We start from the raw sequence: 57671 nt of genomic DNA on the forward strand, positions 1-57671 counted from the left end.
ACAAAAATTATGAACACAAAAAATGCGGTGCTGAAAAATGCACAAAAATTGGGAAGAGACCAACAAAGAGCAATTAAAGGAGGGGCCAAAAACCGACGTTATTGTATTACATGTATCGGGGAAAATGACATAACTACTAAAGAATGTTTTAATGATACAGATCCTAGCGATGATCAAGATGATAATTGCAAAGTTACTTATGAATAATTTTTTATAAAATAATCTTCGGCTCGGGCAGCGAAGCTGCCCCGAGCCGAATTGTATATTTTCAATGATAAATCAAGTCTAAATACTAACCAATCACCCCAAGCTCTTTTCCTATTTTTTCAAAAGCAGCAATGGCTTTATCAAGGTGTTCTCTTGTATGAGCGGCTGATAATTGCACTCTGATTCTCGCTTTTCCTTTTGGTACTACAGGATAGAAGAATCCGATTACGTAGATTCCTTCATCCATTAGCTTTTCAGCCATTTTTTGGGAAAGTGGTGCGTCGTAAAGCATTACCGGAACAATAGCAGCATCACCATCCGGAATATCAAAGCCTTTTGCTTTCATTTCTGTTCTGAAATAGTCTGCATTTTCCATTACTTTATCACGAAGTGTAGTATCATCGGAGATCATATCCAACACTTTCAAAGCTGCTCCTACAATTCCGGGAGCTAATGAGTTAGAGAATAAATAAGGACGAGAACGTTGTCTCAACATATCGATAATCTCTTTCTTTCCGGAAGTAAACCCTCCTAAAGCACCCCCTAAGGCTTTTCCTAACGTAGAAGTGATAATATCCACTCTGCCCATTACCTCATTCGCTTCATGAGTTCCACGACCTGTTTTCCCGATGAAACCTGTTGCGTGAGAGTCGTCTACCATTACCAGAGCATCATATTTATCAGCAAGATCACAAACCCCTTTTAAATCTGCCACAATACCGTCCATTGAGAAAACGCCATCAGTTACGATGATTTTGAAACGGTGATTTTTTTCAGAAGCTGCAATTAATTGTGCTTCCAGATCAGCCATATCATTGTTTTTATAACGATATCTTGCAGCTTTACAAAGACGTACACCATCAATGATAGAAGCATGATTTAATTCATCTGAAATAATGGCATCTTCTTCCGTAAATAAAGGTTCAAAGACTCCACCATTAGCATCAAAAGCAGCTGCATAAAGGATGGTATCCTCAAGACCTAAGAAATCTGCAATTTTTTTCTCCAATTCTTTATGAATATCCTGTGTTCCGCAGATAAAACGTACAGAAGACATTCCATATCCATGAGATTCAATCATATCCTGAGAAGCTTTCATCACTTCCGGATTGTTGGATAATCCCAGATAATTGTTAGCACAGAAGTTTAAAAGCTTTTTTCCGTTAGCTTCTATTTCAGCACTCTGCTGAGAAGTGATGATTCTTTCTCTTTTGTAAAGGCCATCATTTTCAATATTTTGAAGTTCATTCTGTAAATGTTGAAGGTATTTTTCAGAGATCATTTTTAGTAATTTTTTAGATGTGCTAATTTAATAAAAAGGCAGTAAAATATAGCCTTTTATAAGCTTAATTCTAAAAAATTGATTTCAAATTCAGTTTTAACACTATTAGTCTACAAATTTAGTAGGATAATATTTATATTTGTTTAAAATTTACTAAATATGAGATTGACACCGGTACAGAAAGCAAGAAATTTAAGTTCAAGAATTTTTAAAAATAACCATATGAAACCCGGGTACCCCATTATTCTTGAAGATTTTATAGACCCGGATAGCCCTGCGTTTAAAAAATGGAATTATGATTATTTCAAAGAAATTGCCGGTGATCATCTTGTCAATATATATGGAAGCGAACTTGATTCATTGGATAGAGTGGCCAGTAATCCTATCTCACAAACTACTTTTTCGGCATATTTGGATTTGATCAGCAGCACCCCTACCGAACACCGCCTTTTTTTGTTTAATCTGTTAAATATCAAGCCGGAACTTAAAAACGATATTTTCTATAATGATGTAACCAATGGTAAAATATTGAAATGGCTCCCTTTTATGTTTTTTGGAGGAGAAAGCTCCGTCACCAGGAACCATATCGATATTGACATGTCTCATGTATTCATTACTCAATTTCAAGGCATTAAAAAAATATGGCTTTTCCCTTGGGAACAATCTGATCTTATGTATAAACTTCCTTATAATTTTCACAGTCTCGCCAATATAAAAAATCCAAATTACCAGGAATTCCCCGCGCTACTCTATTTAGACGGCTATGAAGCCATCTTACATCCGGGTGAAACATTGTATATCCCTTCTGGTTGGTGGCATTATATCCAATATGAAACAGAAGGCTATTCTATCTCCGTCAGAGCGCTTCCCTCAAGCTCGTTAGAAAAGTGGCGTGGATTTAAAAATCTGGTATTTACTAGAAATTTTGACAATATGATGCGAAATTTATTTAAAGAAAAATGGTTCCAATATAAAGTAAAAAAAGCTCAGAAAAGAGCTATTATTGCCGCCAAAAAGCAAAGAAGCTTTCAAATCTGAAAGCTTCTTCAATATTGTCTGACAATTAAAGATATACACCATGGAAATACCCTATGCAATAACTTCTGCCGAGTATCCTTAATTAACCTCAACAACTTAATTCATCTTAATGGTTGAAATAAATTTTTATAAAATTTAAACAGGCCCTTAATATTTAATGAATTTAATGTTTTTCTCTTTCACCGTAAAAATATAAGTTCCCGGAACCAATTCTGTAATACCAATTGCTTTTCCAGGCTGATAAATATCTTTTCTTATCAATTTTCCGTCTATAGCATGAATAGAAAATTCGGTAGCCTTATCTACTCCTTTTAAATAAAGTTCATTTTTTGCAGGATTAGGATATAAGCCAAAACCATCTTTGTCCACAGAGGAAACACTTAAAGTATTATCCTGAGTTACGGTAGAGTTCTTTTCAATGATCTGATATTCGTAATTAAACTGAACACTGGCTACAGGAAACGATACATTTTCAGCAAAATACTGATTATTGGAAGTATTATTTAACACCAGATAAGCCGTTTGCCCCCCAGTCCCGTTTACTTTTATAGGTAATGGCATTTCAAAAAAGCTTACAGTAGGGCTACTTTGGGCCTGAGAAACGGTAAACACAATTTGGTTACTAGCCTGTTTCCATTTTATGGTATATGTCGGATAACCTTCACCATAAATCCAGTCATTAAAAAATTCTGTAAAATCCTTTCCGGTAGACTGAAGCAATGAAGCATTAAGGTCTGAAGTTTTTACATAATTATAAGCCAGAGCCGGCCTTGCGTGATAATCTTTAAGCGCCTGATAAAAAGCTGTATCTCCCAGAACCCATTTTAACATTCTTAGAACATATCCTCCTTTAGCATAAGATAAACGCCCGTCAAATATTCTGTTGACATTAGACAATCCTGTATCAGGAACATATGTACTTCCACCAACACTTCCCGTAATATAACTCAATTGTCCCTGTAAATAGTTCATAAATTGAGAATTGGTCATCAACAGTTTTTCATTAGCCAAATGCTCCCCAAAAGTAGCGAAACCTTCATTTAACCAGATATCATTCCAGGTATTGCATGTCACCTTATCTCCAAACCATTGATGGGCAAGTTCATGAGCAATAAGATCTTTCCCCCAGCTTCCTACCGACGACATAGTCTGATGCTCCATTCCACCACCGTTGATATATTCCATATGACCATATTTCTCATCACGGAAAGGATATGCCCCAAAATACGTTTCAAAAGTATTCATGATTTGTTTGGTCCATTCAATATTCGCTAAACTGGTAGTATTGGCATTGGTAGAGGGATAAATATAATTTACGAATGGAAACGGAGGATTTCCAATGACATCAACTTTCTTTACATAGTTGGTAATCCCCAATGCTATCAGATATGCAGGAGTCGGATACATTGTTCTCCAAAAGGTAAGTTTCTGACCATTACTGAGATTTGTTTCGGACATTAATTTTCCATTGGCTGCCACATTATATTGTGAAGGCGTGGTAATTTTAAAATCAAATTTTTCAATTTTATCATTGAGACTTTGTTTTGTGGGAAACCAATCTTGTGCACCATAAGGTTCATTTAATGTTGAAAGAATAGGTGTTCCGCTTTGATTACCAACCATAACCGTATTATAAACAGGATCCGGAGCCCCTGAATAGTAAATCGTCAGCGAATCTAATGTATTAGCAGGAATTGAAGCCGGAAAATCAATTTTTACTTCTTTGGTGGGCAACTGTTGAAAAGCTACATTCGTTCCATGATACTGCACCTGGGAAACTGCCAGAGTGTTCGAAAGATCAAAATAAATACTTCCCATACTCTGTGTAGGTTTAAAATGAGAAGTCGCAGACCCCGATATATTATTAACAGCGGGATCCAGTGATACATCCATCCTTTGATATCTTAAATCATAATTAAGCGTATTGGGGTTCACATTACCGGCAGCCATTTTATTTGCAAAGGACTTCATTTCCTTTTTCACAAATCCTTTCTTTTCGATATTTTCGTTATCTTTTTGCCCATAAAAAGACGGAGATATCAACAAACCCAATAACAAAATATAGATTTTATTCATAATTACAAATTTATAAGATTCAAATATAAAAAAAACCTTTTAATCAATGATTAAAAGGTCATTATAATATATAAAATTGAGCAACTTTATAGTTCTAGAACAAATTTTGGAATCTTTTACATTCTTTTCTTCATCATATTTACCAAACCTAGTACTTTATTGGATTAATTTTTTAATTATTATCTTAATATTCTATTTAGATAACGATTTAGTTTGAGCTTCCTCTAATTTTTTAATTCTTTCCTGTTGCTCTTCAATACGCTTATTTTGTTCAATAGTGTACAAGGTAAGCTCTTCTATTTTTTGCAAAAGCTTGATTTGAAATTCCCCAACATTCACACCTTCTTTTTCCATTACTTTTGCAGAGGCAATTTCAGGAAGATGCTTTTTTTCTTTAATATGCTTTTCAACACTTTTCAGATCTGGAAGTTTGTAATCTGTTTCAAAAACAAAGTCTGCTGTGGGAGTATTGGTAACTTTAATTTCTTTAGCTTCAAGTTTATTAGCAACTGAGACATTACCGTTTTCTTTCCAACTCAAAATATTAAATTCATCACCATTAGTTCTCTTAACTCCTAAAGCTCCACCTAGCCAGCCATAAAGTAAGGGACCATCCAACAAAGAATTATCACTATTATATCTTTTATATTTCAATCCATGAGATGGGTCCTTCCCACTAAGCTGAATAGGAAATTCGGAAGCCACATTGATTCCTCCTACAACATCTAATTTCGCTTGAGGATCGTTAGTTCCAATACCTACACTACCGGTTTCTTTCCAACTCAAAATATTGATTTCAAGACCATTTTCTTTCTTAATTCCTAAAGCTCCTGATGACCAACCATAAAGATAGGGACCATCCAACAACGTATTATCGCTATTATATCTTTTATATTTCAATCCATGACTAGCATCACTTCCACTGAGCTGAATAGGAAACCCGGAAGCCATATTGATTCCTCCCGCTACGTCTAATTTTGATTGAGGATTGCTGATTCCAATACCTACATTCTCCGTTTCCGGATTAGTCGTTGCCTGAATTTGTCCTTGAGGAGTTTTTAACTGAGCAAAATAGAACCCAGGAACACTTAATAAGAGAATACTAATTTTCTTTATCATAGTTTTTTATTATTCCGCAAAAATACTTTTTTAAATATCACCTTCAAAAGGATATAATATGAACCTTGTCACCATAAAAAAGTACAATATCATAAAAATAAAAGACCTTCTAATCATTGATTAAAAGGTCATTATAATATATAAAATTGAGCAACTTTATAGTTCTAAAGCAGGTTCCAGAATTTTTTCCATTCTCTTTTTCACCATATCTACTGATCCTGCATAATTATTTACCATTAAAGAGAAAACTAACGTCTTTCCTGAGTTTGTTTTCAGATAACCAGCTAATGTTTTTACTTTATTTAAAGTACCTGTTTTAGCAAAAATTTGTCCATTTCCTTCTCCAAGGAACATTCTTTTCAGTGTTCCGGATTGTCCTCCTACCGGTAAAGACGTCAAATAAGACTTATAATATTTCTCATCCATTAAAGAAGTTAAGAACTTCACCTGAGAAATTGGAGTTACATTATTACTTCTTGAAAGTCCGCTTCCATCCATATAGTTTAGACCATTCATATCAAAACCGGCATCTCTCAAATGTCCTGTTACAACCACTCTTCCGGATTCCGAAGTCTGATCTCCCATTTTCTGGAATCCTACAGTTCTCAATAAAGCTTCTGCTAATGAATTATCACTGTGTTGGTTGGTATAATAAATAATATCACCTAAAGTCGGAGATTTATAAGCTGAAATCATTTTTCTACTTTCCGGAGCCGCATCTGTCATTTTAGGAGTTACCTTTCCGGTTACAGAAATTCCGCTTTTCACCAATGTTGTTCTGAAAGAGTTAGCCAGATATGCCGGAGCATCAGGAATTTTTGTTGTCAAGATACCATCTCCATCATATTTTTCGGCATACACCATTTGGTGAGCATAAGGAGAAACATAGAAAAACTTCTTTTCTGAAGTAAGACCACTTTTCTTTACAATCAGTTTTTCGTTTGCCGGATTAATTCCGCGGGTTGTTCCTACAGGCAAATAATAATTGTTATTCTCTAGCCATACAACATTTTCCGGAAGCATTGAGATATTGCCTTTGAAAAGCGCTGTCTGAATAATAATATCACCGTTTACCTTTCTGATACCTTCTCGCGAAAGTCCGCTTACAAAATCTGAAATAATGTCTCTGTAAGACGATGCTCCTGCTTTATTAGTTCCTAAAGACGGGTCACCACTTCCTATGACATAAAGATTTCCATTCAAAGTTCCGTTTTCATCAACAGTACCTGAATATTCCAATTGAGTCATCCAACGATAGTTCTCTCCTAATAAATTCATTGCTGTTTCAGTGGTCAGCAATTTGGTAGTAGAAGCCGGAACCAGTGGAGTACTTTCATTGTACGAAGAGATAACCTTCTTCGTTTTCGGATCATACACTACGAATCCCCATGTTGCATTTTTAAGCACAGGATCCGCCATCATTGTGTTTACATTAATATCTACAAGTTCTTTGGCAGACAAAACAGTTCTTTCCACCGATGCCCCAACAGGTGAAGGTAGATTTAAACTATTTTTTTGATTGTCGTAAGCCTGAGAATAAAGAACAGTAGAAACGGTAGATTGAGCCAGGAAAAAGCCAGAAGCCAACACCGCTACACTTGAAATATATTTTCTGAAATTTACCATCTATCCTTTTTTTGTTCTATAGTTTGACCCTATAAAAAATGATAAGTTAAATCATTCAATAAAAACGCCAAACACTTAATCAACGTCCAAAAGTAGAAATTATTGTTAGAAAACGGGGTATAGCCCTCTTATAAAAGAGTGTAAATTTTGTTAAAAATTGTTAAAAATCCACGAAAACATCTTTTTTAATACTTTGATACGCAGTAATTTCGTCAAATTCTTTCATACTTATCAAAACCATATCTTTGAACTTCTCGTAGTTTTTACCACGTGGTAATTTGAGTAAAATTTGGAATTGATATAAATTATTTAGCCTTGCAATTTGGGCTCTTTCAGGACCTAAAACACAGTCTTCGGGGAGATATTTTCTTAAAATAGAACCCAGGAATTGGGACGCACGGTCTGCCTTATCCTCTCTTCTGTGTTTCAATTCGATCATAATCAGCTTTGTAAACGGCGGATAATGGAACTTCTGACGTTCTGTAAGGATATATTTATAGATCTTTGCCGGATTATTCATCTTGATCAGTTGAAATACAGAATGATCAGGATTATATGTCTGAATCAGGATTCTTCCTTTGCCGGAAACCCTTCCTGCTCTTCCGGATACCTGGGTAATCAGTTGATATGCTCTTTCTTCTGCCCTGAAATCCTGTACATATAATAAAGAATCCGCTTTGGGAATTGCAACCAATTCAATGTGATCAAAATCAAGACCTTTGGAAATCATCTGCGTTCCTACTACAATATCCGTTTCGCCTTCTTCAATTTTCTCATATAGCTTTTCATAGGCAAATTTCTTACGCATAGAATCTACATCCATTCTATCCACTTCATTTTCAGGAAACAATTTGGAAACTTCCTCATGAATCTGCTCTACACCTACTCCTCTTTCATTAAGATTTTCAGAATTGCATTTTGGACATGTTTTGGGTTTCGATGCTCTTTGTCCGCAATAATGGCATTTCATCTCATTGGCAGCCTTATGATACGTCATCACAACATCACAGTTGGAACAGTAATTTACATAACCACAGGTTTCACATTCAACAACATTAGCATAACCACGACGATTATGAAGAACAATAGCTTGATTTTTCTCGTCCACTGTCTTTTTTATCTCATCAATGAGTCTCAACGAAAAGTTCCCGGAAACTTTTTTAGATTCCTGAGCTTCTTTGAAATTGATCAGCTCATATTCCGGAAGGTTTACATTCCCAAATCTCTCATCCAGGAAAATATATTTCATTTTATCTTTTCTTGCCCTATAGTAACTTTCTACCGAAGGGGTTGCAGAACCCAGAATCACTCCGGCTCCATACGTACTTCCAAGCACCAATGCGGCATCTTTAGCATTGAAATAAGGAGTTACTTCTCTTGGTTTATACGCAGAATCATGTTCTTCATCCACCACAATTAATCCTAAGTTTTGGTAAGGCAGAAATAGAGCATTGCGGGTACCAATCAGAATACGGATATCATTTTGTTTAATTCTTCGCCAAACCTCTACCCTTTCAAAATCTGTTAGTTTTTGGTGATAAAATCCAAGTTGCTTCCCGTATTTTTTTTCTAATCTCTGAGTAATTTGTTTGGTAAGGGAAATTTCAGGAAGTAAAAACAAAACATTTTTTCCTTCTTGAATACACTCTTCAATTTTTTCTAAATAAATATGTGTTTTCCCGGAAGATGTTACGCCATGAAGCAGAACATTTTTTCCTTCTTCAAAAGCTTCATCAATTTCGGATTTCGTTATTTTTTGCTGCTCGGAAAGTTCTTCAAGCTCTTCAATTTCTCCTTCATAGCTCTCAATTCTGTCTTTCTGCATGTAGTATTCTTCTGCAAGACCTTTGTCTGCCAATGCTTTGAAATGGGAACTTCCAAAATAGCCATCTTCAAATAATTCTGCTTTTTTGATAGGAAGTCCAGGGTTTTCTGTCTGCTTCTCCAAAATAAGAAGGAACAGATCTTTTTGCTTAGGAGCTTTATTTAATTTCAAAAGAATTTCCGTAAGATTCTGATTACCCAGAACAGCTTCATGAATTCTTACATAGGCAACTTCTTTTGCTTTGTATTTTTCAGCAATTTTTTCATCAATCTCGATATATTGCAGATCAATCAGTGAGTTGATGGTTTTGATAATTTCCTTTTTAGGAATAAATGCTTCAATATCTGTCAGGTTGATCAACTGTCGTACTTCCAAAGCCTGAATCAGATACATCTCATTCACATCCAGATTTTCAAAATCGACAACAATCCCGGGTTTTAACTTCAAATAGGTTTCACTTTCCAGTTTTAAAGAAGATGGAAAAGCAAAACGATAAATTTCCCCAAGTCCACATAAATAATAATTGGAAAGCCAATTCCAAAAGCTAATCTGCTCTTCAGGAAGAATCGGTTGATCATCCAAAATACTAATCACGTCTTTTGCTACAAAATTTTCAGGAGCATTGTCATGAAGCTCAAAAACAAGTCCTGTATAAATTTTTTTACCTCCAAACGGGACTAAAACCCGCATTCCGGGTTGAATTTCGGATAGGAGTTCTTCCGGAACTTTATACGTAAAAGATCCTTTTAGATTAAGAGGTAAAACAATTTGAGCGTACTGCAAGGGAAATATTTAAAGTGTAAAATTAAATTTTTCTTTAGAGAACTGCAACTTTTAAAAATGCTCTGGGATATTATTTGATCACCTTCTGACCTGTAATTTTAATTAAGAAATCTTCCTACTCAAACTGTTATACGTTTATTATGAATGATATTTTTGAAGATTTCCACTTTGTTTATTAAAAAAGAAACTGTGTAATTTCATACCAAAATACAGATGTAAAGAACCCTACTATAATACTGAATCCAATGATCAGATTGGTCAACTTCGTATTCAATCTGAACTGCTCTGCAATAATGCTCGAAGTTACCAAAGTTGGCATCGCCGCTTCAAATATGGTAATTTTTGCAATATCTCCTTTTACTCCCAGCAATAGAGCCAATCCTAAAACAATTGCCGGAGCCAGAATCAGTTTATAAAGCATGGAAGCCGACATTTGAGGGACCAGTTTTTTCCAGCCATTAAATTTTAACTGTAGTCCCACCGAAAATAAAGCTAAAGGACTTACGGTAGCTGCAAGCTTATCAAAAAACGGTTCTGCCAATGTAAAATCTATAAATTGTGATAATACTAAAGCAGATACACAACCAATCAACGGTGGAAATGTAATCAAACGTTTCAAAATAAATACTGCACTTACCTTTCCTGATTTGCTCCCTCCTTTCACCGCAGCAATAATTCCTAATGTTGAGAGGGCAAAGAACATGGTTTGGTCACAAATGATAGCGATACTTAGAAGCTTTTCACCATAAAAAGCACTGATCAAAGGAAATCCAATGAAAGACGTATTGCTGTAGCCACTTGCCAACTCTAAAGTACTTCTTGACCTCCTAGAATAGCCTTTGCTTTTGCTATAAAACATCATGTAAAAGAAACAAAAAACAGAAATCAAAAAAGTAGCAACAATAGGAAACAGCATTTCTGTTGTCCATTGTACTTTCGGCAGATATTTAAATGAAACTGCCGGTAGAGCAAGATAAAGAATCCAGGTATTGATACCTTTATGGGCATCGGGGTGGATAGATTTTGTTGCTTTGAATACCATTCCTGCAATAATGCACACCGCAATCAGAACAAAATTCACCATAATTGTAAAAAATATAATGCAAATTTACGGCTGATTTTTGAGTTGGAGAGGGAAAATTTATATTTTTTCAGGTATAATTTCTTTCAACCTATCTCTCCTTCAGCTTTCCGGGAATTCTCTGACATTCCTCCTTATGGAATTCAGTTCTTGTTAATGTACAAAAGCTTTTTCATTTTAAATCTCAAAGATTTAATTTCTATTTTTAACTATTATAAAAATTATAGTTAATTATAATTTATACTATTTTTATAATAATTAAATCCATCGGATATTTGTATCATTAATTTAATCAAGCAACAAATGAGATAATCACTCATTAAAATAAAACATTTGTAAAGTTATAAATAACAACCAATATCATAATATTTTTAATACTTAAAATTTCAAACTATGAATATTAATATTTTTAAAGAAACAAGATTAGGTACATTATCTCTAAAGAATAGAATTGCAATGGCTCCTATGACCAGAGCAAGAAATGAAGATGGAATTCCTAAAGATTTCAACGCAGAATATTACGCACAACGTTCCGGAACGGGACTTATCATTACAGAAGGAACAGCAATTTCACCGACCTCAAAAGGAGTTCTTCATATCCCCGGGTTATATACTGATGAACAAGTGGAAGGCTGGAAACTTGTAACGGATGCTGTTCATCAAAAAGGAAGTAAAATTTTCACTCAATTATGGCATGTAGGACGCGTCTCTCATGTCACCAATCAACCGAATGGACAGGCTCCCGTCTCTTCATCCGATATCCAGGCCGGCGAAACGCATGCATGGGGGTATGATGAAAATGGTAAAGAAGGTTTTGTTATCAATTCAAAACCTCGTGCATTAGCAACTGACGAAGTTAAACAGATTGTTCAGGATTTTGCATTGGCTGCAGAAAACGCTATCAAAGCCAGATTCGATGGAATTGAACTCCATGGAGCCAATGGCTACCTCATCGAACAATTCCTGAATCCTTTTGTCAATAATCGTAAGGATCAATATGGAGGAAGTATAGAAAACCGTTCCCGGTTTTTACTTGAAATTGTAGATGCCACCATTGCTACCATCGGAGCCGATAAAGTTGCGATCCGACTGACACCTTATGGAGGATTATATGAAATGCCTTATTATGACGAAATAGAAGCTACTTATGAATATCTGGCGAAGGAACTTTCTAAAAGAAATATTATCTACGTCCACATTATGGATCAGAAATCAAGAGGAAGTTTTGCATTGCCTGAAGGCTTTATGGAACGTTTTCGTACATGGTATAACGGTATTATTATCCTTGCCGGAGGAATGGATAGAGAAAAATCCGAAAAACTCATCAATGAAGGGACAATTGATATTGCTGCATTCGGAGAAGCCTTCATATCAAATCCTGACCTGGTAAAACGATTAGAAAATAACTGGCCTTTAACTCCTCCTAAAAGAGAACTTCATTATGGACTTACCATGGAAGGATATCTGGACTGGGAAACTTACAATAAATAAACAACAATCAAATTAACATTTAAATAATTTAAAAATGGAAACAAATGTAAATATGCAACAAACAGTAGCTGATCATTTAGAAATATTAAGCCAATTATCTTCAAAAACTGCTGTCGGAAGCTTTCCGCTTGCTCAGTTTTTGAATGCACCAGGCAATGAAAAAGTAAGAGATTTCTTTTTTACTCCTGTGACAGAAAAAACGCTTGAAGGAAAAAGAATTGCCGTAATTTCATCAGACGGTTTTGAAGAAATCGAGCTAACAGGACCAGCATGGTATCTTCGCCAATTGGGAGCTCAAGTAGATATTATTGCCCCTAAATACAAACCGGCTCCGGCTAATTTTGGATTAAGCATGCCAGAAGAAATGTCTCAGACCCATATTATGGCTATACAATACTTACAACCTGTAGGATGGATTAAGGTAGACCGTACTGTTGATCAGATTAAAGTAGAAGATTATGATGCCATTTTCATTCCGGGGGGAGCATGGAATCCGGATAACTTACGTCATGACCAAGAAGTAGTAGAATTTGTTAAAAAATTCAGTGCTTCAGGTAAATTGGTATCTGCCATTTGTCATGCAACCGTTGTACTGATTAATGCTGAAATTATTAAAGGTAAAAAACTTACCGGATACTGGAACATCCAGATTGATTTGAAAAATGCAGGCGGTATTGTATCTGATGTACCGGTAGTGGTAGATGGAAATCTTATCACGAGCAGACACCCTATTGATCTTGCTGATTTTTCAAAAGCAGTAGAAAACTGGTTGATTGAGAATTAAGATATTACAACAGGCGATTGTTTAAATTTCACTTAGTATTGACGAAAGCTACCATGATGGTAGCCTTCGTCTTTTTATTATATTTTTTAAATAATTTTCTCGCGGATTAAGCTGATTGTGCAGATTCATACTCTGTAAAGTTTGGATGATAATATGAGAACCACCGAAATTTTATTTATCAATTCTTTAATGTATTCCAAAGACTCATTACTTCAATCTTCTCCAAAGGTTTTGTAAGATTAATCTTTCTTGATGTATTAGGCAGGAGATCAAAAAAGTTATCACTGAAATGGGTATCTCCAATTAAGTAAACGTCTTTTGCTAAAACATCTGTAGATATTTCAATTTCCGTCGGAGATAATTTCTTTATTGTAATAGTAGGTTGAGGGAGTTTTAAATCTTTTGGTTTTTTAAAGAAGAATAACTTCTCTGACTTTAATGAGTTACTTCCAACAACAATTTTTAAAACAGTTTTTGACAAATCAAATTTTGAAAAGTTTTCTTTTTTTATCTCCAGATGTTTCTCAGCTGAGTTCGCCAGCAATTTAGATGTCGCCCCCGCACCCCAGAGAACCTTACCATCAAAATCTACCAATTCCATCTTTGAATCGATCTGTAGATCTTCAAGCAAATCATTGATACAGTAAATATCATACGACTCCGTTGTTTCTGAAACAGATATTAACAGCGGTTCAAAGCTTCTTTTTGCCTGATAATGGAATGCTTTCCAGTTTCCAAGATAGTCTATAGACGACCATGAGACTACAGGCCAGCAATCGTTAAGCTGCCAATATAAAGTCCCCATATTATAAGGCCTTGAACGACGATGAGCCTCAATGGCAATCTGCATTCCTCTAGCCTGCAACAATTGGGAAACATAATTATATTTAATAAAGTCTGTTGGAGTCTGGTAATCGCGTTTCATGTACTCATTAATGATTTCCCAGCCTCTCCCATGCTTTTCATGGGCTTTAATGGTTGTGTTTTGTAAGTTCAGATCCGGAGTTCCTGAAAACATTGATTTTGCAGTCTCTAAAGTTGGCATTCCCTGAAAGCCATATTCGGACATGAAACGCCCTACTTTTTCGTTATAAATTTCAAAAGGCTGTTCTCCCCACCAAACGCCCCAGTAATGGGAGTCTCCCTCTGTCAAACTTTCCTTATGCCCCCATCCGATGGAAGGAGAGCTTGGCCAATATATATTTTTATCTGTTGTAAGATTTTCTTTTAATGTATTAGGAATCACATCATGAAACAGTTTTTTATAATCCTTCCACACCTGTATGGAGTCATTTTTTGAATATTTAAACTGTTTTTGATATCCCCAATTGACAATCGCTTCATCAATCTCATTATTTCCGCACCATAAAGCAATTGACGGATGGTTTTGAAGTCTGTTAACCTGATCTTTTACTTCTTCTTTTACATTATTTAAAAAAGTTTCATCCGCAGGATAAAAGCTTCCAGCAAACATAAAATCCTGCCATACCAGAATTCCGTTTTCATCACAAGCCTTGTAGAATTCATCATCTTCATAAATTCCGCCTCCCCAGATACGGATCATATTCATATTGGCATCTTTGGAATCCTTGATCAATTTTTGATATTTTTCTTTGGTAATTCTTGGCGAAAAGCTGTCTGCCGGAATCCAGTTCGTACCTTTAATATACAATGGATTTCCATTAACTTTAAAATAAAATGACTTCCCTTTTTCATCCTTCTGCTGAACCAACTCCACTGTTCTTAAGCCTAATTTCAAAGACTTATAAGACAGAGCTTTCGAATCTTTTTGCAATGAGAGTTTCATATCATACAGATAGGCTTCTCCCCAACCATTGGGCTGCCAAAGTTTAGGATTTTGAATGGTAAAAGGAATGTCGATCTGATTTTGTCCTTTTTTTAACTGAACCTGATTGGGCTTATCGTTAATGACAATCGTATATTTCCCTTCCCTATCTGCTAATATTGAAGTATGGATATTTAAATCTGCTCTTTTAGTGGATAAATTTTTCTGCTCGACCTTTATGTTATCAAATTTTGCATTATTCCAAAATTCAAGTTTTATATTTTTCCAAATTCCGGCAGTTACCAATCTTGGGCCCCAATCCCACCCAAACTGATATTGGGCTTTTCTTACAAAACTTCTTGGTGATTCCGGCATCGTAAAGGGAACTTTTTTAGCAAATTCTTTTCCTGTATTGACTGCTGATTTAAATTTAATTTGTAATAGGTTATCTCCTACTTTAAGATTTTGTTTTACAGGAATTTCCCATATCCTGAACATATTGTCTGTTTTCTTCAACAGTTTTCCGTTAAGATAAATTTCTGAAAATGTATCTAATCCGTTAAAAATCAAATTGACATTTTCATTCTTTACTTCTTTTGAGGATATAGTAAAACTGGTTTGATAATCCCAATCTTCATTTTCTATCCATTGTACTTTTTTTTCATTTTCATCTTTGAAAGGATCCTGAATGATTTTATTATTCATCAAATCCTGATGAACAGTCCCCGGAACCCTAGCAGGAAGCCATTTATTATCTTTTGAATTTTTGAATTGCCAGTTTTCAGAGGATAAATCTCTTTCTGAAGATTGTGCAAAAATTACATTTTGAATGAAAAGGAAAGCAAAAAAGATAGTTTTATTCATTAATAAGTTTATTTACGATTCTATGGATTCCATATTTAATAAGTTCAGTATTAAAATTAATAAGTAATCCCAATCTTATATCAGTTTGTTTTAAGTAGGTTAGTAACTGTGAGTGAAAAATCGGATGCAACTCCAATACAGATTTCACCTCTATAATTACTTTATTTTCTACAATCAGATCAATTTTATAAGCATTTTCTACTATTATTTCTTTATATTTTAACGGTAAAGATACCTGTTGTTTTACATTGAAACCTTGCAGTTTCAACTCGTAAGTCAAAGCAGTTTCATATGCGTTTTCTAGCAGACCAACTCCTAAGTTTTTATGTACTTCTATAGCGGCGCCTATTATTTTATAGGATAGTTCGTTTTCGGTCATTCATTTGTGTGTTTTTATAATTATTATTTATTTTTTAAACGCAAAGGTTCTTTTTTTATGATGTTATATTTTAAGGGAGCTAAGATTGATCAATTTACAATTGATTTCATGAAGCGAACGGTTTTATCCTAAAGCTTCGTCAACGGCTTTGCCACATATATTACAATCTATTTTAAAACTTTGCGTTTAATGGAATAACAATTCATCTTTTAAATTATTTTCATAAACGAAACAATCTCAATAATTCTAGATAAATGAAATGGTCAATTGACTATCTATTATTTGGTCTTTAAAGCCACAACTTCATCAGCATTAGCAAAAGCTCCACCATCTGTAATTGCAGAAGAATGGAAATAACCGGCTTTTGTCAATGATCTTATTTCTTCAATATTTGATGAGCGAAGCCCACCACCAACAAGAATTTCAATTCTTCCATTGGAAAGTTCAACCAGTTTTTTAAGATTCTCTTTTCCTTCAGATACATTAGGTTTCTGGCCAGAAGTTAGAATTGTTTTAAATCCACAATCAATTACTTTTTCTAAGGAATCCTTCAGATCATTAGCCCTATCAAAAGCACGGTGAAAAGTACAAGGAAATGGCGCTGCCATTTCTACCAAAATTCTGTTCTGTTCCCTATTGACCTCATCATTGGCATCCAAAATACCAAATACAAAACCATCAACCTTTAAAGATTTTAAGTGAGTCAAATCATTTTTCATTTGTTCAAACTCTTCATCTGAGTAGGTAAAATCTCCACCTCTCGGGCGAATCATTACAAAAATCGGAATGTTTATTTGCGCTCTAAGCTCTTTAGTAATCTCAAAGCCAGGGGTTGTCCCTCCTTCGCTTAATCCATCGCATAATTCGATTCTGTCTGCTCCGTTTTCAAAAGCAATGATTGCTGATTCCGGATTAAAACATGCTATTTCTATTTTTGACATTTTTTTATAGAATTAATTAAACTTCGCCTCTTTCTGCCATACATCTGCAATTAAAAAAGAATCATTTTCTTTAATCACTTTTACTTTAATCGGATATTCGGCTTTAAGTTCTTTATCGGAAAGAAGGGCATCAAACATGAAATGGTTTTCCTTTTCAGAAATCAGTTGACATTTTGTTACTTTTATTTCATTCCAATCTTGTCCTGCAATTAAAAACCCAATACCTATTCCGGCCTCTTTTGTATCAAACTTTGCTTTCCATTTTTCCTGAAATTCTTTTTCAGTAAGACTTCCGTCTATGTCCAAATCAACATTGGTAGCATCTGTTTTATAATCGAAATAATCTTTAGTTGTTATTTTCTGCATCATCTTTTCCTGTGCAATGAGATCAGCTTTAAAATAATCTTCGATGCTTTTTTCCAACCATCTCTTAGCTTCTTCTGCTTCTTTAATCTGAGGTTCGGTTTTCTGAATTACTTCTTCTTTAGTCTGAGGTTTGATTTGAGTTACTTTCTCCTTCTTTTCTTCCTTGCATGCGATAATTAAAAACAAGGAAGCAACAATCGTTCTTTTCATATTTTGTTTTGGATCTATAAATTTTGGCTAAAGCCGATAGAGTATGAGCCTGTGATAAGTTTAAGAATTTTATTTCCTAAATCAATTTGTCGTTTTTTATTACGAATAAGTTTCACCATTAAGGTTCTTAAGATTTTTAGAATATTAAGTTTGAGCTCCGCTTTAAGGCATGTTGCTTATAAAAAATCTTTGATTTTTTCTTAATTACCCTCAACAACTTAATTCATCTTAATGGTTCAAATAAATTTTTAATAAAATGTAAACAGACTCTATGATATTTACAAAAACAGACTTTAACCTGTTTTATATTGATATTTTACTATTTTAAGGCAAATTCCGGTTTTTCCAGACGGTTACCTTTTTGATCGTATACGGCAAAATTAAACCCGTCCTGGATACAGTACGAACCGTATTCCCCTTTTTTATTAATGGCAATAAAGCCTACCTGGATATCTTTCAGGTTTTTATTTCTTCTCTGATTAATTTTTACAATTCTATCCACCGCTTCTTTACAAGCTTCTTGTGGATTTCTGCCTTGTCTCATCAACTCTACAACAAGATGAGTTCCTACAGTTCTGATCACCTCTTCACCATGTCCCGTTGCTGTAGCTGCCCCTACTTCATTATCTACAAATAAACCGGCACCAATAATTGGTGAATCACCTACTCTTCCGTGCATTTTGAAGGCCATTCCGCTGGTAGTACAAGCACCTGAAAGATTTCCCTGAGCGTCTAAAGCAATCATTCCTATGGTATCATGATTCTCAATATTGGCAATAGGTTTATATTGGCTTGTTTTCAACCATTCTTTCCATTCTTTTTCTGATTCCGGGGTAAGAAGATTTTCTTTTTTAAAACCCTGCGAAATAGCGAATTGTAATGCACCATCTCCTACCAACATTACGTGAGGTGTTTTTTCCATCACAGCTCTGGCCACAGAAATTGGATTTTTTATATACTCAAGACATGCCACAGAACCAATGTTATAATTATCATCCATGATACAGGCATCCAAAGTCACTCTTCCATCTCTGTCCGGACGACCTCCGTAGCCAACACTTCTCTCCTTGGGATCCAATTCTACAATACGAACCCCTTTTTCAACAGCATCCAAAGCTTTCCCTCCCTTTCCAAGGATAGTCCAGGCTTCTTCATTGGCTTTTAAACCAAAATTCCAGGTAGAAAGAACGATGGGGTTGTTGACCGCTTTGGCGTCAAGATGTTTCGGTGATTCAGCAGCCATCAGATCCAATGGACTTATGGCGAGTGCCGCCGTTGCCACTCCCAGTTTTTTTATAAAACTTCTTCGGTTATTGTTCATGGTATCTTAATTATTAATGCCCAACAAATCTAAAAAAAACTTCCATGAAATCCTCAAACAAACAAGGAATATCCGTGTATTATTTTTATTTATCTTTACTGCTGTAATGGACTTATTTAAAACTTTCAGGAATATTGCGTTCTTTCAGGAATTATCTGATGAAGAAATTAATATCCTGGCTAGTATCAGTACCCCCAGACTTCTTCACAAAAAAGAGAAGCTGGCAGAACCAGGCCAGTCCTTTAACCATTTATTCATCATGTCTCATGGACTATTGAGATTTTTCTTCGACGATGAAAACGGTATTGAAAGCAATCTTTTTTTACCCTCAGAAAAAGAAGCATCCATCATGGCAGCTCCGGAATCATACTCTGGAGAAACCGAAAGAAAGTACACTATAGAAGCTGTTATCAAAAGTCAGGTCTTTCTCTTCAATAAAAATGAATTCGAAGATATTGCATTTCAGCACAAAGGCATTTATAATGTATACCTTAAATCTTTGAAGATGATCATTACCATATCAAAGACCCGTATAGAGCAATTTTGTTCTACTTCTCCACATTCCCGTTATGAAGAGTTTCTGGAAACAAGACCCTTTACATCTCAAAATGCTAATAGAAAGTATATTGCTAATTTTCTGGGCATTACTCCCAATTCACTTTCACGAATGACAGCCCGTATTCATAAAAAAAGGAACGAAAGAAAAAAATAACTTAGGAATACTTTTTCTCACTTTATTCAGCCTAATTTTGCTTCATCAAAATACTATAACACAATTCATTAAAAACAAAAATGAGAAAAATATATCTTAAAAACACAACCTATTATTGAATAAGCTTTAATTTTCATTACATTTCAAAATAACCAGAAACCTGGTTATCTCCTTTTTACATTCAATATCATTTTACCCTATACAATTATTTTATGCAAAGAATGACAATACTTCTTTGCCTGTTGTTATCATGCAATTTGGTTCAGGCATCCACAGGCAATTTAGAAGATAATATAGCAAATGCTGCTTCATGGTTAATTTTACTTGTTTTACCTGTTGCAGGAATTTACCTTTTCTGGAAAGTTCATATCTATCCGGAAAAAGTAGCTGAGAAAAAGAATCATCCTCAGCTGAAAGCCATAAAAAGTATGTGCCTCCTTTCCCTTGTTTTTGGAGGCCTTTTATGGCCGGTTGCTTTAATCTGGGCCAACTACGAATATGAAACCCCGAATGATCAGACAAAAGACACAAATCTTATCGAAGAAGAAGAATTTATAACAACTGAAAATTAACAAACATGCTGGAATTACTAGTCGCAATATATGCCGGAATATGCTGGCTTCTCATCAAAAAACTAAAACTGATCCCCTGGACATTTACCACACAAGTGGTTGTATATTCACTACCGATTTTCGGTTCTATAGCTTTAATACTAAGTTTAAATTATTATTGTCCTATAACCTCCGACGTGAAAGTAGGAAACAGAAGTGTAGATATCACCACCCAGGTTCTCGGGAAAGTCAAAAAAGTATATGTAAGCACCAATCAGGAGGTCAAGAAGGGTGATACACTATTCGTTTTGGATAGAGAGTCTTATGTACAGGAAATCAAGTCACTGGAAGCTAAACTAAGCAATATGAAAGCTACTGTAAGCTCTTATAATACAGATATATCCGCTTCCAGAAAAAATATCGTCGGTTTACAATCCCAACTTGATCTGGCTAATAAAAGAGTAGCTCAGTATCAGGAGTTAGTAGATGCAGGAGCTGCCAATAAATTTGATCTGGAACAAGCTATCACCAATGTACGTGATCTGCAATCCCGCATCAGTGCTGCCCAGTCTCAACAACAGTCTCTGGAAACAAAGTCTACAGCATCTTACGGTGGAGAAAATTCCTCTGTTTCCGAAATTCAGGCAAAGCTGGACCAAGCCAAATGGAATCTTTCTCAAACTGTGGTTTTAGCTCCTACAGACGGTATTATTCCCAATGTACAATTGAATGAAGGTGCTATTATGGCTCCTTTTAAATCTGCTTTTGTTCTCATTCAGAAGCAACAGTCTGTCATAGGATTTTTTGCTCAAAACGAATTGGAAACCGTAAAATCAGGAGATGAAGTTGAACTAGCCCTTAAAACAGAGCCCGGAAAAGTTGTTAAGGCCAAACTGGAATATGTTATTGATGCAACTAGCCAGGGAATTATGAATAATGCCGGAGGAATGCTTGGAGGAAACGGATCTGTTGCAGGACTTCCTGATACTGCCAGACAATTGCCGGAAACGGATGGAAAACTTATTGCCAAATTTATATTGGAAGATCATCAAAAACAGCTTACTGTAGGTGCAAGAGGAACTGCTGTCATCTATTCTGATCATATCAAACCATTGCATCTTATCCGAAAGGTAATGGTACGTGTGAACAGTAAAATCAACTTCTTAATTCCTAAACTTCATTAAAATGTACAGAAAGTTAATTGTATTGGGAATACTTTCCATAAGTTTAAGTTCTTGCATAGGTTATCAAGAGCCTACTAAAGAAACTATGGATCAATTGAAAGAAAGAAGTGAAATTGTTTTTCATATAGAAATTCCGGATGAATGGATATTTGACAGACAGGCGAATTCAAAGTCACTTTCTTACGACTGGATCACCATTCTTAAAACACCTCAATTGGATACTTTGATTGATGAAGGAATGTTGCATAATGCAGATCTTATCATTGCCAAAGAAAAGCTTAATCAGGTTGAACTGGCTATGGAGATTGCAGGAAGCGATCTTTATCCAAGTGTAAATGCTGTTGCCAATACATCTAATAATCTGGTGAGCGATACTCAAATCCGGCGCCTTGCATTAAAAGCCAGCTGGGAAATAGACCTTTGGGGCAAAAACAAATCATCACAAATGGCCAGCACAAGCAATTATTTTTCTGCAAAACATCAGAATACATTACTACATCAATCTATTGCAGGAATGATCGCTAAAGCTTATTACCTAAATATTGCAGGGAATATTCAGGAAGATAAAATTGAGAGTTACATTCAGAAATCCAAAGACCTGGAAAAACTGTATACCATTCAGAAAAAAGTGGGAACAGCCAATGCTCTGGACCTCTCAACTATTTCAGCAGAAATTATTTCTCTGCAGGGATATCTGGAAAAGGTTAGAAATGCAAATGCTCAATCCAAAAGATCATTGGAACTCCTCACCGGAAAATATCCGGAAGGAAAACTTGCCACCCAAAATTTCTTTACTCCTGTGAAAAATGATATTCCTGAGTCTTTTCCTCTTCAGCTTTTGGAAAACAGATCAGATATACAGGCAAGTCAGTTTCAAATAGAAAAGGCTTTTTATGAAGTACAACAGGCCAGGGCTGCAAGACTTCCTTCGTTGAGTATAAGTTCTTCTCTGGGAGCGGCAGGAAGCAATGTGGAATCCATCAATTCTTTATTTTCAAGCCCATTATTAAAGGTAGGCAGTGGGTTGGTTTCTCCTCTATTCAATAATGGAAAATTAAAAAAGAATGTAGAAATAAAAAATTCACAACAAAAACAGACCGTTGAAGAGTACGCAAAAACTGTTCTAAATGCATTGAATGAAGTGGAGTCATCGTTAGCTAATTTACATTCTATTGAAAAGCAGATTACTTATAATACTCAGGCTATAGATGAATTGAAAAATAATATTGAACTCACACAAAAGCAAATAAAAGTAGGTTCAAGCAATAGTTTCGTATTGATCCGTAAACAACGGGATCTTCTTAAAAACGAGATAAACCTCATCAATCTGGAACTTCAATACAGGGTTGAGCGCATCAATCTTTATATGGCTTTAGGTGCTGAAAATTTTATATATTCATAGTTTTATACTTCAAAAGGTTGTAGATCTTTCTACAGCCTTTTATTTTTTAATTACCCATCAAGCTTTGCTCCCTCCAGTAGCTTATTTGTAGGAATTTATAATATTCTCGCATTCTATGATAAAATTTATTTGCTTTTTATCATAGAATGCGAGAGTTTTATAGTTCTTTAGTGAGGTAATTTATCTCTGAAATATCCATACACCCATGTTCCGGTAATAGCACTCAACAGGGTAACAGATACTGCTAGTGCTCCTGTTCCGATCTGGGCAAAGAGTGGTCCCGGACAAGCTCCTGTAATGGCCCAGCCAAAACCAAAGATCAGTCCGCCATAAATCTGACCTTTATTGAATTTTTTAGGAGTGAAGGTAATGGGTTCTCCGTAAATGGTTTTAATATTGAATTTTTTGATCAGCCACACTGAAATCATTCCTACCAAAACAGCACTTCCGATGATTCCGTACATGTGAAAGGACTGGAGTCTGAACATTTCCTGTATCCTGAACCAACTAATCACTTCCGCTTTCACGAAAATAATTCCAAATATCACTCCTGCTGCAAGGTATTTCAAATTGTGATACCATTTGTGCTCAAACCAACTCTCATTAACACAAATCACATCCTGATGACGAATATCCTGTTCTTTTTCTTTTATCATTACTTAATTCCGTTTTAAAATTAAACTTATAGGGAAAGGATTACGGGCAAAATGAGATTTGCCATGATAAATCCTCCTATCATAAAGCAAATTGTTGCAACTAAAGACGGCCATTGTAAATTGGAAAGTCCCATAATGGCATGCCCACTGGTACATCCTCCTGCGTATCTTGTTCCGAAACCGACTAAGAAGCCTCCTACCACCATCATGATAAAACCTCGTAATGTAAAAAGACTTGTAAAGCTCATCAGCTGCATAGGTACGAGATTGCTATAATCTGTAATTCCATATCCTGCTAATTCAGCTTGAAGATTGGGATTAACGGTAATTTCTGCAGGATTTAGCATAAAATTAGCTGCAATCATTCCTCCAAAGAAAATTCCAAGGACAAAAAATAAATTCCACAATTCTTTTTTCCAATCGTATTTGAAAAAATTCACATTTGCCGGTATACAGGCTGCACATATGTGTCTCAGTGAGGAACTGATCCCGAAAGATTTATTTCCCATAATCAACAAAGCCGGAACGGTGAGCCCAATCAGCGGGCCTGCAATATACCAGGGCCATGGTTCTTTTATTATCTCCAACATATCTATTCTTTTATTCTAAATCTATTTAAAAACTTTAGTTTGGCATACAAAATCACTTTTAGGAACGCCTGTTGAAGCTATTGCTTTAAAACCACCTTCAACTTCAGTAAAATTCCGATAGCCTCTCGCCTGAAGAATACTCGCCGCCATCGTACTCCTATAACCACTTCCACAATGCATATAGAAATGTTCTTCAGTATCTATTTTATGAATCCATTCGTTGATATAGGCTAAAGGTTTGCTGTATGATTCGTTCACATGTTCTGCATTATATTCACTCTCTTTTCTTATATCGATAATCTTTACAGTCTTATTTTTTATTTCCTGTTCAAATTGTTCTGCTGAGATTCGATTTACAAAGTCTATTTCTTTTCCACTCTCCTTCCAGGCTTCAAATCCTCCTTTTAAAAATCCTAAAACATGATCAAATCCTACCCTGCTCAAGCGGGTTACAGTTTCCTCTTCATCTCCTTTTTCCGTTACCAACAGGATGGGTTGATTTACATCTGCTACCAACGCACCTACCCAAGGTGCAAAATCACCATTCAACCCTATATTAACAGACTGCGGTATAAAGCCTTTGGCAAATATAACATTGCTTCTCACATCTAAAATTAAAGCCCCTGAAAACTCTGCTGATTCCTCAAACTGATCTGGTGAAAGTCCGTTTAATCCTCGCGATAAAACTTCATCAAAGCTGTGATAGCCTTTTTTATTCATCATCACATTCATTCCAAAATAAGGTGGCGGAGGTAAAAGTCCATCTGTGACTTCTTTAATGAAACTTTCTTTATCCTTTTGATTAAGGGCATAATTGGTTTTCTTCTGATTTCCTAATGTATCTACAGTTTCTTTTTGCATATTTTTACCACATGCCGAACCTGCTCCATGAGCCGGATATACTATAATTTCGTCATTTAAAGGTAAAATTTTTTCATATAAACTGTCATACAACAGTCCGGCCAATTCTTCCTGCGTCATATTTGTTGCCTTCTGTGCGAGGTCCGGGCGTCCTACATCTCCTAAAAATAAAGTATCACCGCTGAATAATGCTTTTTCAACTCCATGCTCATCAATCAACAGATAGGAAGTACTTTCCAGTGTATGTCCGGGCGTATGAAGAACCTTGATTTTGATATTTCCAATTTCAAAAATCTGGTTATCTTCAGCAATTATTGCATCAAATTCCGTCTTTGCCATAGGCCCGTAGACAATAGGAGCTTCTGTTTTTTTACTTAAATCAATATGTCCGCTCACAAAATCTGCATGGAAGTGTGTTTCAAAAATATATTTCAGTTTTACTCCATCTTTTTCCATTCTTTCAATATAGGGTTGTGTTTCTCTTAAAGGATCTATGATAGCAGCCTCTCCGGCTGAAGTAATATAATATGCTCCCTGAGCCAAACATCCTGTATACATCTGTTCTATTTTCATCTTATTCATTTTTGATTTTGTTATTTGATACAAATTTCCCGCTTTCCGTTTTCCTGTACAGCTACTTTTGTTACATAAGAAGATTTAAAAAAATATTTCTTTAACTATAATATAGATTCCCATGATTAGGATAAACCATCCGAAAGCAGGCTTTAGCTTTTTACCCTCAATTTTCTTTGATAATTGTGAACCAATCAGAATTCCTATGATGGCAATGGCTGCAATAGCTACCAGTATATTCCAGTCTATTTTTGTATCGTTGACTGATGAAAAGAAACCGATCAAAGAATTTAAAGAAATAAGTAATAATGAAGTTCCTATTGCCATTTTCATAGGAACTTTTAAAAGATTAACCAATGCAGGAATGATCATAAAGCCTCCTCCCGCTCCAACCAACCCTGTCAGAATACCAACAACAATTCCTTGTACCATTGCCCATATCGTTTTATTTCCTTCCTGTTCTATCACTACAGCTTCTGAAGAAACTTTAGTTCTGATCATTTTGTATGAAGCAAGAATCATTAACGCCGCAAAAATCAAGAGTAAAAAAATATTTCGGGTCAATATAAAATCTTTTATACTGAAAAGTTCTTCAGGAATTAAAGGCAGCAAATAGGTTCGGGTCAAAAAGATTGAAATAATGGAAGGTAATCCAAATATAAAAGCCATTTTAAAATTAACCAAGCCTTTTTTGAAATACGACCATGAACCTACTACACTGCTAACACCTACGATAAAAAGTGAATATTCTGTTGCAATAAAGACGTCTAATCCAAAGAGATAAACCAGTACAGGGACAGTTAAGATACTACCGCCGCCTCCTATCAATCCAAGAGAGATTCCTATTAAAACTGATGCTGCGTAACCAATAATTTCCATTTTCTAAATCAACTAATTCTGATGCAAAAATGGAATTGTTTTAATGAAGCTACAGCTACTTTTGTTACATAAGGATATAATTAAACACTAATGACTCCAATTATTTCACAAATAACTCTGGTACTGAACACAAAGTTCCGGCAAATCTTCGATTTGCCGGAACTTTGTGTTGAATTAAATTGAGAGTATTATTATAGATTAAGCGTTTTCAGAAGAAGTATTTTATTTCTTCCGAGTTTTACTCTTCCTTCTTCTTCCAATTGTTTAAGGAGCCTTGATACCACTACCCTGGCTGTTCCCAGCTCATTAGCAAGCTGCTCATGAGTTGTCTGTATGGTATCTGATCCTGTGAGTTCAGATTTTTTATGAAGAAGATTCAGTAAACGCTCATCCACTTTTTTGAAAGCAATGGCATTGATAATATCCAATAATTCTTCAAAACGTTTATGATAAAGCCTGAAAATATAATCCAGCCATTCCGGATGTTCTTTAATGAATAAAGAGACTTTGTCTACAGGAAGGAAAAGGATTTCTGCATCTTCTTCTACTTCTGCCTTTACAATACTTTTTTCATTATGCATACCACCCAGAAAAGACATAATGCAACTTTCTCCTGACTGAATATAATATAGCAAAATTTCCCGCCCGTCTTCTTCTGTTCTGATTACTTTAATCATTCCTTTCATCACAATAGGAATGGAACGGATGGAAGCATTTTCATCCAAAATAATATCACCTACCCGGTAATTTTTTGTTATTCCGTATTGATATAACTTCTCTACAAGGTCAGGTGAAGATGAAAATTCTGAAGAAAGTGTGGTATCCTGCATAGTATTTAATCCTAATCAGTTTAATTTACGCCAATTTCATCAACAAATAACCATGCTTTTGAATCTGCTCCCGGGTTTCCGGCCGGAATAATCCCTGCATTTTCAATAGATATTTTCAGGTATTTTGCGTTTTGTGTTCCTACATTCAACCTGATTTTTCCTTTAGCATTTTGAATTTCTTCTTTTCCGATCTCTTTAATCAATTTAAAGTTTGTATTATCATCGGAAACAAAAATTTGAGCAGATTTCGCAAGGTGAATCCAGCTTCCTTTATTTTCCAAAGTATTAAAATAAACTTCCGAAAAATTGGTTTTTTGTCCAAAATCTATGGTTGCCACAACATCTTTTCCATTGAAGCCTAGCCATGTTTTTCCTAACTGTCTTGTGTTTCCTATAATTCCATCTACAAGGGTAAAAGCTCCTCCAAAAGAATAATTTTCACTGGGCTGCTGCTCAAGGGTTATTTTTTTACCTGTTGTTTTAGATACTGTAAATTCCTGGGAAGAAACAGCACTTTTCAACTGACCTCCTTCAAAGTAAGCGGATTTAATTGTTAAAGAGTTTGGAATCGCAATCGGTGTTTGATAAATTTTAGAATTAATCGTAGGTGTTGTTCCGTCTAAAGTATATCTGATACCGTTTGAATTCTGTGAAGTTGACAATTCATAGGCAATTCCTCCATTATTAGATGGAGTTACTTTTCCTGAAATGTTATAAATACTCTTAGCATAATTCACATTCATTTTATCCAAAACATTAAACTGACCAATTACCCTATTCTCAAATTCTTTATAATTTTTAGGATCCGAAGTTCCCCAACCTACCTCGGAAAGAGCCATTAATCTTGGGAATATCATATATTGAACCTGCTTAAAATCTAAAATATATTCTGTCCATAAGTTAGCCTGAACTCCCATAATATATTTTGCCTGCTCTGCATTCAATTCGGCAGGAATCGGATTATATGAATAGACTTTTTCCAATGGTGTAAAGCCTCCAAAAGCATTTGGCTCTGACTGTGGATCACCTTGATAATGATCAAAATAACAATATGCTCCCGGTGTCATTACAGCAAAATGTTTTGCTTTTGCAGCTTCAATTCCTCCGTTCACTCCTGTCCAGCTCATTACGGCAGCATTCGGAGCTAGTCCTCCTTCCAGAATCTCATCCCAGCCGATAATCTTTCTGCCTTTACTATTCACATATTTTTCAATTCTTTGAATAAAATAACTTTGTAAACCATGTTCATCTTTCAGATTATTTTTCTTGATCAATTCCTGGCAGTGTGTACATTCTTTCCATCTTATCTTCGGACATTCGTCACCACCAATATGAATGTATTGTGATGGAAACAGTTGAATAACCTCATCTAAAACATTTTCTAAAAATTTAAATGTTTCGTCTTTCGGACAGAAAACATCATCAAAAACGCCCCATTTTGTAGCGGGCTCAAAAGGTCCTTTGGTACAGGCCAATTCAGGATATGCTGACAACGCTGCTAAAGCATGTCCCGGCATTTCTATTTCCGGAACAATCGTGATATGTCTATCTTGTGCATATTTAATTACATCTTTGATCTGATCTTGGGTATAAAAATAAGGTCCATAAGGTTTCCCGTCAAAGGTATTGTCAACGTAAGCTCCTATCATGGACTCTTTACGTTTTGAACCTATCTGAGTCAGTTTTGGATATTTTTTAATTTCAATTCTCCATCCCTGATCATCCGTTAAGTGCCAATGGAATGTATTTAATTTATACATTGCCAGATAATCGATGTATTGTTTCACTTCATCTACCGTGAAAAAATGACGACAAACATCAAGATGCATCCCACGCCATGCAAACTTAGGCTGATCTTCTATTTTTACAACAGGAAGTTTTTTATCTGTCTGGTGTTCTTCAAACAATTGAATCAAGGTTTGAAGTGCCAAAAAATATCCTTGTTTGGTATAAGACTTTATCTGAATTTGTTTTGGCGAAATTTCAAGAATATAGGTTTCTTCTTTTCCTACCGGCATCTTTGGCAATTGTGAATAAACAAGCTGTGCATCAGCTTTTTTTACCTCTTTTAAGGGTAAGATTGAAGCCAAGCGTTTCTTTAAATATTCAGTTTCATTTTTAGGTAAATCATTGCTTATACTCAACACAGAAGGAATGGAAAAAGCTCCTTCACTTACCTGAATATTTTGAGGATAAGGAATTAAATTCAATTTATTTTGGGCAAACATTAGATTCAAAAGCAGTATAAAAAATATAGAAAGTGTTCGTCTCATGGGATACGGTTAAGGTTTTAGCGAAGATAATTATTTTCTAAAACTTATTGACTCATTTTAAATAATTAAAATTGATTTCCATTAAAAATCACTATTTATTTTCTAAACCGTTAACAATCATTAAAAGTATAGTCGAACAGATAAATATTTTTCTAATTTTACAAAATATTTATTCCATTTATTTCAAAGTTTTTTTTTGTGGTTTACTTTTTGATAAGTGTAATTTCAATAAAGGAACAAACAATTAAAAATACAATGAGAAAAAGCATTTTATTCGCGGCCGGATTATTATTTTCAGTATCTACTCAAGCTCAGCTTCTGGATATTATAAAGTCTACAGTTAAGAACAAAACAGGTGTTGATCTTGATAACCCTGTAAAAACAAAAGGTACGACAACGACTAATTCTACCACAATCACTCCCACGAATACATCTAACGGAAGCTCCACTACTTCGCCTGTAAATCTTGGAAGTCTTACTTCTACACAAATTTCATCAGGATTAAAGGAAGCTTTAAATATTGGGGTAACGGATGGTGTAAAGAAACTTGCTCTAACTGACGGATTTTTCAAAAATGAAGCAGTAAAAATCTTAATGCCTGAAAAATTAAGAAAAATCGATACTACATTACGTTCCATCGGAATGGGAAGTCTTGCTGATGAAGGTGTAAAACTATTGAACAGAGCTGCTGAGGACGCTGTTACAGAGGCTGCTCCTATTTTCACCAATGCGATTACTTCCATGACCATTACGGATGCTAAAAATATTTTATTGGGTACTGATAATGCAGCTACCAATTATTTACAAAGCAAAACTCAAAGCCAATTATTTACAGCTTTCCAGCCCAAAGTAAAGGCTTCTTTAGGAAAAGTAGGTGCTGATACGGTATGGAAGAACCTGATTTCAAAATACAACACATTCACAGGCCAATCTGTAACGACCGATCTTAACGAGTATGTTACCACAGAAACCATCAATGGGGTATTTAAAATGGTTGCCCAGAAAGAAAGCGGAATCAGAAATACTCCTGCTATGAGAACTACAAGTATTTTACAGACGGTTTTTGGAGCTCAGGATAAAAAATAAAAGATCAAGCAATTATCAGGTCGCTCCTACGGAGCTTTCCTACATAATATATTACATTCTCTATGAATATGCCGCTCCTACGGAGCTCAATTTCAAAAAGAGTTTAAAAAGAAAAGCAGTAAAGACAAAACCTTCACTGCTTTTTTATGTTATAATTATTTTTTCTTAATCGGCTAAAATTGCATTTCAGGAATCTCTCCTTCAATAATCAGATCAGCTTCTGTAGCTTTAATAATGTCTTCTACGGAAACGCCAGGAGCTCTTTCCACTAATTTGAAACCTTCCGGTGTAACTTCTAGTACGGCTAATTCTGTAACCACTTTTTTTACACAATTCACTCCTGTAAGAGGAAGGGTACATTTTTTAAGGATTTTACTTTCTCCTGCTTTATTCACGTGCATCATGGCAACGATAATATTCTCAGCAGAAGCTACCAGATCCATAGCTCCTCCCATCCCTTTTACCATTTTTCCGGGGATTTTCCAGTTGGCAATATCTCCATTTTCAGAAACTTCCATTGCTCCGAGAATGGTAAGGTCTACTTTCTGGCCACGAATCATTCCGAAGCTGAAAGCAGAATCGAAGAATGAACCTCCATCTAAAATAGTAATAGTTTGCTTTCCTGCATTGATGATGTCTGCATCTTCTTCTCCTTCGAAAGGGAAAGGTCCCATTCCCAAAACTCCATTTTCACTCTGGAATTCTACGGAAATACCTTCCGGCACATAGTTGGCAACCAAAGTGGGAATTCCAATTCCCAGGTTTACATAATAACGATCTTTCAGTTCTTTTGAAATTCTTTTGGCAATTTGTTCTTTTGTAAGCATAATAAAAACTTAGACTGCAATTTAATTATTTTCACTTGAATATAAAAGGGCTTTATGAGACTGGAAATTGGAAGAGGGAAGCTGAAAGTTAATTTCGGTTATTTATAATGATTGACAGCCTATGTCATCATTAATTTTTGCCTTAAGATCGATAAAAAGGATGAATCGTTATTCTTTTATGACCTTCACTACTCCCGGCTTCAAAACTGCTTTATTCCGAACTGACGTTAAAATATCAAAATGCACAACAGGTAATATCATTACTTATATACAGAATGATTCCCTCCCTCCAGTATCCGCCTTTTAATCTTCCTCAACAACAGAGCGTTGTCATTAATAATTAACATCGTTAGTAAAAATAATATGATTAATTTTGCAGCATTATTTTTGTAAAAATGAAAACACTTTTAAGATACCTCAAACCTTATCAATGGTTGATCATTATTTCTTTATTATTGGCAACCATCAATCAGGTTTTCTCTTTATTTGCTCCGGCCATTACAGGTAATATTCTGGATCAGCTGGTGACTCACCCCAATTTTTTTGATAAAGAAAAGCTTTTAGCCAGAAACCTTAACGAATATTTATACGGAACTTCTGTTTATCATGGTGCCTTTTATTTTTTAGGCTTACTCATTGGAACAGCGATGGTAAGTAGAATTGCCAAAGCTTTTCAGGATTATGTTGTGAGTGTTATTACACAAAAATTTGGAGCTAAAATCTTTACAGACGGCTTGCAGCATTCTATGGCATTGCCTTACCAGGAATTTGAAGATCAAAGAAGTGGTGAAACACTATCCATTTTAACGAAGGTAAGAGAGGATTCTGTGAAGTTCATTACCAATTTCATTAATATTTTCTTTGGAATTTTGGTAAGTATTATTTTCGTTTCGGTGTATGCCATTCGCTTACATTGGTCGATTATGCCGGTGTATATTTGTGGTATTTTCCTGATCGCTTTTATTACCAATTTATTAAGTAAAAGAATAAAGGTAATTCAAAAAAATATTGTTTCAGAAACCACATCTTTGGCCGGAAGTACTACAGAAAGCTTGAGAAATATAGAAATCGTCAAAAGTTTAGGGTTAACGAAACAGGAAGTTATCCGTCTGAATAACAACACTTACAAGATTCTTGGACTTGAACTCCGAAAAGTAAAAAGTATTCGTTCTTTAAGTTTTATTCAGGGAACGATGGTTAATTTCCTGCAACAAATGATTACTCTGACTCTTTTATTTTTAATTTTTAAAAATATTGTGACTCCCGGGCAATACCTCTCTCTAATGTTTTATGGTTTTTTCATTTTCGGACCGATGCAGGAAATCGGAAATATTATCATTTCTTATCGTGAAGCTCAGGCTTCTCTTAATAATTTTGATACTTTAATGAAAAAAGACGTTGAAGAAAAGCCTCTTCATCCCAAACAAATAGGAGCGATTGAAGAGCTTGAATTTAAAAATGTTTCTTTCAAACACCAATCGGCTCAGTATAAGGCTTTAAATGCAATTTCTTTTGATGTTAAAAATGGAGAAACCATCGCATTTGTAGGGCCAAGTGGGTCCGGGAAAAGTACATTGGTAAAATTACTGGTAGGACTTTACAGACCTCAGGAGGGGAATATTTTCTATAATTCGATCAATGGAAAAGAGTTTGATTTTGATGAATTGAGAAATCAGATTGGTTTTGTAACCCAGGACACCCAACTTTTCGCAGGAACCATCAAAGAAAATCTTCTTTTTGTGAATCCTAAAGCTACGGAAACAGAACTTGCAATTGCTCTTCAAAAATCCAGCTGTACAGCACTTCTTGAAAGAGCTGAGAAAGGTATTGAAACCGTTATTGGTGAAGGTGGATTGAAATTGAGTGGTGGAGAAAAACAAAGAATCGCCATTGCACGAGCTCTTTTAAGAAAACCTCATTTATTGATTTTTGATGAAGCCACTTCAGCGCTAGACAGTATTACTGAAGAAGAAATCACGTCTACAATAAAAGAAATTTCAAAAGAAAGAGAGCAGATCACAGTACTTATCGCCCACCGTTTAAGCACAATTATGCATGCCGATAAAATCTACGTTCTGGAACGCGGACAAGTGATAGAAACCGGTTCTCACGATCATCTGATTGCTGAAAAAGGGCTTTATTATGCGATGTGGAGACAGCAGATTGGAGAAAGGAAAACCACCGTTCCACAATCGTAGAAATAAATGAATAATGATGGCGACAAAGTCGCTGATTATACTGTATTATATTTTGCCACAAATGCACGAATTCTTTTTATTCCTGCAGTCGTGGCGTTTAAAAATCTGCGGAATCTGTGGGAAACTTTTATCTTGAGATTCTTCATTCCGCATTGCTTCATTCAGAATGACAGCACTCAAATAAACATTAAAAAGAATTCAATTTACTCAATAAAAAAGCGCTGAATGTATATCCAGCGCTTTGTTTTTCTATGATAAGTATTATTTTCCTTCAGGAATTTAATCTTTTTTTCTAACCGTTCTCTGCTCAATTCTCTTCTCGAATTTTTCTCCCTGAAAAATTCTTTGAATCATAATTCCAGGAATATGAATCTCGTTCGGATCCAAAGCTCCCGGTTCTACCAATTCTTCTACCTCAGCAATGGTAATTTTCCCTGCACCGGCCATTGGGTGGTTAAAATTTCTAGCAGAGCCTTTGAAAATCAAATTTCCGGCATGATCACCTTTCCAGGCTTTTACGATAGAAAAATCAGCATCAAAAGCATGTTCTAAAATATGAGGTTTTCCTTTGAATTCTTTTACTTCTTTCCCTTCTGCAATTTCAGTTCCGTATCCTGCAGGTGTATAGAAAGCAGGAATTCCGGCCTGAGCTGCTCTGCATTTTTCTGCCAAAGTCCCTTGTGGTGTAAGCTCTACCTCCAATTCTCCTGAAAGCATTTGTCTTTCAAATTCTGCATTTTCTCCTACGTAAGAAGAGATCATTTTTTTAATTTGTCTTTTATGAAGCAACAATCCCAATCCGAAATCATCTACCCCTGCATTATTTGAAATGCAAGTCAGATCTTTCACATTGCTCTCTACTAATGCATTAATTGAATTTTCAGGGATACCACAAAGTCCAAATCCGCCAAGCATCAGTGTCATTCCATCTTTAATTCCTTCGATGGCCTCCTTTGCATTTTTTACTCTTTTATCTATCATGAAATATTAGATTTTTCTGTTGGCTAAATTTAATAAATTTTCTTTTATATCGGAAGATCATAAATATTTAGAAAATTCTTTATTTTTCAAATGATATTTCGCCACATTTAAAACAATTATAATCAAACATTTATCGAAAAAACCGAACAAGTCTGTTCATTTCTTTATTCATTTTTCGTCAAAATGATTTATATTTGAAGCTGTAAATTCAGAAATGCTGTATATTTTACTACACCAAATGTATTTAAACACAATTTCAATATAATATTATTTTGTGGTCTCTGGACCATATCTTATATTTTGCCCTTCGGTTATCTATTTTCAATATAAAAAATTACATCAATTATACATAAATCAAAAGTTAATAAAAAAACATGAAAAAATTATTTACGTCTGCTCTACTTGCTTTAGTACTTAGTATCAACGTATATGCACAGGAAAGAACTTATTTCGATGAAAACTGGGAAAAGACCACTCAAGATAAAATGGAATATTATCGGGAGACTACTGCCAAAGGTAAATTAACCCTCATTAAAGATTTCTATAAAAACGGAACGCTTCAAATGGAAGGTCTGGCTTCCGATACCACTCCAAGCAGTGAAGTATTTGACGGAAAAGTGACATGGTATACGCCTGAAGGAAAAGTGATGAGTACCGTAACCTATTCTAAAGGAACTCAGGTGGGACCATCTCAGACTTATGATGCTACAGGAAGATTAATAGAAGATCTGGTTTACAAAGGCGACGGTACTTTTAGCGGAAAATCTTATGGTTACAAAGATCCGGATAGTGAATATTATTATAACTCGATTACAACCTATGAGAATTCTATACCTTCTCACACCATTATATACGATGAGGATATTAAAGGAATCCGAACGGAAACCATTATGGGCAAAGACAGCAGCTATGAAAATAAATATTATGGTGAAAAAGGTAAATATATTGGTAGTGCAAAGTCTGAATCCGGAGAAAATACTCAGGTAGACTATTACTATAATCCGATGAGGGTTTCCAAAATTGAAAAATATAAAAGTGACGGTAGTATAAAGGAAGGCGTTGTATATTCTAAGACCGGAAAAATTCTACAGGAACAGAAAAGAAATAAAAAAGACGGTTACAAAACCACTTATGACGAATCCGGAAAAAAAATAGCTCATCTTGTTTATCAATACGATAAAGAAAATGACGTGTATACACCTATGGATGGCGAGGATCATCAATTTAGTTATGATAATAGCTACACATCATCCATTGATGTTTACCAGAACGGTTCCGTTATACTGAATAAGGAGTTTGACGAAAACGGGAAACTTTTAAAAGAAACAAAATTAAAGGATGGTACTACCCAGGAAATTAAATATTATGCTCCGGAAGGAACATTAAAATCAACGTTAACATATAAGGACGACATGCCTTATAACGGTACATCACATGAAGGATTAGACGAAAACCAATATAAAGATGGTGTTTTGATCAATAGAAAAACATATTCGGAAGAGAAAAAACTGAAGTCTGAGAAGAAGTTAAACTCTAAACAAAATACTTACGAAGCTACCGTATACGATAATAAAGGAGCTATTCTGTATACTTTCACCCAGCCTATCCAAGGAGATGATTTTGATTACACTTTTACAGCACAGATTGTACAGTATGTAAAAGGTAAACCCACTTACAAAGCATCTGTAAAAAATAATACTCTGCAAAGCGGAAAAATCAAGCTAAGAACCTACAATGGCGTAAAGGAACTTGAAAATAATGGAAAATGGATTTTATTAAAAGTTTACAATACGGAAGGAAAAATCGTTCAGGATTCTAAATTTCTCATCAATACCGGAGATGACTTCTTCTCTGGAGAGAATGAAACGTTAATTTCGGAAGATCTTTTGTATAACGATTTTGAATAGTATACAAATCATTCTATCATAGTAAAAGCAACTTCATTTTTATGGGGTTGCTTTTTTTATAAAGATGAGTTCTCCTTATGAATGACTTTTTATCTCTCGCGGATGGTGCAGATTTTTTGTAAATCTCTGCGATCTGTGTATCTGCAGGAAGTTTGAATAGAAAAAGGCCATCATTTCTGATAGCCTTCGATATAATAGATCCTCGTTTTTATTGTATAATCAGTTTTAAAGTAAATAATTTTCTACCGTGTACTTTAACGAAGTATACTCCTTTCGGAAGATTTTCATTCACCAAAGAGAAACGTTGGTTATTGATATTTTTGGATACATAGAGAAGTTCTCCGGAAGCAGATACCAATTCAATTTTCTCGATCGGATAATCACTCTTAATAAAAGTAGGTTCACCTGGTTTTGTAGGATTTGGATATAATACTACATTTCGCTCTGTACTTTTTGCTTCATCAACTCCTAAACTTGATGAGGTCACCTGAAACTGAACTCTGTTTGAAACTTCAGTATAAGAATCATTGGTAAACATCACCATATAATAGTTACCTGGTGTGGTTGGTACGCCATTTACATTTCCTGTAATAGTTTTGGTTCCTTGTGTAATGCCATCAAAGTAAGTGTAAGAAACAAAATTATCGTCAGGAGTTTGGATATTTTGAGGATAAATTCCCAGCCAGTCTTTTATAATACCCGGAGAATCTGTCCATGATGCCGTAATATTTTCACCCAACGTATAAACGGGTTTATTGGTCCATAATTCGGTAACGATATCTCCTACTTTGAAGAATACTTTATCCCCTATTCCATTATATCCATCTTCCAGTAAATACTGAGCATAGTAATATCCTTTTGGAAGTCCCGTGAAATTAAGGGTTCCGGAGGCTGTTGTCACATAGCTCCACTTTATGGCAGCAGTACTTCCAGGAGTTTGTCCCATTTTATAAATTCCGATCCAGTCTTTTTGTAAATTCGGACCATTGGTGAAGTTTATGGTAACGGTTCCTCCCACTGGGTATGTATCGGCAGTTGCCTGTAATTGTACTTTTGGGCCAACATAGAAATTTTTTCTTGGTGTAATTTCTGTATATCCGTTATTGGCAAAGAAACCTGCAAAATATTGTCCTTTAGTGGCGATTCCATTATTGAAAGTCGCTGTACCCGCTGTCTGTCCGCTCGTATAAACATATGCCTGAGAAGTGGCAGAAGCCGGAGTTTGTCCTTTTTTATAAATCCCAATCCAGTCCTGCTGATTTCCGGGACCTCCTGTATAAGTTCCTATTATGGGTTCGTTTTGGGTATATTCAGTTTTATTTAAAGTAAATGTTGGGTTAGAAACCACGCTTCCGACGATTTCAAATTGTTTTACATCACTCCAATCACTCCACTCTAAATTTCTATCTCTATAACGAACTTTTACATAATAAGTTCCGTTCGTAATCGAATTTGTCGCTAAAGTAGCTTTAGTAATATCTACTCCTGCATTTAGGTTTTTCGTAATATCCGGATTGCCATTCCCCTCTTTTCCAAACCAGTTTTCAAAATCACGATAAAATTCTTTTTCAATAACTGAAAAGTCGGCAGCTTTACTGATCAAAAACTGTGTTGTATTTAAAAGTTCTCCGTTGGAAGACGTGAATGCACTTCCATTCAATGTCAGAGGTAGAGTAATTGGCCCCGAAAAAGTATTGGTAATTGATGGTTTTATCGGTTTTGGTTGATTTTTATAACGGTGGAATGAATCTACCAGTTCATTATATTTTTTAGTATATTTTCCTCCAATTGAATAACATTCTACATCTACTTTCCCGCTTGCGACATCCACTTCAACAATCTGATATGTCCAATCCGTCAATGTCTTCTGAACATCATCAAAGTCCTGTTCGTTAGACATACCCCAATATTGATCCCAGGCAGTTCCTCCGGAAATAATTTGATAATTAGGGGTATTTTTCAATTGTCCTCTGTGGTACAGATGATGGTGAGCACCTACATGCATCAGATATTTGTTTGAAGTCACCAAAAGCGGCACAGCATTGTTTCTTACCCATGTAGAAATATCACCTACATATTGCTCTGCCTGATAAGGTCTATGACTTAAAGAAATAATCCAGTCTACGGTAGAATCGTTATTCGCGGCATCCAGCACTTGTTGAAGCCATGTTTGTTGAGCTGCCCCTGTATGTTCGGAACTTAAGCTGATAAACAATACATTACCGGCTTGTTGAGCATAGTAATTTTCATTTCCTGAACTGATATTCTTGTATTTAATTTCATCAATATAAAAATGAGCATAGTACGACTCCATACCTTGAATTCCTCCTGCCACCGGTGCATATGTTTCATGATTTCCTACTGTTGTTTGGATAGGAAGGTAGGGAGACAATTTTATATTCTTTTTAAAATGAACATTTTCATAATGATCTAACGTCCCAACATCTACCTGGTCACCTACCATAAAAGTAAGGGCAACATTATCGGACGGATCGGTATCAGCTCCAAATTTTTGTTTTAGTTTTTTGAAAGCATTTAAAGTAAGCGTATCATATCTTGGCTCTGCCTTGATCTGGTTGTCTCCCATGATCAGGAAGCGGATTTTTCCGTCTGCTGTAACTGCTTGCCCTGGTAGAGGAAGCGTTCTGAAATTGTAAATAGCAGACTCGTTAGCTCCTGTTTTTATCTTATAATAATACTTTGTATTCGGTTGCAAGTTGGTAATTTTTGCCGTGTGATAGTAATAATTATTATTGTATCCTGTATCCGAAAAGATGTTGGTTGTTCCTGTTACGGTTACATTAAGGTTCGTTGGAGAATTTCCATAGATCACTGTTGTTTCATTGTTGGAAGAGGTCTTCCAATTGACGATCATAGAATTCGGAGTCGGGTTTTGTAAATACGGAAACAAAACTTGTCCGAATGCCATTTGGACCGCGAAACAAAAAAAGAAGAAATAATGTTTCATAATTATGTTAATTTAAAATAGGTGTAGAAATGTAGAGTTTGTAAATCAATGATTTAAATAATCTTTATTTTGATTTTCATTTCGGGCAAAAGTAGGTTACGTATATAAACTCTGTCTGATGATAACTTAAAGAAAATGTTAATTTTTTAACAAAATCGAAATTTAAAAATTATAGTTTTTAACACATATATTATTTGGTATATTCAAAAAGTATTTTGTACATTTGCATCCTGTTATTCAACCTCTGACGAAAAACGTGTAAGTTGCTTAGCTTTAACATTTTATTTTATTAATAATGGATTTATTAAAGTACGTACAAGACAAGTACATTGCAAAAAAAGAATTCCCTGAATTCAAAGCAGGTGATACAATTACTGTGTATTACGAAATTAAAGAAGGACAAAAGACTAGAACTCAGTTCTTCAAAGGGACAGTTATCCAATTGAGAGGTACTGGATCTACAAAAACTTTTACCATCAGAAAAATGTCTGGTGATGTAGGTGTAGAAAGAGTATTCCCTATCAACATGCCTGCACTTCAAAAAATCGAGGTTGACAGAAGAGGTAGAGTTAGAAGAGCTAGAATCTACTACTTCAGAGATCTTAGAGGTAAAAAAGCGAGAATTAAAGACGCTGCTTACAAGAAGAAATAATTCAGACAACAATAAATGCAAAAAGAGGCTGTTTACTTATGTAGACAGCCTCTTTTTATAAAGTTCCGATAAGTAATTAAGGATCAAGTGCAAAAGCCGGAAATTAGTACAAAATCTATACACTTTATTGAACAAACAGATCATTTTTTAATCGCAAAGAAAGATGATTCAAATGCTTTATTTTAGGGAGCTAAGAAGTGTGACTTTGTCGCTGAAGAAGCTTAGTGGATATGCATTCGCTTAGAAAGAATCAATGAAATTGATTCCATTCTTTGCTCCCTTGAAAATACAAAATAATATGCTAAATCTTTGCGTTAAATTAAATTCCATAAATACAAATCCGTGATTAATGATAGATTATTCTGTATACGGCTTTCCTTTTCCAGTTTCCAGAAACAGCTTTAAACTACCGAGAAACTGCACCCAGCCATTGGCGCATATATCATAACATTCAACAGCTGAATTCAAACCTATATGGGTAACTTCCATCAATGTTGCCTCTCCCTTCTGTTCTATCTCCCAAACTATAGTGGTTCCAATCCATTCTGTTTGATTCTTTAATTCCGGAAGGGCTATCCGAGAATCCTCAACATACCAGATAATTTTTGAGTGAGCAATAAGCTCTTTTACACGCATTGTTTTATGAATGCTTTCCCCAAATCTTATCGTAAATACATTACCCACTTGCGCGGATGACCCTTCAAACATTTCAGTCCACCAAAGAGGGATTTTATGCGTCAAAGCATCGTATGCTTTATCTGTTGGTGTTTTTACTTCTATTGTATGAGTATAATTCTCTACATTATTTTTATCCATGGTTTCCATAAAGCTTTGTATTTGATTATACAATTTTATGTAATTTATTTTTCAATGAACTTTTCATAGGACAAGAAATATTTTGTTGGAGGTTTTATTCATTTTTCAGAAGGTACTGTAGTGGCGTAGATCCCGTATGTTTTTTAAAAAATTCTATAAAAGCACTATCAGAAGAGAAATCTAAAATATAAGCAACCTCACCTATTGAATTTCCTTCCACCAACAACTCAATGGATCTTTGAAGACGCCATTGCTGCCTCCAATCCTGATAAGATAATCCTGTTTCTTTTTTAAAAATGCGCGTGATTGTTTTTTCCACAACTCCGATTTTCCCTGCCAGATCTTTTAACATGGGTGGTACAGATACCCGTTGAGTCCATTCTTCCACCATCTTTTTAAATCGAATATCATAGGGCATTTTCAGCTCCAGTCTTTCTTGAGGAGCTACAATCATTTCATTCCAGAAAACGTTTATAATATTTTCTTGTTCACGATTTAGAGGAACCCATTCCCAAAAACAAATTCTTTCAATAATTGCTTTTAATAAAGGATTTACATGTAAGACTTTAAGACTTGAACCCATATATTTCTCAGCATCAATTGCATCAAAATAAATAGACCTGTATGCCACAATATTCCTAAAGTTAACCCGGTGAATTTCATTAGCCGGAATCCAAAGCATTCTGAAAGGAGGCAAAACAAACTGCTTATCAGAAGTCGTTACCGTCATACATCCTGATGGAGCATACAACAACTGAGCTTTTATTTTATGAGCATGAAACCCGGAATCATGCATCACCATATCAGAAGCAATCCCTACTACTCTTTCCGGAATAGCATCTGCATCAAACTCTTCATTTTGTTTCAGTACAGCCATGTCTTATTTTTGATATTTTTTGTTTTTATACCATTATAAATATACTTCGAATTTTTCAAAACTTTGCAGAAAAAATGAAAAAGACAAATCCACTTTGGCTGTTAACTCTGCTTGTAATGCTTCCTCAGTTTGTAGAAACCATTTATAGTCCGGTTCTTCCTTTGGTACAGGAGCAGTTTGGAGTGAAAGAAGAATCCACAACTTTAACCATAAGCTTATATTTCATTGCATTCGCACTAGGGGTAGCTTTTTGGGGAATACAATGTGACAGAATCGGAAGGAAAAAATCATTAGAATACGGATTGATCACGTATGGAATCGGAGCGCTGGCAGCTGTACTTGCTCCTGACTTTTCAATTCTTCTTATGGCAAGAGTCATTTCTGCATTTGGGATTTCGGTAGGTTCGATTGTTACCCAAACTATTTTACGTGATACGTATAATAAAGAAAGTATTAGCAAAGTATTTTCCTGGATTGGAATCGGTTTATCCATCAGCCCGATTATCGGGATGATTACAGGCTCTTTACTCGGTTCTTCTACAGGATATCAGGGAGTATTTGTACTGTTGTTTTTGTTAGCTGTTTTATTTTATCTTCTTTCCGGAAAGAAAGTTACCGAAACCCTTTACACTCGAAAAGAAATCAATGTCAATATTGTATTTAATCTTTTACAACGAATGCTTAAGGACTATAAGATCATAAGATGTTGCTTATTGATTATGTGTTTTAATGTTTTGTTATTTTCTTATTATTCGTTGGCTCCTTTTCTATTTAAAGAGCAGCAATATTCATCCTATGCATTTGGGTATAGCAGCATCATACTGGCTTCAGGCACATTTGCAGGAGCACAACTTAACAGATACCTTCTAATGAAGAATTTCCAACCCTCTTTTTTAGTAAAAATAAGCACACTTGGCGCTTTCACAGCTTCAATATTTGTCTGGTTATTAACGGGAAAAGGAGTCTATTTTATAATTCCTTATTTTTTCATCGTGATGGCTTTCAGTATGGCTATTCCTAATATTTTAAGCACCGCACTGATAAACTATAAAAACGAAACCGGAAGTGCAGGAGCATTGCTGGGACTTATTTATTATGTACTGATAGGAAGCGGATTGGTAAGTATAGGATTTATTCAAAATTTGGGAATATCATGCCTCATTTTTTCAGGGATTGGAGTAATTACTTTACTGGTATTCAAATCAAAAGAAAAAACCGTTTAAGCTATAAACGGTTTTTTCTTTTTTACTGTTTTAATGTAATATATTATAATAAACAATCCAACTACTAATGGGATCATGTAAAGGCACAGGAATATAAATGGCCAGCACCAAAGATGCCAAAATCCACCACGAATGGCTTTGGAAGGATCTTTTTTATCAAAATACACGGTTACATCATTAGACCATTCTCTGCTGTTACTGCTATAATCAGTATAAAGGGTATACGAATGATTGGAAGTATCATAATATGTGATAACCGGAGAATACATTTTGGTGTATTCAATCTCATTACCATCCTTCGACCAGCTTTCTTTATACCCCGTAATCCTTGCTTCCGTTTTGACTCCATCAGATACTAAATTGATATGCCTGTAAATTGTACTACAATAATAATATACTCCTCCAATCCCCATTACCAGAAATGAAAGTATAAATATAATGGAGAGAAAAACTACCAAGAAATTATTACTTTTCACCTGTTTATTTTGGACTTTCATATTACTTTTCATTCAATTTTCTTTTCAATGTAAAAACCAACATTTTTGTAAATACAGACGTTATTTTTCATTCTGAAATTGTCGGACTTGTTCAGTTATTTAATAAAATCATACAATGCATCAAAAAATTGAGAATAGACTTCTATATGGGGCAGATGTCCCACATTTTCAAGCTCCACCAACTTTGAACCTGTGATTTCACGTTGTATCTTCTTTCCTAGCTCCTGATATTGCCCCATTTTGGATTGTAACTCTTTTGGAGCTCTATCTTTACCTATGGCAGTCCTGTCTCTTGTTCCAATAATGAGTAAAGTGGGCGTTTTTATATTTTTAAATTCATAGCAAACAGGTTGATTATAGATCATGTCTGTTGTAAGTGCTGCATCCCAGGCTACCAATGGGTAGTCTTTATGCAACGTCCAGCCGGCAATCAGATCCAGCCAAGGCTGATATTCCTCCTTCCATTTATTATCATAGTAAAACTTTAACTGATAATTTTTATAGGTCTCAGCTGTATTTTTTAACTCTGACAGATATGCCTGATCTATGTTTTGATAGGTTGCAAAAGTTTTATAATCCTCAAGCCCGATTGGATTTTCCAAAACCAACTTCTGAACCCTTTCCGGATATAGTAATGTAAACCTGGTTGCTACCATTCCTCCCATCGAATGGCCCAGAACAATCGTTTTTTCAATTTTCAATTCATCCAGAATTGCTTTTGTGTTTTCCGCCAATTGAGAGAAAGAGAACTGATACGATTGTGGCTTGGATGATTTTCCAAATCCTATTTGATCCGGAATAATTACCCTAAATCCTTTCGATGCTAAGTCTCCGGCAGTTCTTTCCCAATAAGCTCCATTAAAGTTCTTACCATGGAGAAGCATAATCGTTTTTCCATTTGCCTTTTGAGGTTGTACATCCATATAGGCCATCTTCAGGTCGTTATTCTGGGATTTTAATGTGATAAAATGAACTTCATAAGGATATGGATAATCCGACAATACTGCATCTAAAGGTCTTACCTGTGAAGACATAAGACCAGATGCCGTAACCAACATAATAACCATCGCTGCATTTCTGAAATATTTCATGAAAATTGATTTTAGATGGTTAAAATTAAAAAAACCGTTCCTTATGGAGCGGTTTTTTAATTGTTATTTTGTATTTAAATATTATTTTTAAGATAATTCCGGCATTGGAATTTCTTTCTCTTTCTTAGACGGCAGGTTCATTAAAACAATAGCAAAAAGAATCAATACAATTCCTACCCATTGTATTAAAAAAACTTTTTCCCCTAATAAAACAAAAGCCATGGTTACTGAAACCGGTAATTCTAATGAGGAAACGATACTTCCTAACCCCAATCCTGCATTTGGAAAACCGATGTTGAATAAAATTGGAGGAATAATTGTTCCAAACAAAGCCAGAACGATCCCATAAGTCCAAAAAATTGAATAGTTAAAAGGATGAATATGCTCCGTATTTTCCGTGAAGTTCAAATACAGCGATTTTAATCCATCAAAATACATAGGCCCTATCTGAGCAAAGAATAAGAATGCAAAAACAATAATAGCCCCACCAGCAAGCATTGTAAGACTCTTTCTGAAAACAGGTAAATGAGTTGCAATTGTATTTGAAGTAAACATCGTCAAGGTATAAGAAGCTGCCGCCATTAATCCCCAGAATACTCCGTGCCAATCCAGCTCTATTTCCATATTAATAAGGTTAGTAGCCAATACGGTTCCCAACAATACGATAATCACAGAAATTACTTTTCTCGCATTCGGTAATTTTCTTGTCAGAATACTTTCCACAACGACACTAAACCATACAGACTGCATCAGCAATACAATCGCTATGGAAACATTGATGTATTGAACAGCAATATAATAAAACAAACTCGTCCCTCCCAGGGAAGTTCCTGCAAGCATCAACATTCTGACTTCTTTAGAAGTAGGTAATGGAAGTTTTTGCTTTGAGGTTATTGTTTGAATAAAATTAAGGATCAAAAGTCCCACTAAACCTAGTACGAATTGAGAAGTCGTCACTTCAGAAGTTGTAAAACCGTCATGATATGACATTTTTACAAACGTGGCTAACATACCGTATATACTAGCTCCAATTCCTACAAATAAAACACCTTTTAGTATATTTTTCTTCTTCATAATTTTTTTACAGCCTGCAAAGTTACAACTTATAAATTAAAATTAACAGGAGAGTTCGATGTGATAGATAAATAAAATCACTATAAGCTTTATCACGAAAGAACCATGTCAAGGTTTTAAACCTTGACATGGTTCTCTTTTTAAAAAACAAAAAAGCCGCTCAAACGAGCGGCTCCTTATTTATAAATGGTTCAAAGATTATTTACCTTCTTCCATTTTTCTTTTCAACTCTGCTAATGCATCGATATCTCCAAGAGTAGATCTTTCTTCGTTGTTAGAAGAAGAAGATACGTTTCTAGAAGAAGCTTCTTTTACGTTTTTCTTCTCTTCGTCTCTGAAGATCCCTGTGTGAGAAACTACAACTCTCTTGAATTCTTTGTTGAATTCAATTACTTTGAATTGAGCATCTTCACCTTTTTTGATTTTAGATCCATCTTCTTTCTCTAATAATCTTGAAGGGCAGAAAGCTTCAACCTCAGCATCTTCGAATTGTACAGAAGCTCCTTTATCGTGAACTTCTACAGCTTTACCAGCGTGGATAGTTCCTTCAGCATATTTAGTTTCGAATTTATCCCATGGGTTCTCAGTCAATTGCTTGTGACCTAGAGATAATCTTCTAGCTTGGATATCTAGCTCAAGAACTACAACATCTAATTTATCACCTACTGCACAGAACTCAGATGGGTGCTTGATTTTCTTAGTCCAAGAAAGATCAGAGATGTAGATTAGACCGTCGATACCTTCTTCTAACTCTACGAATACACCAAAGTTAGTGAAGTTTCTTACAGTTCCTACATGCTGAGATCCTACCGGATACTTAGCTTCGATGTTTTCCCATGGATCTTTAGATAATTGCTTGATACCAAGAGAAATTTTTCTTTCTTCTCTGTCTAAAGTTAATACTTCAGCTTCAACTTCATCACCTACTTTTACGAAATCTCCAGCAGATCTTAAGTGAGTAGACCAAGACATTTCAGAAACGTGGATTAATCCTTCAACACCTGGAGCGATTTCTACGAATGCACCATAGTCAGCAAGAACTACTACTTTTCCTTTTACTTTGTCACCAACTTTTAAGTCAGCAGAAAGAGCATCCCAAGGATGAGCTTCTAATTGCTTCATACCTAATTGGATTCTTGTTTTCTCATCATCGAAATCAAGGATTACAACTTTTACAGTTTGTCCGTCCTCAAGGATTTCAGATGGGTGGTTCACTCTAGACCAAGAAAGGTCTGTAATGTGGATCAATCCATCTACACCACCTAAGTCAATGAATACACCGTAAGAAGTGATGTTCTTAACAGTTCCTTCAAGAACCTGACCTTTTTCAAGTTGAGCGATGATTTCTTTTTTCTGACCTTCGATATCTGCTTCGATCAATGCTTTGTGAGAAACTACTACGTTTTTGAACTCAGGGTTGATTTTCACAACTTTGAACTCCATAGTTTTTCCTACGAACTGATCGTAATCTTTAATTGGCTTAACGTCAATTTGAGAACCTGGTAAGAATGCTTCGATTCCGTGAACGTCAACGATCATACCACCTTTAGTTCTAGACTTAACAAAACCGTTAACGATTTCTCCAGTTTCGTGAAGTTCGTTTACTTTATCCCAAGCTTTAAGCGTTCTAGCTTTTCTGTGAGATAATTGTAACTGACCAGTTTTGTCTTCTCTTTTGTCAACCATTACTTCTACCTCATCACCTACTTTTAGGCCTTGGTTGTAACGGAATTCGTTAAGAGAAATAACACCTTCAGATTTGAAATTGATGTCTACGATAGCTTCTTTATCAGTTAATCTTACAACTTTACCAACTAAAACGTCGTTATCGTCCAGGTTGTTTAATGATCCGTTGTAGATCTCTTCTAAATCGCTTTTTTCTTTTCTAGCATCAGCATCAAGACCAGATTCGAAAGAATCCCAGTCAAATTGTTCAGGTGCTACGTTTTGGTTTAATAATAATTCTGCTGAATTTGTCTCTTTTGACATAATTCTAAATAAATTTGTATTCCTTCTCTTTCAACGGTCTTAACAAATGTGATTGAAAAATACGGAAGTTATTAATATATACTATTTTACTTTCTTAGACCTTTAGCACAAAAAGTGGGTGCAAAGATATGATTTTTATTTGAGATAAGCAATAGTTTTGTATTTACTCTCCAACCTCTTAAAAAACTGATTACCAATAAGATTCACTAACGACTATAGGAAAACATTTTACGTCATACTGAAAGGCTTCGTGAACTGCGTTCGTAGACTTTTAGTCTATACTCATGACAATGTATAATTAAACACATAGTATTAGAGTTGTCATGCTGAGCGGAGTCGAAGCATCTCTATTTTATAATAAAGAAAACAATTTATAAAAAGTTGAGATTCTTCACTACGCTTCGCTCCTTTCAGAATGACAACCCTCAAATTCAAAGAAGAGCAATAATTTTATTCACACTCAAACGCTCTAATTCTCCCACTCTAAAACTCTAAAACTCTCAAACCCTCAAACACAAAATTCACTACCTTTGCGCCATGGAACTACAATCAATTTATCAAAAGCTGCAGATTCAGGATATGAATCAGATGCAGAAATCTACTTATAAAGCTTCTGAAAACAATACGGACATTGTACTGCTCTCTCCTACCGGATCAGGGAAAACGCTTGCTTTTTTATTTCCGGTTCTCAGAAATCTGAAAAAGGATGTTCAGGGAGTTCAGGCATTAATATTGGTTCCTGCCAGAGAACTGGCATTACAGATTGAACAGGTTTTCAAATCAATGGGAACTGATTTTAAGGTTTCTGTTTGCTATGGTGGACATGATAAAAAGATTGAGGTCAATAATTTAATTGAAGCTCCTGCTGTTTTAATCGGAACACCGGGAAGAGTGGTTTACCATTTAAGAAACAACAATTTTGATCCGAAAACTATTAAAACATTGGTTCTGGATGAATTTGACAAAGCTTTGGAATTAGGTTTCCATGATGATATGGAGTTCATCTGTAATTCTTTAAAAGGACTTTCTCAAAGAATTTTAACGTCTGCAACTGCAATGGACGAAATTCCTGCATTTACAGGTTTAAAGGATGAAAAAGTAATCAGCTTCCTTAAAGAAAACGATGTTAAACCGGACCTTCAACTGAGAAAAGTAATGACAATTCCGGAAGAAAAACTGGATACTCTTTTTAATCTGGTTTGTAAAATCGGAAATAGAAGGACTTTGATCTTCTGCAACCACCGTGATGCAGTAGACCGTATTTCCGAGCTTCTTCATCAAATGGGAATCGATAGAGAGACCTTCCATGGAGGCATGGAACAGGATGAAAGAGAACGTGCTTTACTGAAATTCAGAAATGATTCAGCAAGAATCCTTATCACAACGGATTTAGCTGCCCGTGGACTTGACATTCCTGAAGTGGAATCTATTGTTCATTATCAACTTCCTCCGAAAGAAGATGCTTTCATCCACAGGAACGGCCGTACAGCAAGGATGAATGCAAAAGGTTTTGTCTACCTGATTATGAATGAGGATGATAATTTTCCTTTCATCAAGAATGATACTCCTGAAGAAAGTGTTGCCGGATTTACTAAAGTTCCGCAAAAAACTCCTTTCCAAACGATTTACATCAGTGCCGGAAAAAAAGATAAGGTCAATAAGGTGGATATTGTAGGATATTTGCTTAAAAAAGGAGAGTTACAAAAAGAAGATGTAGGTGTTATTGAAGTAAAGGACACTACTTCTTATGTTGCCGTTGCCAGAAACAAGGTGAATACTGTTTTAAGAAAGCTTCAGAATGAAAAACTGAAGGGAAAAAAAGTGAAAATGGAAGTAGCTTATTAAACTTAGCTGAAACCGCCTATCTGACTTATGAACCACAAAAGTCACAAAAGATTTAAACACTTAAGTTATTTAAGTTAACTGTTTTGCGAATATAAAGTACACATAAGTTCATTGCAAACCTCTGGTTTTCGAAAACACAACAATTGAAGATAATGACATCCCCCTACCTTTGAGAAATGGTGGAAATTCAAAGAATTTTTAACGGGAAGTTTACAAGTTTACAATATTACAAAAGCGCTTTAAAGTTTTGTTTTGAAAATCTAAAGCGCTTTTAATATAATCTATTATCGTTTATTTTATCCCTCTTACTTTCATCGGAAAAGTGTAGACCGATTTTGAAGCGGTGATGAATAGAATATCATTATTTTCTCCTCCGAAAGTCACATTGGATGTCCATTTTTCAGGAATGGAAATATGGTAAATCTTTTTTCCGTCACGATTAAAAACATGTACACCGTCTCCGGTTAAATAAAGGTTACCATGCTTATCCAAGATCATTCCATCCGAGCCCATTTCACAGAATAGTTTTTTGTCGGATAATCTTCCTTCTCCCAAGATATCATAAACATATGTCTTTCCTGCATCAATATCCGAGATGTACAGTTTTTTTAGTTTTTCACTGCCTGTGATTCCGTTGGGTTGCGTAAAGGTTTCCAGCTTAGTGATCTTTCCTTCTTTACTTCTGTAATAGAGACTTTTATGTGGTAATTCTTGTTTAAAATTAATCCAATACTCTCTCTCGTATAAAGGATCTGTGAAATACATTCCTCCTAAAGCATCATTCCAGACATCATTGGGGCCGTTGAACCTTTTTCCTTCAAAATCTTTGAATAATACCTCTACTTTTTTATTTTTTGAAATCTTCCACATTTCCCCCTGATCATCCGAACAGGTAATCAGGAAATCATCTTTATCAAAATGAGTTCCGTTTGCTCTTCCTGTTTTATCTAAAAACTCGATGATCTGATTCGTTTTCCAATCCCAATAATAAATTTTATCATTGGGCTGATCGGTAAAATACACATTACCTTCCTTATCTGTTGATGGACCTTCCGTAAAACTGAACTTATCTGAAACCATTTTCGGTTGTACACCTTCATAAAACATTTTACTACTATTTACTGATTGGCAATTTACTAATGCGAAAACCAAACCAATCATACCTATTTTACAAATGTTCTTCATACTTCATTTTTAAACCTGCAATGTACGATATGCTTTACAGGATTCAAAAACATTTTCTCATTTTGATTCAATACAATGCTAAAAATAAAATGTCCCAATTGTACTATTTTATAAGTAGATCATATTAGGAGTCATTTAATATAATCCAGAGCTTTGTACCAAAGGAAATGATAAGGTTTTTATTGTAAAAAAACAATATAAAATTCAAAAACAGCCCTGTATAAAAATACTACCTTAATACTTTTATAGCATAGAATAATGAGTGCAGAGTCCAACAATATCAAATCTTTGGAGATTGAAAATGAAGATTTTAGAAACTCTGTGGGAACCATGGATGAAACCGGAAAAAGGAAATGGATATTCCCCAGAAAACCCAAAGGTAAATATACCAATTATAGGAACTATACCAGTTATGCTTTACTTGCTCTTTTCTTTGGATTGCCTTTTGTAAAGATCAACAACAACCCTTTCTTCCTATTTAATGTTATTGACAGAAAATTCTTTATCATTGGGCAGCCGTTTTACCTTCAGGATTTTTTCATTCTTGCTCTGGGAGCGGTTACTTCTGTTATTTTTGTCATGTTGTTCACTGTAGTTTTCGGAAGAATTTTCTGTGGCTGGCTATGTCCACAAACCCTATTTATGGAAATGGTTTTCCGTAAAATTGAATACTGGATTGAGGGTGATAGAAATAAACAAATGAAACTCGACCGACAGGAATGGGATGCTGAAAAAATTAGAAAAAGGCTTACCAAATGGTCTGTATTTATCCTTATTTCTATGGTGATCTCAACTTTCATGTTTATGTATATCGTAGGCTATGAACAGGTGTTTCAGATTATGATTGAAGGACCTGCAGAACATCCTTTAAAGTTTATAACGATGATTTTTTTCACGATGACTTTTTATTTTGTTTTTGCATGGCTTCGCGAACAGGTATGTACTCTGGTTTGCCCTTACGGAAGACTCCAGGGAGTATTAATCGATAAACAAACCATTAATGTTTATTATGATTTTAAAAGAGGGGAAGGACGTTCGAAATGGAGAAACAATGAAGACAGAAAAGCAGCCGGTAAAGGAGACTGTATCGATTGTAATCAATGCGTTGTAGTCTGTCCTACGGGAATTGATATCAGAAACGGGCAACAATTGGAATGTGTTAACTGTACAGCCTGTATTGATGCCTGTGATGAGATTATGGATAAAGTAGGTTTGCCTAAAGGACTGATCCGTTATGCCACTGAATCTGAAATTGAAAATCAGGAGAAATTCAAATTTACTTCGAGAATGAAAGCTACTACTGTCATTCTGGCTCTGTTAGTTGGTTTCCTTGGCTTTTTAATGTATGACCGTGGTTCTATGGAAGCGAAGTTTATTAAACCTGCAGGTTCTACGTTCTTTATTAAAGAAGGTAAAATCACCAATACCTTCATTTATACTCTTCTGAATAAATCGAATGAGAAAAAAATTCTGACGATTAAAGTCGTGAGTCCTGAAGATGCTGAAATCACTTATTTCGGATCTGAAAAAATCATTCTGAAAGGAGACCAGATCTTAAAAGGAAATATCAATATCTCTTTCCCTGAAGATAAGATCAAATTTTCAAAACAAAATATGGTCATTGGAGTCTTTGATGAAGAAGGAAAAATGGTGGATTCATTTGAAACTACATTTGAAGGACCATTTAAACTGGCGTTGTAGGTTATAGGGATTAGGGATAATGTCAATAGTGAATTTTGCTTCGCAAGTGAATCGTGAATTTCACAGGAGATTCATAAGACACCACTAATCCCTTCATTAACAAGCAACAAAAAACAACCAGCAACTTTAAACCCTAAACTTTAAACTTTAAACTTAAATAAATTTTGCTTCGCAAGTGAATCGTGGATTTCACAGGAGATTCATAAGACACCACTAATCCCTTCATTAACAAGCAACAAAAAACAACCAGCAACTTTAAACCCTAAACTTTAAACTTTAAACTTAAATAAATTTTGCTTCGCAAGTGAATCGTGGATTTCACAGGAGATTCATAAGACACCACTAATCCCTTCATTAACAAGCAACAAAAAACAACCAGCAACTTTAAACCCTAAACTTTAAACTCATTAAGCCTTATATTTCCTCATAAACTGCGTAGGGGTCATTCCGGAGCTTTTCCGGAAGACTCTTACAAAGTATGAATATTCTTCGTATCCAAGTCTGAAGGCTATTTCAACGAGACTTTCATCAAGATACATCAGCATCCTTTTGGCTTCCAGCACTACCCTTTCCGTGATAATCTCTGTCGCTGTTTTTTGAACAACAGTCTGTACAATCCTGTTCAGGTGCTTGGGAGAAATACCTAATAAAGAGGCATAATAAGCCATTGATTTTTGTTCTGTAAAATGTTGCTCAAGTAAATTTTCAAAATCCTGATAGTGTTTAAAATAAGAAAGTCCCGCAGAAGAAGCCTGAGTATCAAAATCTCTTGAAAATAATCTTGTTGCATTGATAAAAACCTGAGACATTAAGGAGAGAATCAACCCTTCCCGCATCATATTTCTGGATTGATATTCTGTTCCCAGCTTTTGAAACAAATCGATATTTTCTTTCAAATCATCAGCTTCCAACTGGAGTTTCCTGGGAAAAGATATGGATCCGAAAAAGGGAAAGTTTCTCAATTTTTGATTCACATAATGCATTTCATAAAACTCTTGGGAACAAAAGAAAATATATCCTTCTATATCTTCGGACAGCTCCCAACTATGAATTTGTCCCGGTGATAAAAAGAAAAGACTACCTTCTGAAACATCATATTTCTGGAAATCAATTTCATGAACTCCACTTCCTTTGGTAAAAAGTACAGCCGCATAAAAGTCATGTCTGTGGGGTTTCTCTATATGCCTATGCCCCAAGACCAAATGGTCTTTCATCGTATTAAAATAAAAGTCCGAGGTATTTCTTTCGGCTTGAAAAAGGTCGATATGAAGAACGGAGATTGGGTTCATTATTCTATTTAAAATAAACAAAAATGGATTGATCTCCATAAAAGTACTGTAAATAAAGACAAACTACAAATACTTAATACAAAGAGACAAACAAAATATTGATGTTGTAGTAAGCTAAAAGCCTTCCAAAAGATGAGGATTATCAGGACTTTGAAAGATATATTTGGATGAAAGTTTAAAAAATTTTTATCTTTGAAGTTTAGGAGTAGTAAAATGAAAATAAATTTACCTGATAAACTGTATTATTCTATAGGAGAAGTTGCTAAAGCATTTGACGTAAACACTTCATTAATACGATATTGGGAGCAAGAATTCCCTATTATCAAACCTAAAAAAAACAGAAAAGGAAACCGCTACTTCACTCCTGAAGACATCAAGAACCTACAGATGATCTATCATTTGGTAAAAGAAAAAGGTTACACCTTAGACGGAGCCCGCGTCGCTTTAACCACCAACAGTAAAATTTCTGAAACCATTACTCTTATCGACCGATTAGAGTTCGTAAAAGCCGAGCTTATTAAATTGAAGGAATCTTTGGGAGATAAAGAGGAATAAGGCTGCAATATTTGAAGTTTGCAGTATTTTAAAATATAAAAACCACCGTTCTATTGCGGTGGTTTTATTTTGATTGGATATTTGTTTTTATTCTTGACACGAGCGAGATGCTCGGGTCAACGGAGGAAATTAGATCAATTATCATAAAAAATCATCCCAAGTATAACAGTGAAATCCTCACTGCTAAAAATAAAACAACTCTTTTTATCTCCATCTATTACTGATAGTTTCACATTTTTTAAATCCGAATATTTCATTCTTTTTACCACTTCCGGTAATCCCTCAAAATAGTTTCCCGAATAAATACTGTAATCGAATCTGTCATTATAAATTTCATATAGATGTTCTCTAGTTTGAGAAAATGAAGAACTGAAAATATCTTTTTGATCTTTTATTCTTTTTATATAATTAACAACTTGATCTAGATAATTTCTTATTTCATACAGATCATTTATTATTAAATCATTCATATTCAATTTTAATATAGAGTCAACTTTCCTGGAGTGGACATGCCCTAAAAAGTGTCTAAATTTTTTGGGTATGTCTAAATTTGCAATGGTTTTTATTATTCAAGCCTACGAGTGCAATCTTTGTACTAAGGGTACAAAATTTAAGTAAGACGGATACAATAACATGTAATTAAAAAAAGATTTATAAGTAATAAAATCGATAATATTACCGCATTATTTTTTTTTACATAATAAATATAAATAATTACTAAAGCTTGATATAAGTAGACAATTATCTTACTTATGTGCTCCTTAAATAGTACAGCTATATTTTCATTAAAAATATTATTGGAGTCTTTCCAAAATAATCTAATAAAAAATATAATTCCTGTTAAAAATAATACGCAAAATTTTAGTTTCATATAGTTAATAATAGTTTATTGAAAAGTACCCCCCGCCTAAATATTCTCCAGCTAGCTCGAGCTTCCAGCTCGTGCTATTTAACAAGATTTTTTAAATTTACATTTATTTCCAATTTATAAAAACAAAACCTTCACTATTGCAAAGGTTTTGTTTTATTCTAAGCACGAGCAAGATGCTCGCGTTAGAAAAGGCTGACGTTAGCTGAGAGGGAGAATGCTAACATTCCTTTTTCAGAAATAATGGGAAATGTAAATTTAACTTTCTAAATAGTAATATTAATCCCCCTAAAGAAAAGAATATTATTAGCCAATAAATAGACCCAAAATTTAAATTCATTAAAATTTTTAAGTATTCAGCTCTATATAAGTGTAACAAACACCAAAGCAAGTTATAAGTTGAATGAAATATAAAACTATATATGAAGCCATATTTAAAATACACTAAACCTGTAATGATCCCTAAAAAAAACATAATAATTGGTTTATAAGAAGTTAACAAATTAATATTTGCATCAACATGAATCAAAGCAAACAAAATGCTCGACAAAATTAGTCCAGGCATTAGATCAGAATTACTAAAATAGGATAAAGCTATTCTTCTAAATAACAATTCTTCAGTAAAAGGAACGATCAAAACTGTATTAAAAAAAAGTAATACCAAATCAAAAGTGCTCCAATCAATAGGATTATCTAGGATCTTAATAGTTTTATTAGTTATAATGTAATTGATATTTGTGATAGGATTTTCTACAGTCTTAAAACATATTGCTAATAAAGTTATAAGTATTAGTATTTTATAGTTTACACCATTAAGTAATGGCTTCGTTTGCTTTTGAAAAAAGATAAAATATAAAATGATTATTGGTATACAAAAAATAGTATCAGCGAAATATAAATACCCCCTATCTATAGTTGCCAATATACCTTTATTTGAAAACCATATTAATAGATATTCATATATTTTTGAATATGTCAAATAAAATAAAAATAAAACTATTGTTTTAATATATGAATATACCATAGTTAAAGTTTAGGTTTATATAATCACAGAATTTTATAGTGGATTTATACTTTTCTGATAAAAATTTTATTTCCGTATATTAAAAAAAACACTATTTTGAATTTATTATTTCAAAACCACTTTTGGCAAATTCTTGGTAAAAATCATCAAATAAAATATTATTTGAAAAAGACTTTTCAAAGTTCTTATATCCCTTTATCTTTAAAATTGGCATTTTTTCTTTTTCTCTCATTGATTCATCAATATTAATTAAGCAATCTCTAAAAGAATGGAACTCAGTTCCAAAATACCCATATGAGTTAGAAAAAGCTTTTCCAATTTCATAATATATATCTAAATCAGTTCTGGCTTTTGATAAGTCAACCTCTATAATTGGCTCAGTATTATCTATAGTTTTTCTTAACCCTCCTAAAAAATAACAACTTCTTAAATAATAATACTTTTGCTTATCATTTAATTCATACCATTTTATTTTTTCCTTCTTATCAGAAATTAGCTTAAAATTATCTATATATCCCTGATCGTATATTCCTAAAGGGTCATCAAGAATCCCTATAAAAACAATTTCTCTGTTTTTAATTACAAAATCAGAAACTTTAAAAATATAGTCATTCTTAAAAGTTTTAAAAGAAACTCTGATGACTAAATCTTGCTTAAAGATCTCTCCAAATTGGAGATTGATAGACTTAATATCATCTCTTTTGATAATTATTTTGTCAAAATCTTTTTTACGAATGAGCTTTATATATTTCGTTGTCAATAACGATTTTTCTCCTGATAAAAATTTTATTTCCACTATTTTAATGAAATATTATTTTGAATTTATAATTTCGTAACCTCTTTTTGTAAATTCTTGGTAAATGTCATCAAACAAAATATTATCTGAAAAATACTTTACAAAGTTATTATGTCCCTTTACTTTTAAAATTGGCATTTTTTTTCTTTTTTTAATTGATGCACTGATACTAATTAAACAATCTATAAATGAATTTATTTCAGTCCCAAAATATCCATATGAATTAAAAAAGGCTTTTCCAATTTCATAATAGACATCCAAATCGATTCTGACTTTTGACAAGTCAATTTCTATAATTGAATTCGTGTTATCTATGCTTTCTCTAATTCCATTAAGTAAGAAACACCCCCTTAAATAATAATACTTTTGTTTATCATTTAATCCATACCATTTTATTTTTTCTTTTTTGTCGGTGAGAAGTTTAAAATTATCTATATATCCCTGATTATATATCCATAAAGGATCGTTAAGGATTCCTGCTAAAATAATCTCTCTGTTTTTAATTAAGATATCTGAGACATTAAAAAAATAA

48 protein-coding genes (1 of these 48 running past the window's edge) are annotated in these 57671 nt (G+C 34.5%); 16 read left to right on the top strand and 32 right to left on the bottom strand.

The window, feature by feature from the left end; genetic code table 11:
- Positions 1–207: hypothetical protein (locus tag CW752_RS14500; protein WP_228401789.1), on the top strand; the 207-nt coding region annotated here is incomplete at its 5' end.
- An 85-nt stretch (positions 208–292) separates the two neighbouring features.
- Here the strand turns inward: CW752_RS14500 and kbl are convergent.
- Positions 293–1489, bottom strand: coding sequence for a glycine C-acetyltransferase (gene kbl / locus CW752_RS14505; protein ID WP_101240421.1), 1197 nt, complete (start codon positions 1487–1489; stop codon positions 293–295).
- A gap of 159 nt (positions 1490–1648) precedes the next feature.
- Here kbl and CW752_RS14510 point away from each other — a divergent pair, with 159 nt between their 5' ends.
- Complete coding sequence (locus CW752_RS14510; RefSeq protein WP_101240422.1) at positions 1649–2527, top strand: cupin-like domain-containing protein; 879 nt, start codon at positions 1649–1651, stop codon at positions 2525–2527.
- Between the two features lie 147 nt (positions 2528–2674).
- Here CW752_RS14510 and CW752_RS14515 read toward each other — a convergent pair whose 3' ends face one another.
- The 5 genes from CW752_RS14515 to CW752_RS14535 form a co-directional block, all read right to left on the bottom strand.
- Complete coding sequence (locus tag CW752_RS14515) at positions 2675–4603, bottom strand: M1 family aminopeptidase (protein WP_101240423.1); 1929 nt, start codon at positions 4601–4603, stop codon at positions 2675–2677.
- Positions 4604–4795: 192 nt separating this feature from the next.
- Complete coding sequence (locus CW752_RS14520) at positions 4796–5719, bottom strand: hypothetical protein (RefSeq protein ID WP_101240475.1); 924 nt, start codon at positions 5717–5719, stop codon at positions 4796–4798.
- Positions 5720–5878: 159 nt separating this feature from the next.
- Entirely contained in the window at positions 5879–7348 is a 1470-nt protein-coding gene (dacB, locus tag CW752_RS14525; protein ID WP_101240424.1) for a D-alanyl-D-alanine carboxypeptidase/D-alanyl-D-alanine-endopeptidase, read from the bottom strand.
- 160 nt (positions 7349–7508) lie between these two features.
- Entirely contained in the window at positions 7509–9956 is a 2448-nt protein-coding gene (gene priA / locus CW752_RS14530) for a primosomal protein N' (RefSeq protein WP_101240425.1), read from the bottom strand.
- A gap of 175 nt (positions 9957–10131) precedes the next feature.
- Complete coding sequence (locus CW752_RS14535) at positions 10132–11040, bottom strand: AEC family transporter (protein ID WP_101240426.1); 909 nt, start codon at positions 11038–11040, stop codon at positions 10132–10134.
- Positions 11041–11430: 390 nt separating this feature from the next.
- Between CW752_RS14535 and CW752_RS14540 the strand changes: the two genes are divergently transcribed.
- The gene (locus tag CW752_RS14540) at positions 11431–12528 is read left to right on the top strand and encodes an alkene reductase (protein WP_101240427.1); all 1098 of its coding nucleotides are present in this window, start codon (positions 11431–11433) and stop codon (positions 12526–12528) included.
- Positions 12529–12562: 34 nt separating this feature from the next.
- Positions 12563–13312 carry a DJ-1/PfpI/YhbO family deglycase/protease gene (locus CW752_RS14545; RefSeq protein WP_101240428.1) on the top strand — a complete coding sequence of 250 codons (750 nt, stop codon included), beginning with the start codon at positions 12563–12565 and terminating at the stop codon, positions 13310–13312.
- A gap of 178 nt (positions 13313–13490) precedes the next feature.
- Here CW752_RS14545 and CW752_RS14550 read toward each other — a convergent pair whose 3' ends face one another.
- From CW752_RS14550 to CW752_RS14570, 5 genes are all read right to left on the bottom strand, one after another.
- Positions 13491–15962: a beta-mannosidase gene (locus CW752_RS14550; RefSeq protein ID WP_101240429.1), complete on the bottom strand. Its 2472-nt coding sequence runs from the start codon at positions 15960–15962 to the stop codon at positions 13491–13493.
- Positions 15955–16341, bottom strand: a complete 387-nt coding sequence (locus CW752_RS14555) for a GxxExxY protein (RefSeq protein ID WP_101240430.1) — start codon at positions 16339–16341, stop codon at positions 15955–15957. The genes CW752_RS14550 and CW752_RS14555 overlap by 8 nt, the downstream gene beginning before the upstream one ends.
- Positions 16342–16619: 278 nt before the next feature.
- Positions 16620–17282, bottom strand: coding sequence for a copper homeostasis protein CutC (locus CW752_RS14560; protein WP_101240431.1), 663 nt, complete (start codon positions 17280–17282; stop codon positions 16620–16622).
- Positions 17283–17294: 12 nt separating this feature from the next.
- On the bottom strand, positions 17295–17858 hold the full coding sequence (locus CW752_RS14565; protein ID WP_101240432.1) for a hypothetical protein: 564 nt from the start codon (positions 17856–17858) through the stop codon (positions 17295–17297).
- Positions 17859–18177: 319 nt separating this feature from the next.
- Positions 18178–19179 carry an isoaspartyl peptidase/L-asparaginase family protein gene (locus CW752_RS14570; protein WP_101240433.1) on the bottom strand — a complete coding sequence of 334 codons (1002 nt, stop codon included), beginning with the start codon at positions 19177–19179 and terminating at the stop codon, positions 18178–18180.
- 106 nt (positions 19180–19285) lie between these two features.
- Here CW752_RS14570 and CW752_RS14575 point away from each other — a divergent pair, with 106 nt between their 5' ends.
- From CW752_RS14575 to CW752_RS14590, 4 genes are all read left to right on the top strand, one after another.
- Positions 19286–19891 carry a Crp/Fnr family transcriptional regulator gene (locus tag CW752_RS14575; RefSeq protein ID WP_101240476.1) on the top strand — a complete coding sequence of 202 codons (606 nt, stop codon included), beginning with the start codon at positions 19286–19288 and terminating at the stop codon, positions 19889–19891.
- A gap of 221 nt (positions 19892–20112) precedes the next feature.
- Positions 20113–20463, top strand: coding sequence for a DUF3302 domain-containing protein (locus tag CW752_RS14580; protein ID WP_228401796.1), 351 nt, complete (start codon positions 20113–20115; stop codon positions 20461–20463).
- A gap of 5 nt (positions 20464–20468) precedes the next feature.
- Complete coding sequence (locus tag CW752_RS14585; protein ID WP_101240435.1) at positions 20469–21626, top strand: HlyD family secretion protein; 1158 nt, start codon at positions 20469–20471, stop codon at positions 21624–21626.
- A 1-nt stretch (position 21627) separates the two neighbouring features.
- Entirely contained in the window at positions 21628–23028 is a 1401-nt protein-coding gene (locus CW752_RS14590; RefSeq protein ID WP_101240436.1) for a TolC family protein, read from the top strand.
- Between the two features lie 167 nt (positions 23029–23195).
- Here CW752_RS14590 and CW752_RS14595 read toward each other — a convergent pair whose 3' ends face one another.
- From CW752_RS14595 to CW752_RS14620, 6 genes are all read right to left on the bottom strand, one after another.
- Positions 23196–23684: a DUF6691 family protein gene (locus CW752_RS14595; protein ID WP_101240437.1), complete on the bottom strand. Its 489-nt coding sequence runs from the start codon at positions 23682–23684 to the stop codon at positions 23196–23198.
- Between the two features lie 26 nt (positions 23685–23710).
- Complete coding sequence (locus CW752_RS14600; RefSeq protein WP_101240438.1) at positions 23711–24274, bottom strand: YeeE/YedE family protein; 564 nt, start codon at positions 24272–24274, stop codon at positions 23711–23713.
- A gap of 21 nt (positions 24275–24295) precedes the next feature.
- Complete coding sequence (locus CW752_RS14605) at positions 24296–25708, bottom strand: MBL fold metallo-hydrolase (protein WP_101240477.1); 1413 nt, start codon at positions 25706–25708, stop codon at positions 24296–24298.
- A gap of 84 nt (positions 25709–25792) precedes the next feature.
- Positions 25793–26587 carry a sulfite exporter TauE/SafE family protein gene (locus CW752_RS14610; RefSeq protein ID WP_101240439.1) on the bottom strand — a complete coding sequence of 265 codons (795 nt, stop codon included), beginning with the start codon at positions 26585–26587 and terminating at the stop codon, positions 25793–25795.
- A 191-nt stretch (positions 26588–26778) separates the two neighbouring features.
- Positions 26779–27417, bottom strand: coding sequence for a Crp/Fnr family transcriptional regulator (locus tag CW752_RS14615; protein ID WP_101240440.1), 639 nt, complete (start codon positions 27415–27417; stop codon positions 26779–26781).
- Between the two features lie 20 nt (positions 27418–27437).
- The gene (locus CW752_RS14620) at positions 27438–29690 is read right to left on the bottom strand and encodes a family 20 glycosylhydrolase (RefSeq protein ID WP_101240441.1); all 2253 of its coding nucleotides are present in this window, start codon (positions 29688–29690) and stop codon (positions 27438–27440) included.
- A 255-nt stretch (positions 29691–29945) separates the two neighbouring features.
- Here CW752_RS14620 and CW752_RS14625 point away from each other — a divergent pair, with 255 nt between their 5' ends.
- The gene (locus CW752_RS14625; protein ID WP_101240442.1) at positions 29946–30776 is read left to right on the top strand and encodes a DUF4197 domain-containing protein; all 831 of its coding nucleotides are present in this window, start codon (positions 29946–29948) and stop codon (positions 30774–30776) included.
- Between the two features lie 173 nt (positions 30777–30949).
- Here CW752_RS14625 and CW752_RS14630 read toward each other — a convergent pair whose 3' ends face one another.
- On the bottom strand, positions 30950–31603 hold the full coding sequence (locus tag CW752_RS14630; protein ID WP_101240443.1) for a CoA transferase subunit B: 654 nt from the start codon (positions 31601–31603) through the stop codon (positions 30950–30952).
- A 395-nt stretch (positions 31604–31998) separates the two neighbouring features.
- Between CW752_RS14630 and CW752_RS14635 the strand changes: the two genes are divergently transcribed.
- A complete protein-coding gene (locus CW752_RS14635) occupies positions 31999–33801 on the top strand; it encodes an ABC transporter ATP-binding protein (protein ID WP_101240444.1) in 1803 nt (600 codons plus the stop codon).
- A 279-nt stretch (positions 33802–34080) separates the two neighbouring features.
- On the opposite strand, the gene CW752_RS14640 is transcribed toward CW752_RS14635, so the two are convergent.
- On the bottom strand, positions 34081–34782 hold the full coding sequence (locus CW752_RS14640; protein WP_101240445.1) for a CoA transferase subunit A: 702 nt from the start codon (positions 34780–34782) through the stop codon (positions 34081–34083).
- Positions 34783–35156: 374 nt separating this feature from the next.
- Here CW752_RS14640 and CW752_RS14645 point away from each other — a divergent pair, with 374 nt between their 5' ends.
- Positions 35157–36689 carry a membrane-binding protein gene (locus CW752_RS14645; RefSeq protein WP_101240446.1) on the top strand — a complete coding sequence of 511 codons (1533 nt, stop codon included), beginning with the start codon at positions 35157–35159 and terminating at the stop codon, positions 36687–36689.
- A gap of 208 nt (positions 36690–36897) precedes the next feature.
- Here CW752_RS14645 and CW752_RS14650 read toward each other — a convergent pair whose 3' ends face one another.
- The gene (locus CW752_RS14650) at positions 36898–39657 is read right to left on the bottom strand and encodes a fibronectin type III domain-containing protein (RefSeq protein ID WP_101240447.1); all 2760 of its coding nucleotides are present in this window, start codon (positions 39655–39657) and stop codon (positions 36898–36900) included.
- A 295-nt stretch (positions 39658–39952) separates the two neighbouring features.
- Between CW752_RS14650 and rplS the strand changes: the two genes are divergently transcribed.
- On the top strand, positions 39953–40309 hold the full coding sequence (gene rplS / locus CW752_RS14655) for a 50S ribosomal protein L19 (protein ID WP_002980648.1): 357 nt from the start codon (positions 39953–39955) through the stop codon (positions 40307–40309).
- Between the two features lie 357 nt (positions 40310–40666).
- On the opposite strand, the gene CW752_RS14660 is transcribed toward rplS, so the two are convergent.
- A complete protein-coding gene (locus CW752_RS14660) occupies positions 40667–41134 on the bottom strand; it encodes an SRPBCC family protein (protein WP_101240448.1) in 468 nt (155 codons plus the stop codon).
- A gap of 85 nt (positions 41135–41219) precedes the next feature.
- Positions 41220–42002, bottom strand: coding sequence for an AraC family transcriptional regulator (locus CW752_RS14665; RefSeq protein WP_101240449.1), 783 nt, complete (start codon positions 42000–42002; stop codon positions 41220–41222).
- A gap of 74 nt (positions 42003–42076) precedes the next feature.
- On the opposite strand from CW752_RS14665, the gene CW752_RS14670 reads away from it, so the two are divergent.
- Positions 42077–43225 (top strand): MFS transporter, encoded by a 1149-nt coding sequence (locus CW752_RS14670; RefSeq protein ID WP_101240450.1) that lies wholly within the window; start codon positions 42077–42079, stop codon positions 43223–43225.
- Here CW752_RS14670 and CW752_RS14675 read toward each other — a convergent pair.
- From CW752_RS14675 to rpsA, 4 genes are all read right to left on the bottom strand, one after another.
- The gene (locus CW752_RS14675; RefSeq protein ID WP_101240451.1) at positions 43222–43734 is read right to left on the bottom strand and encodes a DUF3592 domain-containing protein; all 513 of its coding nucleotides are present in this window, start codon (positions 43732–43734) and stop codon (positions 43222–43224) included. The genes CW752_RS14670 and CW752_RS14675 overlap by 4 nt on opposite strands.
- An 83-nt stretch (positions 43735–43817) precedes the next feature.
- A complete protein-coding gene (locus CW752_RS14680) occupies positions 43818–44813 on the bottom strand; it encodes an alpha/beta fold hydrolase (RefSeq protein WP_185117642.1) in 996 nt (331 codons plus the stop codon).
- An 87-nt stretch (positions 44814–44900) separates the two neighbouring features.
- A complete protein-coding gene (locus tag CW752_RS14685) occupies positions 44901–45887 on the bottom strand; it encodes an EamA family transporter (RefSeq protein WP_101240452.1) in 987 nt (328 codons plus the stop codon).
- 198 nt (positions 45888–46085) lie between these two features.
- A complete protein-coding gene (rpsA, locus tag CW752_RS14690) occupies positions 46086–47876 on the bottom strand; it encodes a 30S ribosomal protein S1 (protein WP_101240453.1) in 1791 nt (596 codons plus the stop codon).
- 537 nt (positions 47877–48413) lie between these two features.
- On the opposite strand from rpsA, the gene CW752_RS14695 reads away from it, so the two are divergent.
- Positions 48414–49721 (top strand): DEAD/DEAH box helicase, encoded by a 1308-nt coding sequence (locus CW752_RS14695; protein WP_101240454.1) that lies wholly within the window; start codon positions 48414–48416, stop codon positions 49719–49721.
- 291 nt (positions 49722–50012) lie between these two features.
- Here CW752_RS14695 and CW752_RS14700 read toward each other — a convergent pair whose 3' ends face one another.
- Positions 50013–50906 (bottom strand): SMP-30/gluconolactonase/LRE family protein, encoded by an 894-nt coding sequence (locus tag CW752_RS14700; protein WP_101240455.1) that lies wholly within the window; start codon positions 50904–50906, stop codon positions 50013–50015.
- Between the two features lie 258 nt (positions 50907–51164).
- Here CW752_RS14700 and ccoG point away from each other — a divergent pair, with 258 nt between their 5' ends.
- Positions 51165–52607 (top strand): cytochrome c oxidase accessory protein CcoG, encoded by a 1443-nt coding sequence (ccoG, locus tag CW752_RS14705; protein WP_101240456.1) that lies wholly within the window; start codon positions 51165–51167, stop codon positions 52605–52607.
- 407 nt (positions 52608–53014) lie between these two features.
- On the opposite strand, the gene CW752_RS14710 is transcribed toward ccoG, so the two are convergent.
- Positions 53015–53896 (bottom strand): AraC family transcriptional regulator, encoded by an 882-nt coding sequence (locus CW752_RS14710; protein WP_101240479.1) that lies wholly within the window; start codon positions 53894–53896, stop codon positions 53015–53017.
- Positions 53897–54109: 213 nt separating this feature from the next.
- Between CW752_RS14710 and CW752_RS14715 the strand changes: the two genes are divergently transcribed.
- Complete coding sequence (locus tag CW752_RS14715) at positions 54110–54451, top strand: MerR family transcriptional regulator (RefSeq protein ID WP_101240457.1); 342 nt, start codon at positions 54110–54112, stop codon at positions 54449–54451.
- A gap of 134 nt (positions 54452–54585) precedes the next feature.
- On the opposite strand, the gene CW752_RS14720 is transcribed toward CW752_RS14715, so the two are convergent.
- The 4 genes from CW752_RS14720 to CW752_RS14735 all read right to left on the bottom strand — a co-directional run.
- Positions 54586–54921, bottom strand: a complete 336-nt coding sequence (locus CW752_RS14720; RefSeq protein WP_101240458.1) for a hypothetical protein — start codon at positions 54919–54921, stop codon at positions 54586–54588.
- Positions 54922–55539: 618 nt separating this feature from the next.
- On the bottom strand, positions 55540–56343 hold the full coding sequence (locus CW752_RS17140) for a CPBP family intramembrane glutamic endopeptidase (protein WP_101240459.1): 804 nt from the start codon (positions 56341–56343) through the stop codon (positions 55540–55542).
- 91 nt (positions 56344–56434) lie between these two features.
- Complete coding sequence (locus CW752_RS14730) at positions 56435–57139, bottom strand: hypothetical protein (protein WP_133121696.1); 705 nt, start codon at positions 57137–57139, stop codon at positions 56435–56437.
- 15 nt (positions 57140–57154) lie between these two features.
- Positions 57155–57671, bottom strand: partial view of a hypothetical protein gene (locus CW752_RS14735; RefSeq protein WP_133121697.1) — the 3' portion only. Its footprint extends 197 nt past the window's final position; 517 of the gene's 714 nt are visible here — the last part of the coding sequence; the start codon falls outside the window, past its right edge — the gene reads right to left on this strand; its stop codon occupies positions 57155–57157.

The organism is Chryseobacterium sp. PMSZPI (assembly GCF_002835665.1).
Lineage (GTDB): Bacteria > Bacteroidota > Bacteroidia > Flavobacteriales > Weeksellaceae > Chryseobacterium.

Bases quoted from the DNA above. Each gene is read 5' to 3' on its own strand.
- CW752_RS14610 (WP_101240439.1), bottom strand. From the start codon at position 26,587: ATGGAAATTATTGGTTACGCAGCATCAGTTTTAATAGGAATCTCTCTT.
- CW752_RS17140 (WP_101240459.1), bottom strand. From the start codon at position 56,343: ATGGTATATTCATATATTAAAACAATAGTTTTATTTTTATTTTATTTG.
- CW752_RS14510 (WP_101240422.1), top strand. From the start codon at position 1,649: ATGAGATTGACACCGGTACAGAAAGCAAGAAATTTAAGTTCAAGAATT.
- rpsA (WP_101240453.1), bottom strand. From the start codon at position 47,876: ATGTCAAAAGAGACAAATTCAGCAGAATTATTATTAAACCAAAACGTA.
- CW752_RS14545 (WP_101240428.1), top strand. From the start codon at position 12,563: ATGGAAACAAATGTAAATATGCAACAAACAGTAGCTGATCATTTAGAA.
- CW752_RS14630 (WP_101240443.1), bottom strand. From the start codon at position 31,603: ATGCTTACAAAAGAACAAATTGCCAAAAGAATTTCAAAAGAACTGAAA.
- CW752_RS14650 (WP_101240447.1), bottom strand. From the start codon at position 39,657: ATGAAACATTATTTCTTCTTTTTTTGTTTCGCGGTCCAAATGGCATTC.
- CW752_RS14635 (WP_101240444.1), top strand. From the start codon at position 31,999: ATGAAAACACTTTTAAGATACCTCAAACCTTATCAATGGTTGATCATT.
- CW752_RS14535 (WP_101240426.1), bottom strand. From the start codon at position 11,040: ATGGTGAATTTTGTTCTGATTGCGGTGTGCATTATTGCAGGAATGGTA.
- CW752_RS14710 (WP_101240479.1), bottom strand. From the start codon at position 53,896: ATGAACCCAATCTCCGTTCTTCATATCGACCTTTTTCAAGCCGAAAGA.
- CW752_RS14585 (WP_101240435.1), top strand. From the start codon at position 20,469: ATGCTGGAATTACTAGTCGCAATATATGCCGGAATATGCTGGCTTCTC.
- CW752_RS14570 (WP_101240433.1), bottom strand. From the start codon at position 19,179: ATGAACAATAACCGAAGAAGTTTTATAAAAAAACTGGGAGTGGCAACG.
- CW752_RS14665 (WP_101240449.1), bottom strand. From the start codon at position 42,002: ATGGCTGTACTGAAACAAAATGAAGAGTTTGATGCAGATGCTATTCCG.
- CW752_RS14715 (WP_101240457.1), top strand. From the start codon at position 54,110: ATGAAAATAAATTTACCTGATAAACTGTATTATTCTATAGGAGAAGTT.
- CW752_RS14660 (WP_101240448.1), bottom strand. From the start codon at position 41,134: ATGGAAACCATGGATAAAAATAATGTAGAGAATTATACTCATACAATA.
- rplS (WP_002980648.1), top strand. From the start codon at position 39,953: ATGGATTTATTAAAGTACGTACAAGACAAGTACATTGCAAAAAAAGAA.
- ccoG (WP_101240456.1), top strand. From the start codon at position 51,165: ATGAGTGCAGAGTCCAACAATATCAAATCTTTGGAGATTGAAAATGAA.
- CW752_RS14625 (WP_101240442.1), top strand. From the start codon at position 29,946: ATGAGAAAAAGCATTTTATTCGCGGCCGGATTATTATTTTCAGTATCT.
- CW752_RS14670 (WP_101240450.1), top strand. From the start codon at position 42,077: ATGAAAAAGACAAATCCACTTTGGCTGTTAACTCTGCTTGTAATGCTT.
- CW752_RS14695 (WP_101240454.1), top strand. From the start codon at position 48,414: ATGGAACTACAATCAATTTATCAAAAGCTGCAGATTCAGGATATGAAT.
- CW752_RS14605 (WP_101240477.1), bottom strand. From the start codon at position 25,708: ATGAAAATAGAACAGATGTATACAGGATGTTTGGCTCAGGGAGCATAT.
- CW752_RS14575 (WP_101240476.1), top strand. From the start codon at position 19,286: ATGGACTTATTTAAAACTTTCAGGAATATTGCGTTCTTTCAGGAATTA.
- CW752_RS14515 (WP_101240423.1), bottom strand. From the start codon at position 4,603: ATGAATAAAATCTATATTTTGTTATTGGGTTTGTTGATATCTCCGTCT.
- dacB (WP_101240424.1), bottom strand. From the start codon at position 7,348: ATGGTAAATTTCAGAAAATATATTTCAAGTGTAGCGGTGTTGGCTTCT.
- CW752_RS14550 (WP_101240429.1), bottom strand. From the start codon at position 15,962: ATGAATAAAACTATCTTTTTTGCTTTCCTTTTCATTCAAAATGTAATT.
- CW752_RS14640 (WP_101240445.1), bottom strand. From the start codon at position 34,782: ATGATAGATAAAAGAGTAAAAAATGCAAAGGAGGCCATCGAAGGAATT.
- CW752_RS14700 (WP_101240455.1), bottom strand. From the start codon at position 50,906: ATGAAGAACATTTGTAAAATAGGTATGATTGGTTTGGTTTTCGCATTA.
- kbl (WP_101240421.1), bottom strand. From the start codon at position 1,489: ATGATCTCTGAAAAATACCTTCAACATTTACAGAATGAACTTCAAAAT.
- CW752_RS14685 (WP_101240452.1), bottom strand. From the start codon at position 45,887: ATGAAGAAGAAAAATATACTAAAAGGTGTTTTATTTGTAGGAATTGGA.
- CW752_RS14620 (WP_101240441.1), bottom strand. From the start codon at position 29,690: ATGAGACGAACACTTTCTATATTTTTTATACTGCTTTTGAATCTAATG.
- CW752_RS14560 (WP_101240431.1), bottom strand. From the start codon at position 17,282: ATGTCAAAAATAGAAATAGCATGTTTTAATCCGGAATCAGCAATCATT.
- CW752_RS14540 (WP_101240427.1), top strand. From the start codon at position 11,431: ATGAATATTAATATTTTTAAAGAAACAAGATTAGGTACATTATCTCTA.
- CW752_RS14680 (WP_185117642.1), bottom strand. From the start codon at position 44,813: ATGAAATATTTCAGAAATGCAGCGATGGTTATTATGTTGGTTACGGCA.
- CW752_RS14615 (WP_101240440.1), bottom strand. From the start codon at position 27,417: ATGCAGGATACCACACTTTCTTCAGAATTTTCATCTTCACCTGACCTT.
- CW752_RS14645 (WP_101240446.1), top strand. From the start codon at position 35,157: ATGAAAAAATTATTTACGTCTGCTCTACTTGCTTTAGTACTTAGTATC.
- CW752_RS14600 (WP_101240438.1), bottom strand. From the start codon at position 24,274: ATGTTGGAGATAATAAAAGAACCATGGCCCTGGTATATTGCAGGCCCG.
- CW752_RS14555 (WP_101240430.1), bottom strand. From the start codon at position 16,341: ATGACCGAAAACGAACTATCCTATAAAATAATAGGCGCCGCTATAGAA.
- CW752_RS14595 (WP_101240437.1), bottom strand. From the start codon at position 23,684: ATGATAAAAGAAAAAGAACAGGATATTCGTCATCAGGATGTGATTTGT.
- CW752_RS14580 (WP_228401796.1), top strand. From the start codon at position 20,113: ATGACAATACTTCTTTGCCTGTTGTTATCATGCAATTTGGTTCAGGCA.
- CW752_RS14590 (WP_101240436.1), top strand. From the start codon at position 21,628: ATGTACAGAAAGTTAATTGTATTGGGAATACTTTCCATAAGTTTAAGT.
- CW752_RS14720 (WP_101240458.1), bottom strand. From the start codon at position 54,921: ATGAATGATTTAATAATAAATGATCTGTATGAAATAAGAAATTATCTA.
- CW752_RS14675 (WP_101240451.1), bottom strand. From the start codon at position 43,734: ATGAAAAGTAATATGAAAGTCCAAAATAAACAGGTGAAAAGTAATAAT.
- CW752_RS14565 (WP_101240432.1), bottom strand. From the start codon at position 17,858: ATGAAAAGAACGATTGTTGCTTCCTTGTTTTTAATTATCGCATGCAAG.